Source organism: Candidatus Nitrospira neuquenensis (assembly GCF_979578155.1).
The window spans coordinates 1-54057 of the sequence record NZ_CEFZDU010000003.1 but is presented as its reverse complement, the minus strand read 5'-3'; the positions used below and the strand labels follow the sequence as shown (position 1 = coordinate 54057).

The window sequence follows — 54057 nt, the reverse complement described above, 5'->3', positions numbered from 1 at the left end:
ACGCGCCCGTCCCGCCGCCCTCCCTTACTTGAACCGGTAAGTGATCCGCCCCCGAGAGAGGTCGTAGGGCGAAAGCTCCACGGTCACCTTGTCGCCCGGAAGGATCCGGATGAAATGCATCCGCATCTTGCCCGAGATGTGGGCGAGGATCAGATGTCCGTTGTCCAGCTTGACCCGGAACATCGCGTTCGGGAGCGTCTCCGCCACCGTTCCCTGTACTTCAATGACGTCCTCTTTCGCCATCGGGCCCCGACCTCGCAGCCGCCGACCGGCGGGTCACAGTTTCGTCAAAATCCGCGGCGGACCGTCCGGCTGGATGGCGATGGTATGCTCAAAATGCGCAGACCAGCTCCCATCCTGGGTCACGGCGGTCCATTGATCGTCCAGCACACGCACCGCGCTGCCGCCCATGTTGATCATCGGCTCGATCGCCAGCACCATGCCCGCCTGCAGCCTGGGCCCCTGTCCGGGCTTCCCATAGTTGGGGACCTGGGGATCCTCGTGCAACTGGCGGCCGATCCCATGCCCCACGAAGTCCGTCACGACCGTGAACCCGGAGGCCTCGGCATGGGCCTGGACCGCATGGCCGATGTCCGACAACCGGTTGCCGACGACCGCCTGCGCGATGCCCTTGTAGAGCGCCTCCTCCGTCACTCGAAGCAGCTCGGCGACGCGGGGGGGGATCTCGCCTACCGCGACGGTCACGGCCGCATCGCCGTAAAAACCGTCGACGATCGCGCCGAGGTCGAGGCCGACGATGTCACCCTCCTTGAGTGCCCGCTTCGACGGAATCCCGTGCACCACCTGTTCGTTGACCGACGCGCACAGGGTCTTGGGATAACTCCGATACCCCTTAAAAGCGGGGACGCCGCCCCGGGCGCGGATGAATTCCTCGGCGAGGCGATCCAGGGCCTCCGTCGTGATCCCCGGCCGCACCTCACGCTTCAAAGCCGCGAGCGTCTCCGCCACGAGCTTCGACGCGCGGGCAATGATCTCGATCTCCTCTGGCGTCTTCAGAATGATCATGCCAGCCCTTTGGCTGACAGCAGACCGAGCAGACGCCGCTCCACTTCGTCAACCTGCCCGGCCCCATCGAGATCGTACAGCAGCCCCTGCGCGCGATAGTAGTCGATCAACGGCGCCGTCTCCCGCTCGTAGACCGCGAGGCGGGCCTCGACGGTTTCTCGCCGGTCATCACTCCGCTGCACCAGCTCGGTGCCGCACCGGTCGCAGCGCCCCTCTTGCTTCGGCGGTGCGAACTCGACGTGGTACACGGCCTTGCAGCGCGGGCAGCTTCGCCGGCCAGTCAACCGTCGGACCACCTGTTCGCGCGGCACCAGCACATTGACCACCCCGTCCAGACGCCGGCCCTGCGAGGCCAGCAGCCGGCCGAGCTCCTCCGCCTGGACGACCGTCCGGGGAAAGCCGTCCAGGAGAAAGCCGTCCCGGCAGTCGGCGCCCCCGAGCTTTTCGCGCACGATCCCGACGACGATGTCATCCGACACCAGCTCGCCCCGATCCATGCAGGCCTTGGCTCTCTGCCCCAAGGGGGTCTGGTTGCGAACCGCCTCGCGGAGGATATCCCCGGTCGACACCTTGGGATGGCGGAACCGGACCGCGACCCGATCGGCCTGAGTTCCCTTGCCCACGCCGGGCGCCCCCAGGAAGACTAGCCGCATGAGGGCACCTCACCCACTGCGCCCCCGCAGTCTCCCCTTCGCCAGGAACCCCTCGTAGTTTCTCATCAGCATGTGCGACTCGATCTGCTGGGCCGTATCCAGGCCGACGCCGATCACGATCAGCAGGGATGTGCCCCCGAAATAGAAGGGCACGTTCAGCTTGTAGATGAGGAACTCCGGGATGACGCAGACCACCGCCAGGTAGATCGATCCCGCGAAGGTGATGCGCGTCAGCACTTTGTAGATATAGTCCGACGTCCGCTGCCCCGGCCGGATGCCGGGGATGAACCCCCCATACTTCTTCATGTTGTCCGCCATGTCCACCGGGTTCAGGACGACGGCGGTGTAGAAGAAACAAAAAAAGACGATCAAGCCGACGTACAGCAGGGTATAGAGGAGGGAGCCCGGCGCGAGTTGGCTCCCGATGGCCTGCACCCAGTCCACCTGGATGAACCCCGCGATCGTCGCCGGAAACGCAATGATCGAGGAGGCGAAGATCGGGGGAATCACCCCCGCCGTGTTGATCTTCAAAGGAATGTGCGTGCTCTGCCCCCCATAGACCCGCCTCCCGATCACCCGCTTGGCGTACTGCACGGGGATCTTGCGCCGCCCGCTCTCCAGGAACACGATCGCCGCCACGACGAACAGCATGACCCCGGCCAGGGCCACGAGCAGCAGGAGGCTGAGCTGCCCGACCTGGTAGAGGTCGAAGGTCTGCGCCACGGCGGCCGGCAACCTGGCCACGATGCCGGCGAAGATGATCAGGGAGATGCCGTTGCCGATCCCCCGCTCGGTGATCTGCTCGCCGAGCCACATCAGGAACGCCGTGCCGGCCGTGAGCGTGATGACGGTCATCAGCCGGAACGGCCAGCCCGGCGCCAGCACGAACGCCCCCTGATTCATCCCCTCCAGGCCGATCGCGATGCCGAAGCCCTGGATAACCGCGATGACGATCGTGCCGTACCGCGTGTACTGGATGATCTTCTTACGGCCTCGTTCCCCCTCCTTGGCCAGCTTCGAGAGGTGCGGAATAACGACGGTCAGCAGCTGCAGGATGATCGACGCGCTGATATAGGGCATGATGCCCAGCGCGAAGATCGTCAGCCGCGACAGCGACCCGCCGGAGAAGATGTCCAGAAAGCCGAGCAGCGACCCGCCCTGTTTCTGCAGGAACGCGAAGAGCTCCTCGTTGTTGATGCCCGGCGTGGGGATATGCGCCCCGACCCGGTACACCGCCAACATCGTCAGGGTGAAGAGGATGCGGAGGCGCAGCTCGGGGATCTTGAAGATGTTCTGGACGCTCGTGAAGAGTCGCTCAAACACCGGCGATGACCTCAGCCCTTCCTCCCGCCGCCTGAATCTTCTCCACGGCCGACTTGCTGAACTTGTGCGCCTGGACGACCAGGGGACGCCCCAGCTCCCCGTCTCCCAGGATCTTGATGGGCCTCGTCTTGTTCTTCACCACCCCGGCCTTGACCAGGGCTTGCGGTGTGACTTCGCTCATGTCGCTCAACGCGGCCAGCGCCTTCAGGTTGACGACCGAGTAGGTGATCCGAAACGGGTTGGTGAACCCGTACTTCGGGACGCGCCGCACCAGGGGCATCTGGCCACCCTCGAACCCCGGGCCCTTCCCGCCGCCGGAGCGGGCGAGCAACCCCTTGTGTCCCTTCGTGGCCGTCTTGCCGTGGCCGGAGCCCGGCCCGCGACCGATGCGCTTCGGCTTCTTCGTGGCCCCGCGCGCGGGCGCCAGGTCATGCAATCTCATCGTGGCTTCACCTCGAGGAGGTAGGAGACCTTTCGGATCAGGCCCCGGACCTGGGCGGTATCCGGCCTCGTGACGGTCCCCCGCACCTTGCGGAGTCCCAGGCCCCGCAGCACCAGCCGGTGTGAAACCGGCGTCCCGATCGGGCTCCGTTTCAACGTGATCGTCAACTCAGCGCCCGTGCTCCCAACCTTCGCCATGCTCATCCCACCTGTTGCAGCCCGGCCCTCCGGATCCTCGTCACCTCCTGGGGATCGCGGAGCTGTTGGAGACCGTCCAGCGTGGCCCTGACCGTGTTGAACGGATTTCCGCGCCCGAGGGTTTTCGCGATGATGTTCCTGGCTCCCGCCAGCTCCACGACCGCCCGCACGGCCCCGCCGGCGATGATGCCCGACCCCGGCGCGGCCGGCTTGAGCAGCACGTGCTCGCCCCCGAACAGACCGTGGACCTCGTGGGGGATCGTGTCTTCCTTGAGGGGGACGCGGACGAGGTGCTTCTTGGCCTGTTGCACAGCCTTGGAGATCGCGACCGGCACCTCGGCCGCCTTGCCCTTGCCGATACCAACCCACCCCTGCCCGTCCCCGACCACCACCAGGGCGCAGAAGTTGAACCGCTTGCCGCCCTTGACCACCTTGGCGACCCGGTTGATGAAGACGACCTTGTCCTTGAGGTTCAGCTCCTCGGGATTGACTCGCACGCTCGTTTCCCCGCAGTGAAGGCTCAGGGGAGGCGCAGGATGGCCGTTCGCCCCGGGTCATCCCCGGTCCTGTCCCTCGTCCCCGGCTAAAATTTCAACCCGCCCTCGCGAGAGGCCTCCGCGAGAGCCTTGACCCGCCCATGGTATTGACGCCCGCCGCGGTCGAAGACCACCGCGGTGATGTTGGCGGCCTTCGCCCGATCGGCCAGCAGCTTCCCGACCGCCGTGGCCGCCGCGATCGTCCCGCCGCTCTTGAGCGACGCGCGCAGGGTCGCCTCCAGCGTCGAGGCCGCCGCGAGGGTCCGGCCGACCGTGTCGTCGATGATCTGGGCGTAGATGTGCCCCTTGCTGCGGTAGACGTTGAGCCGCGGCCGCGCCGGGGTCCCGACGACCCGCTGCCGCACCCGTCGCCGTCTCCGTTGGAGCTTGTCTCTTTTCTCGAGAGTCTTCATGGCCACCGTTTACTTCCCGGTCTTCCCTTCCTTTTTCCGGAGGGTTTCACCGGCATACCGGATCCCCTTCTGCTTGTACACGTCGGGCACCTTGATGCCGCGCAGGTTCGCTGCCAACTGGCCCACCGCCCGCTTGTCCACGCCCTTGATCGTGATGACGGTCTGCTTGTCCACCTTGGTCTCGATGCCGGAGGGGATGTCGACGACGACCGGGTGCGTGTAGCCGACGTTGATGCTCAGCGTCTTTCCCTGTGCCTGCGCCTTGTAGCCGACGCCGGTGATCTCGAGCGTCCGCTCGTAGCCCTTGGTCACACCCAGGATCATGTTGCTCAACTCCGCACGGGTGAGTCCGTGCAACGCCCGCAGGGGGGCATCGTCGCGAGACCGCGTCACTTGCACGTGCCCGTCCGCCACCGCCACGGAGATGCCGGGCTCCAGACGCCACTGCAGCGTGCCCAGCGCGCCCTTTACCGACACCAGCCGGTCGTCCACCTTGACCTCGACACCGGCCGGGATGGGAATTGGTTTCCGTCCTACCCGAGACATGCCGCACCTTCCTGCAGACTCATCGCCAGTCCGCCGCCTTCACCAGACCTGACAGAGCACTTCCCCCCCGAGGCTGGCCCGCTTCGACTCCTCGTCGGTCATGACCCCCTTGGAGGTGGAGAGAATCGCGATCCCCATGCCTCCGCGCACCGTCGGAATATCGCGCCGCCCCACGTAGACCCGGCGCCCCGGCTTGCTCACCCGCTTCATTCCCGTGATCATCGGCTGCCCCTCGGCGACATAGCGAAGCTGCACGCGGAGGGCGGGGTGGCCGTTTGCGTCGGTCCGCTCGAAATCGGCGATGAACCCCTCGGCCTTGAGCACCCGGAGCACCTCGGCCCTCAACCGAGAGGCCGGCATCAGAAGAGCGTCATGTCCGCGTCGCGAGGCGTTTTGGATCCGGACGAGTAAATCGGCAATCGGGTCGGTGACCATGGTCTTCAATCCAATGCTGAGTGTGACGCGCTTCGTGTCGGACCCTCGGCTGCGAGCCGGTCGGCGCGCCGCCGGTGCATCCGGTCGGATCGCCGAGAGCCGCGGCGGTCCCGCGACCGACGGCCCGACACGCCCTGACTGACTGCTCCCTACCAGCTCGCCTTCGTGACGCCGGGAATCTCGCCCCGGAGGCTCAGAAACCGGAAACAGATGCGGCACATCCGAAAGCGGCGCAGGAAGCCCCGCACGCGGCCGCAGAGCGGACAGCGGTTGTAGGCCCGCGCCTTGAACTTCTGTTGGCTGGCCGCCTTGTTCCGCAACGCTTTACGTGACACTCGTCTTCTCCCCTTCTCGGTCGAGCCCCGGCCAGGGCGACGCCTCCTGCCCCGATCAGGCCCTGAACGGCATGCCCAGGTGCCGGAGCAGCGCCTTCCCTTCATCGTTGGTCTTGGCTGTCGTCACGATGGTGATATCCATCCCGTGAATGGACTGGACGCTGTCGTATTTGATTTCCGGGAAGATCAACTGTTCCTTGAGCCCGAGGGTGTAGTTTCCGCGTCCGTCGAAGGCCTTGGGCGACACCCCGCGGAAGTCCCTGATCCTGGGCAGAGCAAGGCTCACCAGCCGGTCCAGGAACTCGAACATGCGGTCGCTCCGGAGCGTGACCTTCGCACCGATGGGCATACCCGCACGGAGCTTGAACCCGGCGATCGCCTTCTTCGCCTTGGTCACGACCGGCTTCTGGCCGGAGATCAGCGCCAGCTCGGCGACCGCGCTCTCCAGCAATTTCACGTTCTGGATCGCTTCCCCCATGCCGACGTTCAGCACGATCCGGTCGAGGCGCGGCACCTGCATCGGGTTACGATAACCGAACTCTTTCATCAGGGCCGGTACGACCTGGTTGCGATACAGTTCCTTCAGGCGGGGGACCGCGTGCGCGCCGTTCTCGCCCTCCGCCGCCTTCCGGGGAGCCTCCTTGACGGCGCCCGCCTCCTTCTTCCCGGCCGTTTTCTTCTCGGTGCCCTTCTCAGCCTTCGCCATCTCCGCTCCTCAGGCCTTCTCGACGGTGTCCCGGCACTTCTTGCAGACCCGAAGCCGCCGGCCGTCGTCGGTCAGCTTGATACCGACCCGCACGGGCTTCTGGCAGTTCGCGCAGTAGAGCAGAACGTTGGACAGCGCCACCGGCGCCTCGCGCTCCAGGATGCCGCCCTGCCGGTTCTTCTGGTTGGGCTTGGTGTGGCGCTTGATGATGTTCAACTTCTCGACCACCACCTTGCCCCGTTCCAGGTCCAGCGACAACACCTTGCCGGTCTTGCCCCGCTCCCGGCCGGCGATCACCATGACGGTGTCGCCCTTCTTGATCTTGGTCTTCGCCAACGCCTCCACGGTCGATTCCTCCGACGGCCCTACAGAACCTCTGGGGCCAACGAAATGATCTTCATGAATTTCTTCCAGCGCAGCTCCCGGGCGACGGGCCCGAAGATCCGAGTCCCGATCGGCTCCCGCTGGGCGTTGATCAGCACGCAGGCGTTGCGGTCGAACTTGATGTATGAGCCGTCCTCACGGCGGACGCCCTTGGTGGTCCGCACGATCACCGCCTTGCTGACGTCCCCCTTCTTGACCGTGGCCTGGGGAATCGCTTCCTTCACGGCGACGACCACCACGTCGCCGAGGGACCCGTACCGGCGCTTGGAGCCTCCCAGCACGTGGAAGCACATCACCTGCTTCGCGCCGGAGTTGTCGGCGACATCCATGTACGTGTAGTTCTGAATCATGGTCGTTCCTTCCAGAGGCTCCCGTGTTCAGCGGACGTGACGGACCCCTCGGGGCGATCGCCTAGGGTCGAGGGCTCGCTCCCGCCTCCGCCGGCCCCCGCCGCACGATCTCGACGACCCGCCAGCGCTTCTCCCTGCTGATCGGACGGGTTTCGATGAGCTTGACCCGGTCGCCGACCTGACAGGCGTTCTGCTCGTCGTGCGCCTTCAGCCTGGTCACCCGTCGCATGATCTTGCGGTACACGGGATGGGGCACGAACCGTTCGATGGCCACCACCACCGTCTTGTTCATCTTGTTGCTGACGACGTTGCCCACCCAGGTCCGCCGACGGTTCTCGCTCCCGCTCATGCCGTACATCCCCTACTGTTGTGGTCCGGCGGCCGCCGCCGGGTTCGACCGGCGCTCGCGCAGGACCGTCTTCAGACGGGCCAACTCGCGCCTCGCCTGACGGATCCGCATCGGATTCTCGATCCGCCCCGTCGCCAGCTGGAACCGCAGGTTGAAGAGCTCCTGCTTGAGCTGCCGCTCCCGTTCCTTTAGCTCGACCGGCTCGGCGTTCCTCATGTCCTTCAGGTCCATGACCGTGCTCCTCGGGCGTCGTTCCCCGCCGTCACGTCAGATCGCGCCGCGCGTCACGAACTTCGTCGCAACCGGCAGCTTGTGAGCGGCCAGCCGCAGGGCCTCTTTGGCCACCTCGGGCGTCACTCCGTCCATCTCGTAAAGAATCCGCCCGGGCTTGACGACCGCCACCCAATACTCGGGGTTCCCCTTCCCCTTCCCCATTCGGGTTTCAGCCGGCTTCTTGGTGATGGGCTTGTCGGGGAAGATGCGCGTCCACACCTGACCACCGCGCTTGACGTGCCGGGTGATGGCGATACGGGCGGCCTCGATCTGGCGGCTCGTGACCCACCCCGGCTCCAGCGCCTTCAGGCCGAACTCGCCGAGGGTCACCTGGCTCCCCCGATAGGCCTTCCCGTTCATCCGCCCCTTCTGCATCTTCCGGAACTTGACCTTCTTCGGTGCTAACACGGCTGCTCTCCTCGCCGATCCTCTGAACGCGCCGGGCTACTTGCGGTCAAACACGCCCTCAGCCTTCTGACCCTGCTCGGGCAGATGCTCGCCCTTGTAGATCCAGGTTTTCACCCCGATCTGTCCCATCGTGGTGTGGGCCTCGGCGAACCCGAAATCGATGTCCGCGCGCAGCGTGTGGAGCGGGACGCGCCCCTCCCGATACCACTCCGTGCGGGCGATTTCCGCCCCGCCCAGCCGCCCCGCGCAGTTGATCCGGATCCCCTGCGCGCCGAGCCGGAGGGCGGCCGCGACGCTCCGCTTCATCGCGCGCCGGAAGGCCACGCGTTTCTCGAGCTGGACCGCGATGTTCTCGCTCACAAGCTGGGCGTCGAGCTCGGGCTTTTTGATCTCCTTGACGGTGATGTAGACGGTGTTGCCGTACTGCTTCTCGAGCTGAGCCTTGAGCTTATCCACCTCGGCGCCCTTCCGCCCGATGATGATCCCCGGCCTGGCCGTATGGATGATGACACGGGTCTGGTCGCCCGAGCGCTCGATCTCCACGCGGGACACCCCCGCGTGGTAGAGCTTTTGCTTCACCATCCGCCGGATCTTGATGTCCTCGTGGAGGAGCTTCACGAAGTCCTTTCGCGCGTACCAACGCGAGCTCCACGTGCGGTTGTACCCGAGCCGAAACCCGATCGGATTCGTCTTCTGTCCCATAGGCTCCCTGCCGTTCGTTGCCGGTTCTCTTCTTCCTACCCGCGCGCCGGCCTGGCGCGCTCGGAGGCCGCGGCCACGACCACCGTGATATGGCTCGTCCGCTTGTGCACGGCGTTGGCCCGGCCCATGGACCGCGCGCGGAAACGCTTGTGCACGGGGCCGCCGTCGACGTAGGCCCTGGCGACCACCATGGAGTCGGCGTCCCCCAGCTCCTTCTGCTCGGCGTTCGCCACCGCCGACCGCAGCACCTTTTCGACGACCTTGGCCGCCGCGCGGGGCGTGTACCGCAGCACGGACAGCGCCTGCGGCACCTGCCGCCCGCGGATCAACTCGACCACCGCGCGCGCCTTCCTGGGCGCGATCCGCACGTATCGTAGAATCGCCTTTGCCTCTGCCATTCTCGTCCCTCGTGCCTCGCAAAGCGTCCCGCACGGACTCGAAGCCACCCGCGCTCCGCGAACGACGCCTCACGGCTCTTATTTCAGGGCGACGGCCTTCTCGGTCTTGGCGGCCCCATGTCCCTTGAACAGCCGGGTCGGCGCGAACTCGCCCAGCTTGTGGCCGACCATGTTTTCGGTGACGAACACGGGGATGAATTTCTTGCCGTTGTGCACCGCGAAGGTATGGCCGATCATGTCCGGCACCACGGTGGAGCGGCGCGACCACGTCTTGATGATCTTCCGCTCGTTGGCCGCGTTCATCTGCTCCACCTTCTTGATGAGGTGGGCGTCAACGAACGCGCCCTTGCTCACTGACCTGGGCATAGGGTGCTCCTCAGCCGCCGACTATCGCTTGCCCTTCTTGCGTCGGGCGATGATGAACTTGTCCGTCGCCTTGTTCTTGCGCGTCTTGTAGCCCTTGGTGGGCAGCCCCCAGGGCGACACGGGATGGGGGTTGCCTTGGCCGGACTTGCCCTCTCCGCCGCCGTGCGGATGGTCGACCGGATTCATCACGACGCCGCGCACGTGGGGACGCTTGCCCCGCCACCTCGACCGCCCGGCCTTCCCGATCGACACGTTCTCGTGGTCCAGGTTGCCGACCTGGCCGACCGTGGCCATGCACGCGCCGAGGATCCGCCGCATCTCTCCCGACTTCAGCCGGACCTGCACGTACCCGCCATCCCGGCCCATCACCTGGGCGAAGCCCCCCGCGCTCCTGATGAGCTGTCCGCCCTTGCCCGGCTTGAGCTCGATGTTGTGGATCGTCGTCCCGAGCGGCATGTTCGCCAAGGGCAGCGCATTCCCCGGCCTGACGTCGGCGGCGGGACCGGCCTGGACGGTGTCGTTGACCGCCAGGCCGACCGGCGCGAGGATGTACCGCTTGTCCCCGTCGGCATAGTGCAGCAGGGCGATCCTCGCCGAGCGGTTGGGGTCATACTCAATGGCGGCGACGCGGGCGGGCACGCCCACCTTGTCCCGCTTGAAATCGACCGTGCGGTAGAGCCGCTTGTGGCCGCCCCCGCGGAAGCGGATGGTCATGCGGCCGTCGTTGTTCCGTCCACCGGATCGCGGGTGGAACTTGGTGAGTCGCTTCTCCGGAGCCTTCGCGCTCAGGTCCGGGTCGACCAGCACCGTCATGGCGCGACGGCCCGGCGAGGTCGGTCTGTATTGTTTCAGGGCCATGCGTCTCCTCGATGCCTCGGGCGGCCCGCCGGACCACCCGGGCGCTCCCTACACGCTCTCGTACAGCTCCAGCTTCTCGCCGGCCTTCAGGGTCACGATCGCCTTCTTCCAGTCGGGCCGCTTGCCGGAAAACCGCCCCAGACGCTTCGTCTTGCCCATGACGTTCATCACGTTGACCCGCTCGACCCGCACCTTGAGGGCGGCCTCGACGGCTTGCTTGATCTGGACCCGGTTCGCGTCCCGGTGCACGAGCACGCCCACCTTGTTGTGCGTCTCCCGCATCGCGGTGATCTTCTCGGTCAGCAGAGGCTGGATCAGCACGTCGTAGGGCTCCCGTTTCATGACCAGACCTCCTGCACGCGCGCCAGCTCGCGCTCGGGGATGACGATCGTCGGGTACCGCAGCACGTCGTAGACGTTCAACCCCTCGGGGGCGACCACCTTCACGCCCGCCAGGTTCCGCGCGGCCCGCTCGAGCTCCACGCGGCTGCCAGCCCCGACGATCAGCGCGTCGCCCTTGACCCCGAGCTGCGCCAGGGTCTTGGCGAGCAGGCGGGTCTTGGGCTCCGGCAGCGGGAGGTCGGACACGACCACGATCCCGCCGTCCGCCAGCCTGGCCGAGAGCGCGCCCTGGAGCGCCGCCCGGTACTTTTTCTTGGGAATGGCGTAGGCGTAGCGGCGCGGCTGGGGCCCGAACACGGTGCCGCCGTGCCGCCAGAGCGGCGAGCGGATGGACCCGGCTCGCGCCCGCCCGGTATGTTTCTGCTTCCAGGGCTTTTTGCCGGACCCGCTGACCTCGCCGCGGGTACGCGTCGCGGCCGTGCCCTGGCGCTCGCAGGCCCGCTGCATCACAACGGCCTCGTGCACCAGTCCGGCGGCCGGCGGCACGCCGAACACGGCTTCCTGCAGCTCGACCGAGCCCACCTTCTGTCCGTGAACGTCGATGACTTGCACGCTCGGCATACGCTAGCCCTTCTTCGACTTCCGCACGATCACCGCGCCGCCCGTCGGCCCCGGCACCGCGCCGCTGATGAACAGAAGGTTCTCCTCCGGCCGCGCCTCGACCACGGTCAGGCCCTGCACCGTGACGCGCTCGCTTCCCATGTGCCCGGGGAGGGTCTTGTTCTTCCACACCCGCGACGGGTAGGCGCTGCTCCCGATCGACCCCGGGGCCCGATGGAACATCGAGCCATGGGTCTCGGGACCGCCGTTGTAGTGGTGGCGCTTGATGACCCCTTGAAAACCCTTGCCCTTGGAGATCCCTTCGACATCCACGAGCTCGCCGGGCCGGAAGAGGTCGGCCTTGACGACCTGTCCGACCTGGACCTCGCCCAGCTTCTTGAATTCCTTCATCCGCCGGCTCGGAGGGACCTGGGCCGCCTTCAGGTGCCCGAGGACGGCCCTGGTCACGCGCCGCTCCTTCGTCTCGCCCCAGGCGAGCTGGACGGCCTCATACCCGTCGCGCTCGCGGGTCTTCACCTGCGACACGCGGCATGGCCCGGCCTCGATCACCGTGACCGGCGTCAGGCGCCCCTCCCCGTCGTAGACCTGGGTCATCCCCAGCTTCTTCCCCAACAGTCCGTTCGTCATCGTATGCTCAGAGTTTGATTTCCACGTCCACGCCGGCCGCCAAGTTCAGCTTCATCAAGGCATCCATCGTCTCGGGGGTCGGCTCCATGATATCGAGCAGCCGCTTGTGGGTGCGGATCTCGAACTGCTCCCGCGACTTTTTGTCCACGTGCGTCGAGCGCTGCACGGTGAACTTCTCGATCCGAGTCGGGAGCGGAATGGGGCCGGCGACCTTGGCCCCGCTGCGGCGGACCGTTTCGACGATCTCCGCCACCGACTGGTCCAGCACCCGGTAGTCGAACCCCTTGAGCCTGATCCTGATGCGCTGATCGACCTTCACCACGTTCACACTCCCAGCCCGACGCGCTCAGCCAGACGGCCGAGGCGGCCGGCTCCTCGTTACGCCACGATTTCCGTCACCACGCCGGAGCCCACCGTGCGCCCGCCCTCGCGCACCGCGAACCGCAGCCCCTGATCCATCGCGATCGGCGCGATCAGCTCCGCCGTCACGCTCACGTTGTCCCCCGGCATCACCATCTCCACCCCCGCCGGCAACTGCATCACCCCCGTCACGTCCGTCGTCCGGAAGTAGAACTGCGGCCGGTACCCGTTGAAGAACGGCGTGTGCCGCCCCCCCTCCTCCTTCGTCAGCACGTAAATCTCCGCCTTGAACTTCGTGTGCGGCGTGATGCTCTTGGGCTTGGCCAGCACCATCCCCCGCTCCACCTCGTCCTTCTTCGTCCCCCGCAGCAGCACCCCGATGTTGTCCCCCGCCTGCCCCTCGTCCAGCACCTTGCGGAACATCTCCACGCCCGTCACCACCGTGGTCTGCGTCGGCCGCAACCCCACGATCTCCACCTCGTCCCCCACCTTCACCACGCCCCGCTCGCACCGCCCCGTCACCACCGTCCCCCGCCCGCTGATCGTGAAGACATCCTCGATCGGCATCAAAAACGGCTTGTCGATCGGCCGCGCCGGCGTCGGAATGTACGTGTCGATGGCCTCCAGCAGCTTCAGAATCGCCGGCACCCCGATCGGCGACTGGTCCCCCTCCATCGCCTTGATGGCCGACCCCTGGATGATCGGCGTCTTGTCCCCCGGAAACTCGTACTTGGTCAACAGCTCCCGCACCTCCAGCTCCACCAGGTCCAACAGCTCCTTGTCGTCGACCTTGTCCGCCTTGTTCAAAAACACCACGATGTACGGCACCCCCACCTGCCGCGCCAGCAGGATGTGCTCCCGCGTCTGCGGCATCGGCCCGTCCGCCGCGCTCACCACCAGGATCGCCCCGTCCATCTGCGCCGCCCCGGTGATCATGTTCTTGACGTAGTCCGCGTGCCCCGGACAGTCCACGTGCGCGTAGTGCCGCGCCTCCGTCTCGTACTCCACGTGGCTGATCGCGATCGTCAGAATCTTCGTCGGGTCCCGCCGCCCCTGGCTCTCCGACGCCTTCGCCACCTCGTCGTAGCTGACGAACTTCGCCATCCCCCGCTCGCTGCACACCTTCGTCAGCGCGCTCGTCAGCGTCGTCTTCCCGTGGTCCACGTGCCCGATCGTCCCGATGTTCACGTGCGGCTTGCGCCGCTCAAACTTCGCCTTCGCCATATCGATCCTCCTTCACTCACTCGCCTCGATTCTTGGCGATGATCTGTTCAGCGATCTGCTTCGGGACCGGCTCGTAGCGGTCGAACTCCATGCTGTACGTCGCACGCCCCTGGGTGCGCGAGCGCAGATCGGTGGCGTACCCGAACATCTCCGCGAGCGGCACCGCGGCCTCGACGGCCTGGGAACCCGCCCGCACCTTCATGCCCTGGATCTTCCCGCGTCGGCTGTTGAGGTTGCCGATGACGTCGCCCATGTATTCCTGGGGGACCAACACCTCGACCTTCATGATGGGCTCCAGGAGGACCGGGTCCGCCTTCTTACAGGCGTCCTGGAACGCCATGGAGCCGGCGATCTTAAAGGCCATCTCGTTGGAGTCCACTTCGTGGTAGGAGCCGTCGAGGACCGTGACGCGGACGTCCCGCACCGGATAGCCGGCGAGCACGCCGGCCTCCATCCGCTCCTTCACGCCCTTTTCGATCGCCGGGATATATTCACGGGGAATCGCACCGCCGACGATCTTGTTCACGAACTCGAAGCCCGCCTCCGATCCCGCGAGCGGCTCGACCTCCAGCACCACGTGGCCGTACTGGCCGCGCCCGCCGGTCTGCTTGATGTACTTGGACTCGGCCTTGCCCTTGGCGCGGATCGTCTCGCGGTAGGCCACCTCGGGCTTCCCGACGTTCGCCTCCACTTTGAACTCGCGCAGCAGACGGTCCACGATGATCTCCAAGTGCAGCTCGCCCATGCCCGCGATGATGGTCTGCCCCGTTTCCTCGTCGTTACGCACCCGGAAGGAGGGATCTTCCTGCGCGAGCTTCTGGAGGGAAAAGCCGAGCTTCTCCTGATCCTGCTTGGTTTTGGGCTCGATCGCCATGGCGATGACCGGCTCGGGGAACTTCATGACCTCGAGCAACACCGCCTTCTTCTCGTCGCAGAGCGTGTCGCCGGTGGTGGTCCCCCTGAGGCCGACCGCGGCGGCGATGTCGCCCGCGTAGACGACGTCGATTTCCTCGCGCTTGTTCGCGTGCATCTTGAGCAACCGGCCGATCCGCTCCTTGGCGCCCTTGGTGGCGTTGTAGACGTAGCTGCCCGTCGTCAGGGTGCCGGAGTAGACGCGGAAATAGGTCAACTGCCCCGCGAAGGGATCCGTCATGATCTTGAACGCCAGCGCGGCGAAGGGTTCATCGTCGCTCGCGGCTCTCTTGACCTCCTTGCCCGTAACCATATCCACCCCGACCACCGGCGGGATGTCCAGCGGCGAGGGCAGGTAGTCCACCACCGCGTCCAGGAGCTGCTGCACGCCCTTGTTCTTGAAGGCGGAGCCGCAGATGACGGGGGTGATCTTCATGGCGATCGTCCCGGCGCGGAGGGCGCGCATGATCTCCTCCTCCGTCAGCGGCTCGCCGTTTAAGTACTTCTCGAGGGTCCGCTCGTCGTGCTCCGCCGAGGCCTCGATCATCTTCTCGCGGTACTCCCCGGCAAGATCGAGCAGGTCGGCCGGGATGTCGCGAACCTCGTACTTGGCGCCGAGAGTCTCATCGTCGTAGTAGTAGGCTTTCATCCGGACGAGGTCCACGGAGCCGCGGAACTCGGCCTCACGCCCGATCGGAAGCTGGATCGGAACCGGCACGGCGCCGAGCCGGTCCACCATCGACTGAACGCCGGCGTAGAAGTCAGCGCCGATCCGGTCCATCTTGTTCATGAACGCGATGCGCGGGACGCGGTACTTGTCCGCCTGCCGCCAGACCGTCTCGGACTGAGGCTCCACCCCCTGCACGGAGTCGAACACCGCGACCGCGCCGTCCAGCACGCGCAGGGACCGCTCCACCTCGATGGTGAAGTCCACGTGGCCCGGCGTGTCGATGATGTTGATCCGGTGGTCCTTCCAGAAACAGGTGGTCGCGGCGGCCGTGATGGTGATGCCGCGCTCCCGCTCCTGTTCCATCCAATCCATCGTGGCCGCGCCGTCGTGCACCTCGCCCATCCGATGGGAGACCCCCGTGTAGTAGAGGATCCGCTCGGTGGTCGTGGTCTTCCCGGCATCAATATGGGCCATGATGCCGATGTTCCGCGTGCGATCGAGGGGATGCGACCTGCCCAAAACGAGCCCTCCAGAAAAACAATATGCTGCAGCGCCACTCCGCAGGCCAGGCCGGCAACAAGGACCGCCTGTCAGTCCGCAGCGTGGCCCAACTGCAGCACAAGAACGACCAGGCTACCAGCGATAGTGCGCGAAGGCCTTGTTCGCCTCCGCCATCCGATGCGTATCTTCCTTCTTCTTGACCGACGCGCCCGTGTTGTTCGCGGCGTCCAGCAACTCCCCGGCCAGCTTCTCCTGCATGCTCTTGCCGCCTCGGGACTTGGCGTACAGGGCGATCCAGCGGAAGGCCAGCGCCTGCCGCCGAACCGGCCGGATCTCCACCGGCACCTGATAGGAAGCCCCGCCGACCCGGCGCGACTTCACCTCGACCACCGGTTTGACGTTGTCGAGGGCGGCCTTGAAGACCTTCAACGGGTCGTTGCCCGTCTTCTGCTGAATCAGGTCGAAGGCGCCATAGCACACCCGCTCAGCCGTGCTCTTCTTGCCGCACGACATCAGGACGTTGATGAACTTCCCGACGGTCTTGTCCCGGTACCGGGGGTCGGGGATGCCCTCGCGAAATCCGACGACGTGTCCTCGTGGCATGGTGCTCCCGTACGATTGACTGGACGACGAACGCTACTTCGGACGCTTGGCGCCGTACTTGGACCGGCTCTGTTTCCGGTTGGCCACCCCGACGGCGTCCAGCGATCCGCGCACGATGTGATACCGCACGCCCGGCAGGTCCTTCACACGGCCGCCGCGAATCAGGACGATCGAGTGCTCCTGCAGGTTGTGCCCCTCTCCCGGGATATACGTAGTGACCTCGATCCCGTTGGTCAGCCGCACGCGCGCGACCTTCCGGAGCGCCGAGTTCGGCTTCTTCGGCGTCGACGTATAGACTCTGAGGCACACGCCCCGCTTCTGCGGGCAGCGCTTGAGCGCGGGGCTCTTGGTCTTCCCTACGGCCTGCCGGCGACCGTGCCGCACCAGTTGGTTGATCGTTGGCATCGCTCTCTTTGCACCCTCTCTACCCGTTCGACGACGGGCGCATTGCCCAAAGCCGGCGGATTATAGTGGACCTTCCCGCTCCTGTCAAGACGACGAGAGAGGACCGCTTCATCCTTCCAACGCGTCCGCCTTCTCGCTGGGCTCGGCGTCCGGCTGAACCGCGAGTTGGCCCTTGTCCACCGCGACGATCGGTTCTTCCTTTTTCGCGCTGATCACGAACGTGTCGCGGTACTCCGCGAAGCCCGTGCCCGCCGGGATCAAACGACCGACGATCACGTTTTCCTTCAGGCCGAGCAGCGGGTCTTCCTTGCCGTTGATCGCGGCCTCGGTCAGCACGCGCGTCGTCTCCTGGAAGGAGGCGGCCGAGATGAAGCTGTCCGTCGTGAGGGCCGCCTTGGTGATGCCCAGCAGAACCGGCTTGCCCATCGCCGGCCGGCCGCCCTTGGCCAGCACCCGCTCGTTCTCGTCCTCGAACACGAACTTGTTGGCCTGGCTGCCCGGCAGGAATTCCGTGTCCCCCGGGTCCTCGATGCGCACCTTGCGGAGCATCTGCCGGACGATGATCTCGATGTGCTTGTCGTTGATGGACACGCCCTGCAGGCGGTACACGTCCTGCACCTCGTCCACGAGATACTTCTGAAGCTCCTTCGGCCCCAGGACGTCCAGGATGTCGTGGGGGTTCGCGGAGCCGTCCATCAGCGGCTCGCCCGCCCGCACCCAGTCGCCCTCGTGCACGTTGACGTGCTTGCCCTTGGGGATGAAGTACTCCTTCACGTCCCCCACCTTGTTGTCCACCAGCACTTTCCGCATGCCCTTGACGAAGCCCGCGTAGGACACCTCGCCGTCGATCTCGCTGATGACTGCGTGCTCCTTGGGCTTGCGCGCCTCGAACAGCTCGGCCACGCGCGGCAGACCCCCGGTGATGTCCTTGGTCTTGGTCGTTTCGCGCGGGATCTTGGCCAGCACGTCGCCCGGATGGACCAGTTGGCCCTTCTCCACCAGGATGTGGGCGCCGACCGGCAACAGATACCGCGCGACGGCCGCCGCGCCGGACACCTTGGCCGTCTTGCCCCCCTCGTCCTTGATCGAGATGCGCGGGCGCAGCGTCGCCCCCGCGTGCTCGATCACGACCTTGCGCGACAGGCCGGTGACCTCGTCGAGTTCCTCCTTCATCGTGACGCCTTCGAGGATGTCGCCGTAGGCCACCTTCCCGCCGACGTCGGTCAAGATCAACAACGAATAGGGGTCCCACTCCACGAGCTTCTGTCCGATCTCGACCCGATCGCCGTCCTTGACCTTGATCTTCGCCCCGTACATGACCGGGTACTTCTCCCGCTCGCGGCCGGTCTCGTCGTAGATCGCGATCTTCGCGTTGCGGTTCATCACGACCCACTCGCCTTCCTTGTTCCGGACGGCGATGGCCGCGTTGTGCACGTCGGCGTTCTTCTTGGCGTCGAAGCTCATGAACCGCATCGCGCCGGCGTGCTTGGCCTCGAGCACCGTCTGCTCGACGACCTTGCTCGCGGTGCCGCCGATGTGGAAGGTCCGCATCGTGAGCTGCGTGCCCGGCTCGCCGATCGACTGGGCCGCGATGACGCCCACGGGCTCGCCCTTCTCGACCAGCCGGCCGCGGGCGAGGTCGCGCCCGTAGCAGCGGCGACAGACGCCGCGACGGGACTGGCAGGTCAGCACGGACCGGATCTTCACCCGGTCCACCCCGGCCTCGACGATGCTCTTCGACCGTTCTTCATCGATCTCTTCGTTGGCCTTGACGATGATCTCGCCGGTCACGGGGTCACGGATGTCCTCGCCCGCGAGCCGGCCCAGGATGCGGTCCTCGAGCGGCTGGATGATCTCCCCGCCCTCCACGAGGGCCGTCACCACGATCCCGTCGGTCGTGCCGCAGTCGTCCTCGCTGACGATGACGTCCTGCGAGATGTCCACGAGGCGGCGCGTCAGGTAGCCGGAGTTCGCCGTCTTCAGCGCCGTATCCGCCAGACCCTTGCGGGCGCCGTGCGTCGAGATGAAGTACTGCAGCACGGTCAGGCCCTCGCGGAAGTTGGCCGTGATCGGCGTCTCGATGATCTCGCCCGACGGCTTCGCCATCAGACCGCGCATGCCGCCGAGCTGGCGGATCTGCTGCGAGCTGCCGCGAGCCCCGGAGTCCGCCATCATGAAGATGGGGTTGAACGCTCCCTGGCTCTTCTCCGCGCCGCCGGTGCCGAGTTCCTTCATCATCTCGTTGGCGACCTGCTCCGTGACGTGGGCCCAGATGTCGATCACTTTGTTGTACCGCTCGCCGTTGGTGATGAGGCCCTCGCCGTACTGCTTCTCGATCTCGTTCACCTCGCGCTGGGCGCGGCTGATCAGCTCTTCCTTCCTGGCCGGGATGTGCATGTTGTCGATGCAGATGGAGACGCCGGCCTTGGTCGCGTAGTGGAAGCCGATGTCCTTGATGCGGTCCAGCAGCACGACCGTCTCCTTGTGGCCCGCCTGCCGGTACACCGTGTCGATGAGCCGGGTCATCTCCTTCTTGGTCATGAGCTGGTTGGCGTGCGAGAACGGGATCGAGGGAGGCAGAATCTCTCCCAGCAGCACACGCCCCACCGTGGTCCCGATCAGCGCGCCGTCGATCCGGACCTTGATCTTGGCGTGCTCCTCGACCTCGCCCGCGTCGTAGGCGATCCGCACCTCCTCCGGCGAGGCGAAGACCTTGCCCTCGCCCTTCGCGCCCGGCCGCTCCTTGGTCAGCCAGTAGCAGCCCAGGACCATGTCCTGCGAGGGCACGGCGATCGGCTTGCCGTTGGCCGGCGAGAGGATGTTGTTGATGGACATCATGAGCACGCGGGCCTCGATCTGCGCCTCGACGGACAGCGGCACGTGGACCGCCATCTGGTCGCCGTCGAAGTCCGCGTTGAACGCCGCGCACACGAGCGGATGCAGGCGGATGGCCTTCCCCTCCACGAGGACGGGGTCGAAGGCCTGGATGCCGAGCCGGTGGAGCGTGGGCGCGCGGTTCAAGAGCACGGGGTGCTCCCGGATCACCTCATCGAGCACGTCCCACACCTCCGGGCGCTCCTTCTCGACCAGGCGCTTGGCGCTCTTGATCGTGGTGGCCGCGCCGCGCTCCTCCAGCTTGTGGAAGATGAACGGCTTGAACAGCTCCAGCGCCATCTTCTTGGGCAGCCCGCACTGATGCAGCCGCAGCTCGGGCCCGACGACGATCACCGACCGACCCGAGTAGTCCACGCGCTTGCCCAGAAGGTTCTGGCGGAATCGGCCCTGCTTGCCCTTGAGCATGTCGCTCAGGGACTTGAGCGGCCGCTTGTTCGGCCCGCGGATCGCCCGGCCGCGCCGGCCGTTGTCGAACAGGGCATCCACGGCCTCCTGGAGCATCCGCATCTCGTTCCGGATGATGACGCCCGGCGCCTTCAGCTCGATCAGGCGCTTGAGTCGGTTGTTCCGATTGATGACGCGCCGGTAGAGGTCGTTGAGGTCCGACGTGGCGAACCGCCCGCCGTCGAGCGGGACGAGCGGGCGCAGCTCCGGCGGCAGCACCGGAATCACGTCCATGATCATCCACTCCGGCTTGTTGCCGGACTTGCGGAAGGCTTCGATGACCTTCAGCCGCTTGGCGTACTTCTTCTTCAGCGCGGCCGAGGTGGACACCTTCGCCTTGGCATGGAGTTCGTCCCAGAGCTGGGTGATGTCGATCTTGCGCAGGAGCTCACGGATCGCCTCGGCGCCGATGCCGGCCTTGAAGGCGCCCAGCCCGTGCTCATCCTGGAGGCTGCGGAGCTTCTCCTCCGTGAGGAGCTCCTTCTCGCGCAACGGCGTCTCGCCGGGGTCCACGACGACGTAGCTCTCGAAGTACAGGATTTTCTCCAGGTACTTGAGGCTCATGTCCAGCAGCGTGCCGATGCGGCTGGGCACGCCCTTGAGGAACCAGATGTGCGCGACCGGCGCGGCGAGCTCAATGTGTCCCATCCGCTCCCGGCGGACCTTCGACTGGATGACCTCGACCCCGCACTTGTCGCAGACGATGCCGCGGTGCTTCATCCGCTTGTACTTGCCGCAGTTGCACTCCCAGTCCTTGATCGGCCCGAAGATCTTCGCGCAGAACAGCCCGTCCTTCTCCGGCTTGAAGGACCGGTAGTTGATCGTCTCCGGCTTCTTGACCTCGCCGTAGGACCACGAGCGGATCTTCTCGGGGGAAGCGATGCGAATCCGCATGGAATCGAACGACACGGAATCGCGCGGCTTCTCGAACAGGGTGTAAATGCCTTCCAATGTAGCCTCCTCGGAAGTTTTGAGTGGCGAGTGTTGCGTTACCCGAACACTGAAAACCGAGAACTCAAAACCGCCCGCCTGTTCAGTCCTTCGCCTTGATCAGTTCCACGTCGAGCCCGAGGCTCTGCAGCTCCTTCACGAGCACGTTGAAGGACTCCGGCAGGCCCGGCTCCAAGAACGGCTCGCCCTTGACGATGGCCTCGTACATCCGGGAGCGGCCCGGCACGTCGTCGGATTTCACCGTCAGGAACTCCTGCAGGGTGGAGGCGGCGCCGTACGCCTGCAGCGCCCACACCTCCATCTCGCCCAGACGCTGGCCGCCGAACTGAGCCTTGCCGCCCAGCGGCTGCTGCGTGACGAGCGAATAGGGCCCGATGGACCGCGCGTGGATCTTGTCGTCCACCAGATGGTGCAGTTTCAGCATGTACATATACCCGACCGTGACGGGGCTACCGAAGGGATCACCGGTCCGCCCGTCGAAGAGCGTCGTCTGCCCGCTCGACGGCAGCTTCGCCTTCTTGAGCAGGTCTTTGATCTCCTTCTCCGAGGCGCCGTCGAACACGGGGCTCGCGACGTGGATCCCGAGCGCCTTGGCCGCCCACCCCAGGTGGGTCTCCAGGATCTGGCCGACGTTCATGCGCGAGGGCACCCCGAGCGGGTTCAGCACGATCTCGACCGGCGTCCCGTCCGGCAGGTACGGCATGTCCTCCTCCGGCAAGATGCGCGAGACGACGCCCTTGTTCCCGTGCCGACCGGCCATCTTGTCGCCGACCGAGATCTTCCGCTTCATCGCGATGTAGACCTTGACGAGCTTGATCACCCCGGGCGGCAGCTCGTACCCCCGCCTCAGCCGTCCGACCTTCTCGTCGTAGAGCGTCTGCAGGATTTCAATCTGCTCCTTGGCCTGGCGCTCGAGCTCCTCCAGCGCCTTCTGCTCGTCGGGATCGCTCAGGATGATGTGCCGGACGTTCTCGTCCGACAGCCGCTTGAGGATCTCCGCCGTCAGCTTGCCCTTCTTCTTGAGGATGACCTCGCCGGACTCCGGGTCCATGAGGTCGCGCCCGACCACCTTGCCGAGGAGCAGTTTGCGGATCTTCTTGTTCTTCTCCTCTTCGATGATCCGCAGCTCATCCTGATGGTCCCGCTGGAGCTTGAGCACGTCCTCGCTCTCGATCGTGCGGGACCGCTCGTCCTTGTCGAGCCCCTTGCGGGAGAAGATCTTCACGTCCACCACGATCCCCTCCACGCCCGGGGGGACCGTCAGGGAGGTGTCCTTCACGTCGCCCGCTTTCTCGCCGAAGATGGCGCGGAGCAGCTTCTCCTCCGGCGTGAGCTGGGTCTCCCCCTTGGGCGTGACCTTGCCCACCAGGATGTCCCCCGGCTTCACCTCGGCGCCGATGCGGATGATGCCGCTCTCGTCGAGGTTCCTGAGCGCCTCCTCGCCGAGGTTCGGGATGTCGCGGGTGATTTCTTCTTTGCCCAGCTTGGTATCCCGCGCCTCGACCTCGAACTCCTCGATGTGGATGGAGGTAAAGACGTCCTCGCGGACGAGGCGCTCGCTGAGCAGGATCGCGTCCTCGAAGTTGTATCCGCCCCAGGGCATGAAAGCGACCAGCACGTTGCGCCCGAGCGCCAGCTCGCCCCTGTCGATGGCCGGGCCGTCGGCCAGCACCTGCCCCTTCTTCACCGGCTGGCCGACCCGGACGATCGGGGTCTGGGTGATGCAGGTGTTCTGGTTGGACCGCTGGAACTTGACCATTTCGTAGACGTCCAGCATCGCGTCGCTCTTCCGCGACCCCTCCTCGCGCTTCCTGGGGTCCGCCCGGACGACGATGCGCGTCGCGTCCACGCTCTCGACGACGCCGCCGCGCCGGGCCAGGACGACATAGCCGGAGTCGCGGGCGACCACCGCCTCCATGCCGGTGCCGACCAGCGGCGCGTCCGTCCGGATCAGGGGCACCGCCTGCCGCTGCATGTTGGAGCCCATCAGGGCGCGGTTGGCGTCGTCGTGCTCCAGGAAGGGCACCAGCGCCGTCGCGACGCTCACGACCTGCTTGGGCGACACGTCCATGTACTCGATCTTGTCGGGCGTCGTCGTCACAAAGTCCCCGCCGTACCGCGCGGAGACCGTCTCGGACACGATGCGCCCCGAGGCGTCCATCTTCGTGTTCGCCTGGGCGATGTAGTGCCGCTCGCCTTCGATCGCCGAGAGGTATTCGATCTCGTCCGTGACCCGCCCCTTGCGGACCCTGCGGTACGGCGCCTCGATGAAGCCGAACTCGTTGATCCGCGCGTAGGTGGCGAGCGAGGTGATCAGCCCGATGTTCGGCCCTTCCGGCGTCTCGATCGGGCAGATGCGGCTGTAGTGGGAGGGGTGCACGTCGCGCACCTCGAACCCCGCCCGCTCGCGCGTCAGCCCGCCGGGGCCCAGCGCGGACAGGCGCCGCTTGTGCGTGATCTCCGCCAGCGGGTTCGTCTGGTCCATGAACTGGGAGAGCTGGCTGCTGCTGAAGAACTCCTTGATCGCCGCCACGACCGGCTTGGCGTTGATCAGGTCGTGCGGCAGGACCGTCTCCATGTCCAGCAGGTTCATCCGCTCCTTGATGCTCCGCTCCATTCGGACCAGACCGAGCCGGAACTGGTTCTCCAGCAGCTCGCCGACGGACCGGACGCGGCGGTTCCCCAGGTGGTCGATGTCGTCGATCTCACCCTTGCCCATCTTCAGGTTGACCAGGTAGCGGATGACCTCGACGATGTCCTGGGGCGTGAGCGTCCGCTGCTCCAGCGGGAACTCCAGGCCGAGCTTGGTGTTCAGCTTGAGCCGGCCGACCGGCGAGAGGTCGTACCGCTTCGCGCTGTGGAACAGGTTGTCGAAGAGCACCTTGGCGGTCTCGATGGACGGCGTCTCGCCGGGACGGAGGCGCTTGTAGATCTCGACCATCGCCTCCTCCTTCGACCCCGTCCGCTCCATCTCCAGCGTGTCGAGGATCACCGGGGTGGCCGTCGTGCTGTCGAGGTAGATGACCTTGAAGCTCTCGACGTCGCTCGCCAGGATCCGCTCGACCGCCGCCTGGGTGAGCCGCTGGTTCTTGTCGAGGATCTTCTCCTTGGTCGCCGGATCCACCAGCTCGGTCAGCACGGCGCGCCCGACGAGCTCCGCGGGGTTGACGGGAACCTCCTTCACGCCCTCGGCGCGCAGGCGCGCGATGACGGTCCTGGTCAGCTTGGCCCCCTCCCGGACGATCGGCTCGCGGCTCCCCTTCTGCGTGACCTCGATGGAGGACTTGAGGCCGTGGTGGATCTCGGGGTCCAGCTTGCGGAGGAGCTTGCCCTTGGACACCCGGATCTCCTCGACGGGGTAGTACAGCTTCAGGAGGTCGTCCGAGGAGTACCCGAAGGCCTTCAGCAGGATCGTCGCCGGCATCTTGCGGCGGCGATCGATGCGCACGTAGAGGATGTCGCGTGCGTCGAACTCGAAGTCCAGCCAGGAGCCCCGGTAGGGGATGATGCGGGCGGAATAGAGCACCTTCCCGCTGGCGTGGGTCCGCCCCTTGTCGTGCGTGAAGGAGGCGCCGGGCGAGCGGTGGAGCTGGCTGACCACCACGCGCTCCGTGCCGTTGATGATGAACGTCCCCCGTTCCGTCATCAGCGGCAGCTCGCCCACGTAGACTTCCTGCTCGCGCACGTCGAGGACCGGCTTCTTCGGCCCCTTGTCCTCCTTGTCGAAGACGACCAGCCGCACGCGGACCTTCAGCGGGACCGCGTAGGTCATCCCCTGCTCCAGGCATTCCCGCACGTCGTATTTGGGCGTCCCGAGCGAGTAGCTGGAGAACTCCAGGACGGCGGTGTTGTTGTAATCGGCGATGGGGAACACGCTGGTCAGCGCGGCCTGCAACCCCCTGTCTTCCCGACGTTCCGGCTCGACCTCCATCTGCAAAAACTGCTCGTAGGAGCGCTTCTGGATTTCGATCAAGTCTGGGATGTCGATGTTGGCGCGAATCTTGGAAAAATCCTTGCGCTCGATCGTCCCATTGACTGTCGGTTCCGACATGCCGTTGTCCTCCACGGTGAATCGTCAGGCGTCGCCGGCGGGGGACCGCCGGCGTGACCGTCCTCCGGCTTCCTACTTGACCTCGATCTTGGCGCCAGCCTCTTCGAGCTTCTTTTTGATCGAGTCCGCTTCTTCTTTGGCGACGCCCGTCTTCACCGGCTTCGGCGCACCCTCGACCAGGTCCTTCGCCTCCTTGAGGCCCAGGCTGGTGATCTCGCGCACGACCTTGATGACCTGGATCTTCTTGTCCGCCGCCGCGCTGGCGAGGATCACGTCGAAGGACGTCTTCTCCTCCGCCGGGGCCGCCGCCGCGCCGCCGGCCGGAGCCGCCGCCACGGCCACCGGCGCCGCCGCGGTCACCCCGAAGCGGTCCTCGAGGCCCTTCACGAGCTCGGACAGCTCCAGGACGCTCATGCTCTCGATTGCCTTGATGAACTCTTCCTTCGACAGCTTGCTCTCGCTCGTCGGCATGTCCCCCTCTCCTTTCTTCTTGTCCTGAATGGCCTGAATGACTCCCACCAATTCCCGCAACATCCCGCTCAGCGCGAACACCAGCCCGCGCAGCGGCCCCTGCATGGCCGACAGCAGCATCGAGAGCAGCGCGTCCCGGGTCGGCAGCGACGCCACGGCGACCACCTGTGGCGCCGCAAGCACCTTGCCCTCCAGGACGCCGCCCATGATCCGGATCTTCTCCTCGCGCTTCTCGGCCTTGATGAAGTCGCGCAGGATCTTCGCGGGCAGCACCGGATCGTCGTAGCCGATCACGACCGCCAGGGGGCCCTTGAAGTAGGGCTTGGCCGCCGCCAACGCCGTGCCCTCGACCGCGCGGACGGCCATCGTATTCTTCACCACCCGAAATTCCGCCTTCGCGCCGCGCAGCTGCTTGCGGAGCTCCGTGACCTGGTTCACCGGCAGCCCGCTGCACTCGGCCATCACGGCCAGCCGCGCCCGCGCGAACTTCTCGTGCAGCACCGCCACCGCCGACGCTTTCTCTTCCTTCTTCATACGCTCTCCTCGCCCTTCGGCCTCGTCAGCTCCACTGCTTCGTGATCGCGACCGTGTCCAGCCGGATGCCGGGCCCCATCGTGCTCGAGATCGTGGCACTCCGCAGGTACTTGCCCTTGCAGGAGGCCGGCCGGGCCTTCAGCACCGACTCCAGGATCGCCTGCGCGTTCGCCAGCAACTGCGGGGCCTCGAACGACCGCTTCCCGATCGGCACCTGGATGATGCCAGCCTTCTCGACCTTGTACTCGACCTTGCCCTTCCGGGTCTCGGCGACCGCCTTCCCCACCTCGAACGTAACCGTGCCGGTCTTGGGGTTGGGCATCAGCCCGCGCGGTCCCAGGATCTTGCCGAGCTTGCCGACCGAGCCCATGAGGTCGGGCGTCGCGACCGCCTGGTCGAAGTCCATCCAGCCGCCCTTGATCTTCTCGATCAGGTCGTCGGCGCCGACGTAGTCCGCCCCGGCCTCGCGCGCTTCCTGCTCCTTCTCGCCCTTGGCGAAGACGAGCACGCGCACCTTTTTGCCGGTTCCGTGGGGCAGCACCGTCGTGCCCCGCACCATCTGGTCCGCCCGCTTGGGGTCCACGCCGAGCCGCAGGGCGAGGTCCACCGATTCGTCGAATTTGACCGGCGCCAGGCGTTTCACCATGTCGACGGCCTCCTTCAGACCGTAGACCCTCGGCTCCACCTGGGCCAACGCCTCCCGCATCCGCTTGCCGATCTTCCCCATGTGCCGCTCCTTAGAGAGAGAACCGCCGCCGACCGGCGGGCTACCCTTGAATCGCGATCCCCATGCTGCGCGCGGTGCCCTCGATGATCTTGACCGCGCCGTCCAAATCGGCCGCGTTGAGGTCCGGCATCTTCTGCTTGGCGATCTCGCGCACCTTGGCCTTGGTGATCACGCCCACCCGGTCCTTGTTCGGAACCCCCGCGCCCTTGATGACCCCCGCGGCCTTCTTGAGCAGGTCCGACGCCGGCGGGGTGCGCGTGATGAAGCTGAAGGTCCGGTCCTTGTACACCGTGATGACGACCGGGATGATGCTGTCGCCTTCCTTCTGGGTCCGCGCGTTGAATTGCTTGCAGAACTCCATGATGTTCACGCCGTGCTGCCCGAGCGATGGCCCGACCGGCGGGGCGGGATTGGCCTTGCCGGCGGGAATCTGCAGCTTGATCTGGGTCACGACTTCCTTGGCCATGTCTTCACTCCTGTCACGAAGCGGTCGGCCCGCCGTACCCGGCCCGGAGCAGCACCGCCCCGAGGCTGACCGCCGACGGCTGACCGCTTAGATGCGCTCCACCTGCAAGAATCCCAATTCCACGGGCGTGGATCGCCCGAAGATGCTCACCAGGACCTTCACCCGGTTATGGTCGGTGTCCACTTCCTCCACGAGTCCGTTGAAGCCCATGAAGGGACCGTCGATGATCCGGACATTGTCCCCCTTGATGAAGCGGATCTGCTCCCGCGGGGCAGCCGTGCCGGCGTCCACCTGCTTGAGCAGGGACTCCGCCTCCTCCGGCGTCAGGGGAATCGGCTGAGCCCCGCCGCCGACGAAGCCGGTGACCTTCGGCGTTTCCTTGATGAGCTGGAGCGTCTCCTCGGTCAGGGGCGACTCGAGCTCCACCAGCACGTAGCCGGGGAAGAACTTGCGCTTCGAGGTCCGGCGTTTGCCGTCCTTGATTTCGACGACATCCTCCGTCGGCACGAGGACCTGCCCCAGCCGGTCGGCGAGCCCCATCTGGTTGGCGCGCTCGACGATGCTGCTCTTCACCCGCCCCTCGAAGCCCGCGTAGGTATGGATGACGTACCAGCTCTTGGTCATCTGCGTCCCTTCGGTCTTCACCACCCCGCCGTCTCCCTTCCCCGCAGCGACGGAGCGCGCGTCCCGGCCCGCGACGGAGCCCTGGCCGCGCCGTCCCCGCTAGATCACCTTGCTGACCAACCACACCAGGAACGAATCCACGACCGAGAGGTACAGCGACATGATGATGCAAAAGATGATCACGACCGTCGTGGATCCGATGGTCTCCGCCTTGCTCGGGAACGAGACCTTCTTCAGCTCGCTCCTGACGTCGCTCAGAAACTCGTTGATGGACGCCCACAGGCGTTTGAACATGGGAACACCTCTTCATCGAGCCGCGAAGGCACCTCCCGCGCACGCACGAGCAGGAGCGTGCGCGGCCGAGCACGCTCGGTGGCGGGGGCACCAGGATTCGAACCCGGACCTACGGTTTTGGAGACCGCCATGCTAGCCGTTAACACCATGCCCCCCCAGGAACCCGCTCCGACCGCCGCCCCCTACTTCACTTCCTTGTGCGGCGTGTGCTTCCGGCAGAACTTGCAGAACCGGTTCCGCTCCAGCCGGTCCGGGTCGTTCTTCTTGTTCTTCGTCGTCGAATAGTTCCGTTGCTTGCACGCCGTGCAGGCCATGGCAATGATCTCGCGCATCTCAGACTCCCGAGCCTTCGGCGTTCGGCATGCGATCCGTTCGGACCGACGGCCGAGGCGGCCGGCTCCTCGTTACGCCACGATTTCCGTCACCACGCCGGAGCCCACCGTGCGCCCGCCCTCGCGCACCGCGAACCGCAGCCCCTGATCCATCGCGATCGGCGCGATCAGCTCCGCCGTCACGCTCACGTTGTCCCCCGGCATCACCATCTCCACCCCCGCCGGCAACTGCATCACCCCCGTCACGTCCGTCGTCCGGAAGTAGAACTGCGGCCGGTACCCGTTGAAGAACGGCGTGTGCCGCCCCCCCTCCTCCTTCGTCAGCACGTAAATCTCCGCCTTGAACTTCGTGTGCGGCGTGATGCTCTTGGGCTTGGCCAGCACCATCCCCCGCTCCACCTCGTCCTTCTTCGTCCCCCGCAGCAGCACCCCGATGTTGTCCCCCGCCTGCCCCTCGTCCAGCACCTTGCGGAACATCTCCACGCCCGTCACCACCGTGGTCTGCGTCGGCCGCAACCCCACGATCTCCACCTCGTCCCCCACCTTCACCACGCCCCGCTCGCACCGCCCCGTCACCACCGTCCCCCGCCCGCTGATCGTGAAGACATCCTCGATCGGCATCAAAAACGGCTTGTCGATCGGCCGCGCCGGCGTCGGAATGTACGTGTCGATGGCCTCCAGCAGCTTCAGAATCGCCGGCACCCCGATCGGCGACTGGTCCCCCTCCATCGCCTTGATGGCCGACCCCTGGATGATCGGCGTCTTGTCCCCCGGAAACTCGTACTTGGTCAACAGCTCCCGCACCTCCAGCTCCACCAGGTCCAACAGCTCCTTGTCGTCGACCTTGTCCGCCTTGTTCAAAAACACCACGATGTACGGCACCCCCACCTGCCGCGCCAGCAGGATGTGCTCCCGCGTCTGCGGCATCGGCCCGTCCGCCGCGCTCACCACCAGGATCGCCCCGTCCATCTGCGCCGCCCCGGTGATCATGTTCTTGACGTAGTCCGCGTGCCCCGGACAGTCCACGTGCGCGTAGTGCCGCGCCTCCGTCTCGTACTCCACGTGGCTGATCGCGATCGTCAGAATCTTCGTCGGGTCCCGCCGCCCCTGGCTCTCCGACGCCTTCGCCACCTCGTCGTAGCTGACGAACTTCGCCATCCCCCGCTCGCTGCACACCTTCGTCAGCGCGCTCGTCAGCGTCGTCTTCCCGTGGTCCACGTGCCCGATCGTCCCGATGTTCACGTGCGGCTTGCGCCGCTCAAACTTCGCCTTCGCCATACGCCTCTCCTCGCTTGTGGAGCCCACGACGCGGATCGAACGCGTGACCTCGTCCTTACCAAGGACGTGCTCTACCGACTGAGCTACGTGGGCCTTTCAGCTTCGCCGCGCGTCGTTCGCGACTCGTGAAGCGTATTTCGCGATCTCCAGGACTCATTCTTTCATGCGCTTCACGCTTCACGAATACCGTTTCACGCCTTAACGTTTTCTTTATGGAGCGGGCGACGGGATTTGAACCCGCGACAACCAGCTTGGAAGGCTGGGACTCTACCACTGAGCTACGCCCGCCCCTTTACACGGCACGGCCGCCAGAGCGCCGATCCCGCGGCCCGCATGATCACGGGGCCGCGGGACCTCCGCTGCGCTACGGGATGGTGGGCAGGCAAGGATTCGAACCTTGGAAGCCGATGGCAACAGATTTACAGTCTGCCCCCTTTGTCCACTTGGGTACCTGCCCATGACGGATTTCACGATCGGTAGTCGCTCAAGCTCGACATCACGCGGTGGCTGAATCGACCGGTGGGAAGCCCGAACAACAAAGCAAACGACCCCGCCGTCAGTCCTTCGCCCCGTTGCCGGGAAATGCAATGGAACGCGAGGGACTGATCAGATCGGAGCGGCCATGCTCAGGAAATGCCGGATTGTACGAGCGAAGTTCCGGATTGTCAAGCAGAATTCCATGAAAGATTGGCGGCTTGGGCCGCCAGGGCCAATGGCTCCCGACAGAAACGGCCGCGGCCGGATTTCCCGGTTAGGGCAGAAGAGCGGCTGATGGGCGCGATGACCACCTGGGCTGCCGGAATCCGCACCTCGAGCCGGGCCCGCATGCGATCGAGCACTCCCTGCGCCTCCCCCATGAGCCGCTCGGGGACGAACTCCAAGCGCAGCGTGGTATGGACGTTGGTGCCAGTCAGCCTCGTCTGAAACCCGTCAAATTCTCATGGCCTTCGAACGAGGCCGCCAGGTTCCGGAGAATCACCGGTTGCAGCTCTTCTTCCGGGGGGCCAACCAGCAACTCCAGGACGTTCGGCGCGAGGATCGTGATGTCGTGGCCCCGCACCGCCGCGAGCACCAGAGAGAACAGCGGATCGGTGGACCCCGCCCCCGCCCCACCTTCGAACCACCAGGGCAGGCTCAAGAACCCGACGACACAGACATTGCGGCGGCCTGCCCAGGAACATCTCCGCCTGCGACTCCAACTACCGGGAGCCTTCGCGCGCGGCCTCGGCCTGGGCCCCGCGGTCGATGTGCGGGATCGCGGGGGGCTTCCCCTACCCATGGGAGGGCTCCGCCGACCGGCAGGGCATCGCGTCCTTGGGGAGCGGCCGGTCCTGTTCCATCACCGACACGTCCCGTCGAGCCTCCTCCGGCGACTCCTCGAAAACGACCTCCAGGAGCATCGCCACTTCCGCGGGCGTGATCCGATGCAGCGGCGCCAGGTAGCGCTTGTGCGTGACGGCCCGCTCTTCCGGGTCCTCCGGCTCGTAGTAGCCGACGATCTCCGCGGCCTGGTCCGCCTTCCGCAACCGCTGCCGCCAGGTGTCGGCGGACCGGGGCTTTCCCTTGCCGGCGGCAAGTTCCAGCTTCGTCCAGGTCGCCCAGCCGACGAAGACGGCCCAGGTTTCGTTCAAGGCCTCCCAGCCCTCCCGCTCCGTCAGCAGCCGTTCCTCGGTCACCGTCTTCCGTTGCTGGACGGGCGTGATCTCGACGTACTGGTAGCGGCAGGCCCGCACGTCGCGGGCAAAGGCCACGAGCTTCGCCCCGCGGGAGTCGGCCGCCTCCGGGCGGGCCTGAAGAAAGTCCATGTAGGCGTGGAACAGCTCGTGGTAGAGGGTCTTCACCTCGTGGTGGGGCAGCCCGGCCAGCGGCCGCAGGACGCCGCCCGCCCGGTTGAACGACAGGCTCCGATTCAGCACCATCCGGTGCTCATCCGGATGGTACTCGGCCGCGAAGGTGCGCAGGTCCCCGAACTCGAAGGTCACGAAGTCCGGGGGAATGAGCCGGAGAAAGCCGGTGGGGAGGCCGAGACCGGCGGCCTGGGCGATCAAGGTGCGCCAGGGACTCGCCCCGGCCGCCGCGCCCTTCGGCCCGCCCCGCCCCTCGCCGGACGCGCGCTCCGCCGGCACGGCCGGTCCGACCAGCAGCGCCAGCGCCAAGGCCAGGACTGCCGGCCGGCCGAGGCGCTGCCTACCCCCACGACTCACGGGAGTCCTCCTCCACGAGGCTCCAGTTCTCCAGGAGGGAGGAGTCAATCCCGTCCAGGAATCGCGTCGGCTTGGAGAGAATCGCGCCGCTGGCCTTGTCGTAGACGTTGATGGGATAGGTGAGGAAGAGGTGCCGCTTCGCCCTGGTCACCGAAACGTAGAACAGGCGGCGCTCCTCCTCCAGGTCCTCCTCCGCGCCGAAGGCGTAGGCCGAGGGGAACCGCCCGTCCACCACCCAGATGACGAACACGCACTGCCATTCCAGGCCCTTGGCCGAGTGGATCGTGGAGAGCACCAGGCGCTCTGTCTCCCGATCTTCCGCTTCCACGTCCACGACGCTCGCATCCGGCGGCTCGAGCGCCAGGTCCGCGAGGAACTCATCGAGGCGGTGGTAGCGCTCCGCCATCGCGTAGAGATGCTCGAGGTCCCGCATCCGCTTCGGATAGTCGTCGTACTGGTCTTTCAGGATCGGCAGGTAATACTCGTAGGCCCGGTTCACCTGCTCGGCCGGCCCCAGGTCGGCCGCCTGGCCCGCCTCCTCCAGCATCCGCGCCAGGTCCCGGAGCCGCCCCGTCCGGCCGGCCGCCTCGCGCAGCCGGTCGAGGGGGCGGCCGTCCTTGGTCATGGCCAGGACCAGGTCCTTCGCCTTCTTGGGCCCGACCCCCTCCACGAGCAGCAGGAGGCGGTTCCAGCTCACGGCGTCGAGGGGATTTTCGAGGACGCGCAGGTGCGCGAGCAGGTCCTTCACGTGGGCGGTCTCGATGAACTTGAACCCGCCCCGCTTCACGAAGGGCAGGTCTCGCCGCGAGAGCTCGATCTCCAAGTCGAAGGAATGGAAGCTCGAACGGAAGAGCACCGCAATCTCCCCCAGCGGCACGCCCTCCTCGCGCAGCTCCAGGATCTTCTGGGCCACGAACCGCGACTGGGTGTTCTCGCTGCCGGCCTGGACCAGGACCGGCAGGGGACCGTCCAGCTTCCTGGTGAAGAGGCGCTTGGTGTACTTCTCGGCCGCCGCGGCGATCACCTCGTTCGCCAGGTTGAGGATGGGCTGTGTGCTCCGGTAGTTCTCCTCCAGCTTGTAGACCGCCGCCCCGGGGAACAGCGCGGGGAAGTCCATGATGTTCCGGAACGTCGCGCCGCGGAACCGGTAGATGCTCTGGGAATCGTCGCCCACGACCATGACGTTCTCGTGGGTCGCGGCCAGCTTGCGCACGAGGTCGGCCTGCAGGCGATTGGTGTCCTGGTACTCGTCCACCAGGATGTGGCGATAGGCGGAGGACACCGTCTCGCGCGTCGGCTTGTCCTGGTCCAGCAGCGCGCGCAGCTTGACCAGCAGATCGTCGTAGTCGAGCAACTGCCGCTGGCGCTTGGCGGTCTCGTAGGCCTTCCTGAGCTCGTCCAGCGCATCGAGGTGCTCGGCGAAGTGCGGGAACTCCTCCAGGACCACCTCCTCGAGGGCCTTGAGCGTGTTCTCGCACTTGCTGAAGATCTCCGCGATGGTCCCCTTGCGCGGGAACCGTTTGTCCTTCTCGCTCAAGCCCAACTGGCCGCGGAGGAGGTTGAGCAGGTCCTCGGCGTCCCCCCGGTCCAGGATCGTGAAGCCCGGCTCCAGGCCGATGGGCCGGCCGTGGCGCCGCAGGAGCACGTTCGCCACGGAATGGAACGTCCCGCCGAAGACCCGTTCGCTCCGCGCGCCGATCAACTCGCCCGCCCGCTCGAGCATCTCCTGCGAGGCCTTGCGCGTGAACGTGAGCAGCAGGATCCGGCCCGGGTCCACGCCCCGGTCGATCAGGTAGGCCAGCCGGTAGATGAGCGTGCGGGTCTTGCCGCTGCCCGCGCCCGCGATCACCAGCGCGGGCCCATCCGCCGCCGTCACCGCCGCGAGCTGCTGCCGGTTCAAGGCCTTGGCATAGTCGATGGACAGGGCCGCCTGCGGCGCCTCGTCCGCCGGTCGCCGCAAGACGTAGGGCTTGGATTCCCGTTCCATGCTTCCCCTTTCAACACCCCCGCGAGGGACGGCACCGCCCGGTCCCGCCGGTCACCGTTCCTCTTCCAGCCGATGGTGTGCCGCGGCGGCTTCCTTCACATGGCCCACCGCCTCCACGTAGAGGGGCTTGGGGTCGATCCGCTCCGCAGCGCGGTAGGCTTGCTCCGCCTTGTCGTACCGATTCAGCAATTCGTAGGCGACGCCCAGATTGTACCAAGCCGCGCTGTTGCGCGGGTCGCGCGCGCGGACCGCCTCCCATTCGGCGATCGCCTCCTCCGGCCGGTTCGCCTTGATCAGCTCGATGCCCTGCTTCACGCCGCCGTCGCCGAAGAGCCCGTCCGTCTCGAAGACCCGCTCTACCTTGACGGGATGCGGCGCCAGCTCCGCCGCCAACCGGCGGCCCGCGTTCTCGATCAGCCGCGGCATGGCTTCCGGCTTCGGCGGCTCGTCCCGCCTCGACCGATGCCGCCCGGCCGCCTCCGGCAGCCCGACCTGCACCTGCCGCGCGGCCAGTATCTCTCCCGTCTCCGTCTTGATCACCCGGTAGGAGATCGTCAGCCGGGCGTGCTGGGGGTTGGGAACCACCTTGCCCAGGAGGAGCGCATCCGCGCCCAGGACCTTGCCGGCCCTGGCCGCCTGCTTCTCGTCCACCACGCCGGTCATGCCGAGCGCCAGTTCCTTGTCGAGCGCGAGGAGCTGTTCGCGCTCGACGATCCGCAGATACTGCCGCTCGACGAGCCGAGCGGTCACCGCATCGGTCACCCGACGGCCCAGCTCGCCGGGGCCCTCGAAGGTCGTGATCGCCAGGGTCCCCACCCCCTTCGCCTTGAGGTTCACCGCCGCCGGCACCTCTAGCGTGAAGTTCAGCGGCTGGGTCGCGCAGGCGGCCAGGGCCAGGCAGAGCCCCGCCGGCAGGCTGGACCGCAGACGACGCCGGCCGATCTCCATGACGGCCTCCCCCTCCCCACCGACGGGACCGCGCGTGAGGAATAGCACAGGGCCGGACCCGTTGCAAAGGGTTCCTGCTCACCGGAACGTCGCCGTGCCGACGCCCCGCCGCACGGGCTGCCCGCCGAGGCCCAGGCCCGAGCGACGGGTTGGATGCCGCGCCGGACTCGTATATAATGAGCGCCGTTCGCGAGGCGATATGGGCGCAGCCGATCCGCACAGCAGGATACTCAGGGACCTGGCCTCCTTGATGGTGGCCGTGGCGGGCGAGTCCGTCACGATGGTCAAGAAGAGCGCCCCGGAGGCCTCGCTCAAGCTCAAGAAACGGGCCGAGTGGGAGATCTACCTGGAGTTCCTGAAGGTCTTCTTCAACCTCGTGGACCGCTTGTCGGCCTTCTACGTACCCCTCCAGGACCAGCCGGCCCTGATGGACCAATTGGAGGACGCGGTCACGAGCCGGCTCAAGGCGGTCTTGGCCCCGGCCCTCGGGCCGGACTCGGACGAGATGGAATTCATCCTCACCGTCGGCAAGACCGTCACGGAGAGCCGCCAGACCTACGAGCGATTCCAGTTCGTGGTCACGGAAGAGAGCAAGGCCAAGGACGAGTACCTGAAAACCTTCGCGGAGCGGGTGGCGCGATTGATGGGCGCGACGGGCGACGGCATGGTGCTCTCCGCCGCCACCCTCTGCGCCGGCGCCGTGATACCCGCCCTGCAAGGCCTCTTTGAGCAGGCGTACGCCGGGGAACCGGCCACCGGAGCCACGCCCGTGGCGGGCGCCGCGACGAGGCCTGCCGCGCCGGGGTCCGGCGCGCCCGAAGAAATCAAGCTCGTGAGCGTCATGGCCGCGGTGGAGGGGGAAGAGGTCGAAACCCGTTGGGGGCTCCATCCCCGGTTCAGGCAGGACCTGCGCCCGCAACAGCTCCAGGAGCTGACCCACCTCATGAATCGCGTCACCCGCATCCTCGGGGAGCGGTACGCCGCCGTGGCCTTCACGGCGGCCTGGGCGTCGCGGCACAAGATCGGCCATGCCTGAGCCGGCCAGGGGCCTCCGCCCCGGCCCGCCGGGGGGCCGCGCCTCATCCGCCGGACAATCGGATCATCCCGCAATCGACCAAGGAGGACGCGTGAGCGAAGAGTCCGTCGCCAGCCCCGCCGCGCCACCCCTGCCGGGCGCCCTCGCCCGTCTGCAGGAGCTCGCCTTCAACCTCTGGTGGAGCTGGACCCCGCAGGCCCGCGCGCTGTTCGAGCACCTCGACCCGACGCTCTGGCGACTCAGCCACCATAACCCCGTCAAGCTCCTCCACGAGCTCAAGCCGGAGCGGCTGACGGCGCTCGGCCACGACCCGGCCTTCGTCCGCCAGTACTCGGCGGTCCTGAAGGCCTTCGACGACTATCTCGACGCCAAGGGCACCTGGTTCGCCAAGACCTATCCGGCGGGGGCCGACCGGACCGTCGCCTACTTCTCCGCCGAGTTCGGCCTGCACAACTCCATCCCCATCTACAGCGGAGGCCTGGGCATCCTGGCCGGCGACCATTGCAAGGAGGCCAGCGACCTCGGCATCCCGCTCGTGGGCCTGGGGTTCATGTACCCGCAGGGCTATTTCCGCCAGCGCATCACGGCCGACGGGTGGCAGGAGGCCGAGTACGAGCCCTTCAACCGGATGGAGTCCCCGATCCACCAGGCGCTGACCCCGTCGGGCGCGCCCTGCCGGATCGCGGTCGAGCTGAACGGGCGGACGGTATCCGCCGTCGTGTGGCGGGTCTGCGTGGGACGCGTGATCCTCTACCTGCTCGACACCGACGTGCCGGACAACGCGCCGGACGATCGCGCCCTGTCCGCCCGCCTCTACGGCGGCGATCAGGAAATCCGGCTGTCGCAGGAGATCGTCCTCGGCATCGGCGGCGTGCGGGCGTTGCGCGCGCTCGGGCTCTCGCCGGCGGTGTGGCACGCGAACGAAGGGCATTCGGCCTTCCTCACCCTCGAGCGCGTGCGGGAGTTGGTCCAGGCTGGCCGTGCCTTCGAGGACGCGGCCGCGCTGGTGCGTCGCAGCACGGTCTTCACGACCCACACCCCGGTCCCGGCCGGCCACGACGTCTTCCCGATCGAGCTGATGGACCGCTACTTCCACCGGTACTGGGACCAGCTCGGACTGTCGCGGGACCGTTTCCTCGCGCTCGGCGGCCATCCGGAGCGGCCGGACGGCTTCAACATGACGGCCCTGGCGCTGCGGCTCGCCTCCCACGTCAACGCCGTCAGCCGCGAGCACGGCCACGTGTCCCGCCGGATGTGGAAGGCCCTGTGGCCCGAGTTGCCCGAGGAGGAGGTGCCCATCCGGAGCGTGACCAACGGCATCCACGTGCCCACCTGGGTGGCGCCGGAGATGAACCACCTGTACAGCCGTCACCTCGGCCCCGACTGGGCCGACCGGAGCGACGACCCGGCAGTCTGGCACCGCGTGACCGACATCCCCGACCAGGAGCTCTGGGCCGTGCGGCAGGCGCTCAAGCGCAAGCTCATGAGCTTCATCCGCGAGCGCGCCCGCGCCGGCTGGATGCAATGGCGGCTGGAGGCGACGCAGGTCCTCGCCAACGGCACGCTGCTGGACCCGGAGGCGCTGACCATCGGGTTCGCCCGGCGCTTCGCGACCTACAAGCGCGCGACGCTCGTCTTCAGCTCGCTGACGCGCCTGCAGCACCTCCTGCAGGACCACTGGCGCCCGGTCCAGATCATCTTCGCGGGCAAGGCCCATCCGGCCGACGAGCCGGGCCGGCGGTTCATCCACGAAGTCTACAGCTTCTGCAAGGACCACGGCCTAGGCGGCCATGTCGCCTTCCTCGAGGACTACGACATGCACATGGCCAAGTACCTCGTCCAGGGCGTGGACGTCTGGCTCAACACCCCGCGCCCGCCCATGGAGGCGAGCGGCACGAGCGGCCAGAAGGCCGCGCTCAACGGCGTGCCGAACCTGAGCGTGCTGGACGGGTGGTGGCAGGAAGGGTACGACGGCGGCAACGGCTGGGCGATCCCCTCCTCCGCCCACCTCGGCGATCCGCAGGCCCAGGACCTCCACGACGCCGAGCAGCTCTACCGCATCCTGGAGCAGGACGTCGTCCCGCTCTACTACACGAGGGATCGGGACGGCATCCCGCGCGGCTGGATGCAGGTGGTCAAGGACGCGATCCGCACGGTGGTCCCGCGGTTCTGCACCCGCCGGATGGTCAAGGAATACATGACCCTCTATTACGCCCCGGCCGCCGGCCTGGACACCACGCCGCGCTGACGACCACCGGTGAAGCGACGCCCTCTCCTCAGCCTCATGCGGATCGCCTTCGCGCGGATCGCCTTCGCGCTGATCGCCCTGGCGGCGCTCATCCCGCAGGGCGTCGGCCCGGTCTGGCCGGCCGCTCCGCCGCGGCGCGACTCACCCCAGCAGGAAGCGATCGAGGCCTACCGGCGCGGCGACTATGACCGGGTCGTGCGCCTGCTCGAATCCCTGCCGCCCGAGCTCGCCCCCTCCCGCGACCTCCTGCAGGCCGGCTTCCAGAGCTACCTCAAGCTCGGCCGGGCCGAGACCGCGCTCGCGCTCTACGCCCGGCTCGTACCCCCGGGCCGACCGGACAACCTGCCGTGGCTGCGACAGCTCGCTCTCGCCCTCATCACCGGCCACGCGCGCGATGCCAGCGAGTTCGTCCGGGTCGCCGCCTACACCGCGCTCGCCGAGTTGGGCGGCAAGGACGTCCTGCCGCTGCTGGAGGATGGGCTGCTCGACGCCTCCGTCATGGTACGGGCGCGGGCCGTCGAGGGGCTCGGGCGGGCGGGAGCGGCCGGCGCGGCCGCCGTCAAGCGCGCCCTCCAGGACCCCGTCCCCGCCGTGCGCATCGCGGCCCTGAACGCGCTGGGCGCGAGCGGAGCGAAGGACCGGACCCTGATCGCCCGCCTCGTCGAGATCGCGCGGCGGGAGGACGGGCCGGCCCACGTCTTCGCCCTGGCCGCCCTCGTGAAGCTCGGCCGTACGGCGGCGCTGCACGAGCTCGAGGGCGCCGCGACGCTCCCCGACCCGGACACCCGCATGGCCGCGCTCGGTGCGCTGGGCGCCCTCAAGCGGCCGGCGAGCCTCCCCGTGCTGACGCAGGCCGTCTACGACCCCGACCCCTCCGTGCGCGCCTTCGCCGCCGGCGCACTCGGCCAGTTCGGCGACCCGGCCGGCGCCGGACCGCTCACCCACCTGCTCGGCGACGACAGCCCGCAGGTCCGGAGCCTCGCCGCCGCCGCGCTCGGCCGCCTCGGCCTCGCGCACACGCGCCCCCTGCTCTGGCAGGCCGCGCGCGACCCCGTCGAGCTCGTCCGCGCCGGGGCGGTCGAGGGGCTCCTGCGCCTGGGCGACCAGGACGTGCTGCTCGTGGCCGCGGCGCTCGCCACGCACGCGGACCCGTCGGTGCGCAGCGCCGCGGCCCAGGCCCTCGGCCAGCCGCGCGGGACGCGGGCGTTGCCGCTGCTGGAGCCGCTGCTCCAGGACCAGCAGCCCCAGCCGCGACGGGCGGCCGCGCGCGCGCTGGGCCGGATCGGCGGCGCCGCCGTCGTGCCCCTGCTCAAGAAGGCGCTCCAGGACGGCGATGCGGCGGTCCGCATCGCCGCGGCCGGCAGCCTGGCGCAGGCGCTGGCCGGCCTCCGGTGACCACGATCGCGAGGGGAGTCGGACGATGCTCAAATTGATCGGCATGCTGGCGTTGCTGGGCACGGTGTTCGCGGCGGGCTACTACGTGGGCAAACGGCCCATCCCCGAGCTGCAGAAGTCGGTCGCGGACCTGTCCCGCTCTCTGGTGGACAAGACCCTGGGCATGCAGCGGGATTTCCGGTTCCGCCAGTCGCTCCTGGATGCGAAGTCGCAGGTCGTGCAGGCGAAGTCGGAGCTGTTGGACCGTAATTACGGCACCGCGGCCAAGGAGCTGGCCGACACGGTCGAGGAGATTCAGAAGGCGGTCGAGGCGGAAGGAAGCGGGGGCAAGGCGGCCCGGGTGAAGTCCCTGGCGGCGAAAGCGCGCGACGCGCACCTGGAGCTGACACTGGGGAAGGCGATCCCGCGCGCCAGGCTGGATGAGATTCAGCAGGAGCTGGACGCCCTGCTGAAGGAGGACTAACCGGGGGGCCGATCAGGCGTTCGCGGCCTTCTTCTTCCAGGCCGCCAGGATCCGCTCCACCCGCATCTTCACGACAAGGTCCGGGTCGTTGAGCAGGGGCTTGATCGCCTCGCGGCCGCGGTCGTCGCCGATCTTTTCCAGCGCCGCGGCGGCCGTCAGCCGCGTGAACCAATCCTTGTCCTTCGTCATCTCGATCAAGGGGTCCACCGCGCGCCGGTCTCCGATCCGTCCCAGCGCGATGATGGCCTGGCGGCGGATGCGCTCGTCCTTGTCCGTCAGCGCCTCGAGCAGCCGCTCCACCGCCGGCTCGCCCAGCTCGACCAGCGCGTCGGTGGCGTCTTCGCCGAATTCGTCGCTGCGGAGCTGCTGGACCAGGGGATCGAGGACCCGCTCGTCCTTGATCTTGCCCAGCGTGCGGATCGCAAACTTGCGGACATCCCAGTCCCGGAGCTGCTTGACCACCAGGTCCACAGCCGGGGAACCGACCTGGCCGAGTGCCTCGACCGCGACCTCCCGCACCTGCCAGTCTCCGTCACGCAGCGCCCGGACGAGCGGCTCGACGCAGCGCTCATCGCCCATCTCGCCCAGCGTGATGACCGCCTCGCGGCGGACCGCCCAGTCGGGGTCCTTGAGGAGGTCGATCTGAATCTGGACCTCGTCCTTGACCTCCTCTTCTTCCGGCTTGGCCTCCTCGGCGGCCTGGGCCTCGATCTCCGCCTGCTCGGCGTCGGTCGGACCGGCAGGCATGGCGAGGGCGTCGGCCACGCGATCCACGTGGGCGTCCGTCGCCGCGCCTTCCTCCGGCTCGAAGAACTCCTCGGACTGCTTCTCCGCTTCCGCCATCCCCTCTCCTCCCACCGGGCCCGGTCCGCCGCCGCCCGGAACGGGCCGGCTTACGCCGACGCCGCCTGCTTCTTCATCGCGTGTTGCCTGCGGAGCGCGAGCTTCCGGCGGCGGCGCTGGGCCCGCTTCAGCCGCTTGCGCAGCTTCCGCACCGCCGCGTCGCCCTCGGGGTTCTCGTGTCCCGCCAGCCGCTCCCGCACCCGCTTCGCCAACCTGGTCTCGTCGTTCTCCGGTCCGGTCTTCTTCGCCATGACGCCTTGTCTCCCTCCTCGCACCGATGCCCGCCGCGTTCGGAACGCTTCAGTCTATGCGACGCTCGGGAAGACTGTCAACCGGCGCCGCGGCGGGCCCGGACGGACGTTCCGCGTGCGGCCTGCGGGGAAATGATCGGTCAGAACAGGGCCCTTTCGGGCGGGTCGGAGAGGCGGTTGCCCGCGGCGAGGATGTCGGCGACGCGGCGCGACCGCCGCGCGCGGTACAGGTCTCCGGGCTGGAAGGGCAGGCCGCGCTCGCGCTTGACTTCGCCGGGCTCGCGCGCCGGCCCGCGCCGCTCGTCGCCCTGGCGCACCGGGGTCGAGGCCACACGGACCGTCACGGCCATCGGGCCGTCCAGGAACGGCGCGCCGGGTTGCCCGACCACCTCGAGCTGGACCGCCGCGACGCCCGCCCCCAGCAGCTCCAGCGTCCGCCCGGCCGCGTAGGAAAGGTCGATGATGCGCCCGTTGACGTACGGCCCGCGGTCGTTGATCCGGACGAGCGCGCTCCGCCCGTTCTCCACGTTGGTCACCCGGACGACCGTCCCGAAGGGCAGGGTCCGGTGCGCCCCGGTCATCTCGTGCATATCGTAGGGCTCGCCGTTGGCCGTGAGCCACCCGTGAAAGTCCTCGCCGTACCAGGAGGCGATCCCCCGCTGCTTGGTGCCCAGGTCCATGTCCACCGAGCCCTTCGGCAGGACCGTGCAGGCCGACAGGAGCAGGCCTCCCAGCACAGCCAGGGCCCACGGCCCGGGTCGCTGTCTTCGTGTCTCCACGCACACCTCCGATCGTTCTCAGGCCGATACCCACGCCGCACACGGCGAACACGGGGGATGAACCGAGGATGAGGCCGGATGGGCGAAACCGCGATGCGAGCCGGAACAAACGGCACGGGATACGATCGAGGCGGGCGGAATCTACCAAAGCCGGGGGGGCCTGTCAACCCCCGCCGGACGGAAATCTTCTTGCGGGGATACGGTGTGGAGGCCGACCGAACGGCGTTCGGCCGCCGGTGTGCGGAGGGCTAGGGAATCTGTCGGTAGAATCGGTCCTCCTGGATCGTCACGGAAAAATGCACGCTCCGGTTCTTCTCCCAGCAGGCCTCGCTGTGCGCCGTGCACAGCGGGCGGTCCTTGCCGTAGCTGATGACCTTGAGCGCGCGCGCCTCGAGCCCGAGCGTCTCCAGGTAGCCCTTCACGGCTTGGGCCCGCCGCTCGCCCAGGACAAGGTTGTAATCGGCCGTTCCGCGCTCGTCGCCCCGTCCCTCCAGCAACAACTCCCATCCGTCCCGCCCCTTCAAGCGCGAGGCGTTGACCTCCACGAGGTCGCGGGCGTCCTCGCGCAGGGCGTACCGGTCGAAGTCGAAGAGGATGTCGAACATGAAGGGCGAGGGCGGCTCCACCACGGCCGGCGGGGGGGCCGGCGGCGCCGCGGCTTCCTGGGCGGACGCGGCTTCCTGCGGCGGCGCGGCGGGCAGCGTCACGACCGGCTCCTCGACGCGCTCCTCCTTGAGCGGACCGAGCGGCCCCTTGCCCGCCTGCTGCTCCCGCGACTCCACCACCGCCGCGTGCTCCGCCGTCGCACAGGCCCCCAAGGCCGCCACGAACCCGAGTCCGGCCAGCACCAGCCCCCATCGCCGCATGAAGCCCTCCTCCACGAACAATCCCGTACGCAGGCCGGGAGTCGCTGGCCAGACTGTACCATAGGCAGAGACCCCGATCCAGGGTTGAGATGACCCGACCGGGTCCGGGATCCGGGAGGACGATGCGGCGGGAACGGAATCGGCGGCGGGAACGATAGCGGGAAGGCTCGCTACCGAGCCCGGCGTGAGCGCTTGCGGCCGTCGGCCTGGAGGTCCAGGACGTTCGTGCCGCGGTCGCTGCTCAGCGCCCAGTCCAACTCCTGCTGGTCGGCCTCCGCCCGGCTTTCCTCGGTCACGGCTTCCCACGTGCGGCCCTGCCCGCGGAGGAGCCCGGCGTAGAGTTTCCGGACGCCGACCAGGCCGGCCTGGTTGTACTGGGAATGGCGCTTCGCCTCGGCCTCGCTCAAGATCGCGATCGCGCGCCGGTAATGCTCCTCGGCCCTCCGGGGATCGGTCTGCTCATAGGCGCGGGCCAGCCTGGCCAGGAGCAGCGCCACCTGGGGGTGGTCCGGTCCGAGCTGGCGCTCGATCTGCGCCAGGTGCTCGACGTCCGCCTCGAACCCATCGGCGGACGACTGGTCCCGGCCGGGAAACTCCTCCCAGGCCGGCTGCGCCGCGGCGGCGGCCAGGGACAGGGATAGGAGCAGGGAGAGGATGCCGCTCGCGGCCGCCTTCGTCACGCTGATTCCCCTCGATCGTGGTGGACGGTGGTACGCCGGTTGTGCAGGCGCGGCGGCACTCTATCACGGGCCCGTGCCGTTTTCATCGGCCCACTGGTCGCAGGCCGTCCCCTGGGCCTTCCGATCCTCCGCCATGGGCACCGCGGCCCAGCGGGGACGACGCTGTCCCTATCCGATGAACGGCCCGCGGTTGCGCACGATCCGGCCGCGCAACGCCGAAAGCAGGAGCGCCCGGGCCGTGAGAGCCCGGGCGCTCGCTTCATCCGCACCGGATCGTCGGAGCGCTACTTCAGGCGCAGGAGGCCGTTTTCGACCTTCGTGTTGGCGAGAAACTTCTGGAAGCTCTCGGTCAGGACCGTGTTGACGAGGTCCTCCGCATCTTCGGGGTCGAACCAGACGACCGTATCCTCGCCGGCGCCGTTGAGCGTCATCCGGACGACGCTGCCGTCCGCCGCGTTCTGCGCCTGCACGACCATCTTCGCCCTGACCGTGATCACCGTCCGGCCGAACTTGCTGTCGGCGTCGACGGCGAGGTTCAGCAATTTCCCGGAAACGGTCACGTCCCCCGGCGTGCCGGCGCCGCCCCCCTTGGCGAGCTGGGCGCGCCAGTTTCTGGCCTTCAGGTAGTCCACGACCGCTCCGGCCACCGCGTCGCCGGCCTTGCCGCCCTCCACGTCGAAGGGCGTTTCGCTCCCCCACAGGTGATGGCGGAGCCCGAGACGGTCCTTGGAGGGCCGGGCATCCTCGACGCCCGTCACGACGACGTGCAAGTCCGTTTTCTGGGCGGCCCCCGTCGCGGCGGCCTCCGTCGGCTTGATCGTCAACTTGATCACCGGCTCGCCGCAGCCGGCCACGGCCATGAGGGCCACGCACCCCAACAGCAATCTGCGATCTTTCACGAGCGCCTCCTTACGGCACGAGCGGCCCGGCAGCCGGACCGCCGATTACTTCTCCGTCACGAAATGGGCCCGCCGATTCTCCTGCCAGCAGGCGTGACTGTGCTCCGTGCAGAACGGTTTCTCCTTGCCGAAACTGGTGACCGTGATCTGCGACGCCGGGAGGCCCAGGCTGGCGAGGTAGTCCCGGGTCGCTTGCGCGCGCCGCTCGCCGAGCACGAGGTTATAAGCCGAGGTCCCGCGCTCGTCGCAATGGCCTTCGATCAGGAGCTTCCACCCCTCCCGGCCCTTCAGGACGGAGGCGTTCCGCTCGAGGGTCGGCTTCGCGTCATCCCGGATGACGAATTTGTCGAAGTCGAAGAAGACGTCCGACAACGCCGGCGGCGCCGGGGGCGGCGTCACCGCGGCCACCGGCGCGGGCGGCGGCGCCGGGGGCTCGGCGGCCGGCGGCGGGGGCGGCGCCACTTCCGGCTCGGTCACCCTGGCCTCCTCGACCGGCTTGGGCGGCACGGTGGTCTCCGCCGCCTGCTCGCGCGGCGGCTCCGGCGCGGGCGGCGGCGGCGCCTGTGGCTCGGCGGCCGGCGGCTGCTCCGTTTCCCGGGCCACCGGCTGCTCGGCCGGCGCTTCCACCTTGGGCGACTCCGGCGCCGGGGGCGCCGGCTCCATGACCGGAGGGGGAGGCGGAGGAGGCGGCGGCACCTCCAGCGCCAGGTCCTGCGCCGAAGACGTCACGCTCCGTCCCGCGCAGCCCGACACGAGCAGCGCCACGACACAGAGAGCACCCAGACCGGACAGATTCCCGCCGACGAATGCACGCATGGAGGCTCCTTTGCTGGCTTCTGGTTACTTCAGTCGGATGGACTGAGCCGTCAGGCCTTTGTCGCTCTTGACGTAGGTGAGCTCGACCTTCTGGCCGACCTTGATGTCACTCAAGGCGACGCGGTCCTTCCCGCGGGTGATCTGGGCGCCGGACTCGACCGCCGCCCCGACGATCATCTCCTCCTGCTTCTTACCGACCTTCGTCGAGACGACGATCACCTGGGGGCTGTCCGTCAGGTTGACGGCCACGACCTCGCCGGTGACGGTCCGCGCCGGCGACTTGGCCTCTGCCGCGCCGCCCGCCCAGAGGATGATCACCGCGGCACACATGATTGGGATGATGGGCTTCATAGTTCGCCTGCTCAGCTCCGGTTCACTGCGGAGGCGGACGGGATCGCTCCCGATCGCCGGCGCCCGCCTCCAGAATGCAGGCACTATAGCCACAATCGCGGGACAGATCAAGCCTGCAGTACGAAATAACTCTCAGGATGGGTCCGGCGCCGCCGGACACCCTTGACGCCCCCTTGACGAGCCGGTAAGATCGGCCCGGACCCGCGGCGGGATTCCGGCGCGGGTCCAGTCATGTTCGCGCGGGCCACGGCCCGGGAGCATCCGTCCGATGATCGAAGTCCGTGAGGTGACCAAGCGCTACGGCGCCCACACCGCGATCGACCGTGTGTCCTTCTCGGTGGAGAAGGGCGAAGTCCTGGCCTTCCTCGGCCCCAACGGCGCGGGCAAGACCACGACGATGCGCATCCTGACCTGCTTCATGCCGGCCTCCGAGGGCCTGGCCCGTGTCGCCGGCTTCGACTGCTTCGAGCAGCCGATGGAGGTCAAGCGCCGCATCGGCTACCTTCCCGAGACGCCCCCGCTCTACCAGGAGCTGACCGTCACGGAGTACCTGACCTTCGTCGGCCGGCTCAAGGGCCTGGGCGCGTCGGAGCTCACGGCCGGGCTCGCGCGGGTCCTGGAGCGGCTCTCGCTCGGCGACGTGCGCCATCGGGTGATCGGCAACCTGTCGCGCGGCTACCGGCAACGGGTCGGCCTGGCGCAGGCCCTGATCCACGACCCGCCGGTGCTGATCCTCGACGAGCCGACCGTGGGCCTCGACCCGAAACAGATCATCGAGATTCGCGAGCTCATCAAGAGCCTGGCCGGCTCCCACACCGTGATCCTGAGCACGCACATCCTGCCGGAGGCGACGGCGGTCTGCCAGCGGGTCGTCATCATCAACGGCGGACGGATCGTCGCGGAAGACCGGCCCGACCGCCTCTCCGCACGGCTCCGCCAATCGGAGAAGGTGAGCCTCACCGTGAAGGCGCCGCCGCCGGGCTTCGCCGACCGCCTGCGCGGGCTGCCCGGCGTCCTCGGGGTCTTCGATTCCGGCGAGCCGGGCGGCTACCTCCTCGAATGCGAGCTGGGCCGCGACCTGCGCCCCGAGGCGGCCCGGTTCGTGGTCGGCCAGGGCTTGGAGCTGCTGGAGCTCAAGCTGGTCGCGATGACGCTGGAGGACGTTTTCCTGAAGCTGACCCAGCGCGAGGAGGCCGTCGAGGCGGCGGCGAGCGGCGCCGCAGGAGCGGGCGAGCCGGCCGCGGAGGAGGACACCCGGCCATGACGCCGGTCCAGGCCATCGTCGCCAAGGAGCTGCGCACGGCGTTCGTGTCGCCGATCGTCTACGTCGTGAGCGCCGTGTTCCTGCTGATCTTCGGCGTGCTGTCCTACCTGGCCGTGGTCAACACGGGCAACCAGGCCATCCGCATGATGCAGATGCAGGGCGCGGCGGCGCAGCTCAACCTGAACGATCTCGTCTTCCGGCCGACCTTCTACAGCATGGCGATCGTGCTCCTCCTCGTGGTCCCGATCTTGACCATGCGCGTCTTCGCGGAGGAGCGCAAGCTCCGGACCTTCGAGCTGCTCATGACCTCGCCCGTCGGGATCAACGAGATCGTGACGGGCAAGTTCGTCGCGCTGTTCCTGATCTTCCTGGGCCTGCTCGGCCTGACCGGCCTCGTCCCGCTGGCCCTGTCGCTGTTCAGCAGCTTCGACTGGAACCCCGTCCTGACCGGTTACCTCGGCCTGGCGCTCCTGGGGGCGCTGTTCATCGCGACCGGCCTCTTCGCCTCGGCCCTGACCGAGAACCAGATCGTTGCCTCGTTCCTGAGCTTCGGCATCCTGATCCTGGTCTGGCTGATGGGCGGCATGGGCTCGGTCCTCGGCGACAGCCCCCTCGGGGAGGCGCTGTCCTACCTCTCCTTCATCGAGCACTTCGACCGGATGGTGCGCGGGCTGCTGGAGTCGAAGGACCTGGTGTACTACGGCTGCGGGCTGGTCCTCATGCTGTTCCTGACGCACCGGGTCGTCGAATCCCAACGGTGGAAATGAGCCGCATCGTTCCCGGCATCGGCGTCATCGGCGCGGGGCTGGCGATCGCCGGCGCGGTCGCCTATTCGCTCGCGCCGGACCGGCTCTGGCTCGTCACGCTCTGCGAGGGGCTCGCGCTCGTCTGCCTCGTCCTGTTCTTCGTCACCCACTTCGAGACGGTCAAGGCGTTCTCCAGCCGGCGGTCCACCAGGCTGGGCGCGAACAGCCTCCTCATGGTGCTCCTGTTCATCGCGATCCTGGTGATCGTCAACTTCCTGGCCGCGCGCCATTCCGTCCGCTGGGACTTCTCCGAGACGCAGCGCTTCACCCTCGCCCCCCAGACGCATCGCGTCCTGCGGGGGCTCCCCCGCGACGTCGCGATCACGGTGTTCTCGCAGGACCGGAGTCCCGGTTACAACGCCTATCGCGACCTCCTGGAGAGCTACCAGCAGGCGACGACGAAAGTGAAGGTGTCCTTCGTGGACCCGGAGCGGCAGCCGGGGCTGGCCCGCCAGTACGGCATCACCAGGGCCGACACGGCCGTGATCGAGAGCGGCGAGCAGTCCACCCGCGTGACCGCCCCCTCCGAGGCGGAGCTGACGAGCGCGCTGATCCGCGTCTCCAAGGACGCCAAGAAGCGGATCCTGTTCCTGGAGGGCCACGGCGAGCGGGCGCTCGGCGATCGGGAGCGCAGCGGCCTGTCCGTCGCCAAGGAGGCCCTCGCCAAGCAGGGCTACGACGTGGGCACGCTGTCCCTGCTCCAGGAGCGGGCGGTTCCCGAGGGCACCGCCGTCCTCGTGCTGGCCGGCCCGCGGCGGCCGGTCACCGCCGAGGAGCAGGACCGGATCGGCGCCTACGTCGAGGCCGGCGGGCGGCTCCTGGTCCTGCTCGATCCCGGCTCGCAGGCCGGACTGGAGACCCTGCTCGGCCGGTGGGGCGTCGAGCCGGGCCGCGGCGTGCTGGTGGACCTTCAGGACCGCCTCGCGCTGGGCGACCTGACCGCGCTCATGGTCCGCACCTTCACCGAGCACGAGATCACGCGGGACTTCAACTTCGCGGTCCTGTTCCCGAACTCGCGCCACCTCGCGTTCGACGAGGCCAGGGGCAAGGACTGGGACTTCGTCCCCCTCGCGCGCACCTCGCCCCGGAGCTGGGCGGAAGCCGCGCCGGAGGGGCGCGTCGTCCAGTTCGACGAGAAGGAGGACGTGCAGGGGCCGCTCCCCCTCGCCGCGGCGCTCACACCGAAGAAGCCGGCGGAGGAGGGCAAGCCGCAGCCGGCCATCGTGGTCGTGGGCAACTCGGCCTTCGCCAGCAACAGCTACATCAACTTCCCCGGCAACACCGACTTTCTCCTGCACACGCTCGGCTGGCTGGCGGAGGAACGGGACCTCATCTCGATCACGCCGAAGGAGCCGGCCTTCCGGCCCTTCATCCCGAACCCGGCGCAGGAAGCGATCCTGCTGTACGTCCAGGTGCTCCTGCTGCCCGCCGCGACCTTCCTCGCCGGCATGGTCATCTGGCGGCGCCGGCGCCGCCTCTGACCGACGGCCGCGCGGCCACGCGACGCGGACGCCATGAGACGGTACCTCGCGACCATCCTGCTGGCCCTGGCCCTCGCGGGCCTCGGCGCCTACGTCCTGCTCGTCGAGCTGCCGGGGGAACGCGCCAAGACCGAGGCCGACGTCCGGGACCAGCGGCTCCTGCCCTTCGCGGAGGGGGAGATCACGGGCCTGACGGTCGCGTCGCCCGCCGCCGAGGTGTCGCTGGTCGCCGGGGAAGGCCGCGCCTGGAGGATCACCGCGCCCATCGAGGCGGAGGCGGACGCGCGGGAAGTGGGCAACCTCCTCCGAGCCCTCGTCCTCGGCCGCGTGACCCGCGTCGTCGGGGAGAAGGGCGCGGCGCTCGCCCCCTTCGGGCTCGACCGGCCGTCGGTGGTCCTGACGGTGGCGGCGGGCGACCGCCGGGAAACCGTGAGCCTGGGCGACAGCGGCCCCCTGACCTCCAGCCTCTACGCGGTCCGCGGCTCGGACGGCCGCGTGCTGCTCACGGACCTCGCGCCGAAGGACTTCCTCAACAAGGGCCTCTTCACCTTCCGACGCAAGGAAGTCCTCCGGTTCGACCAGGGCAAGGTCGAGCGGCTCCGGCTGACCTACCCCCAGACCGAGCTGGTGCTCTACCGGGCGACCCACGGCGCGAAGGACAAGTGGTCGTTGCGCTTCCCCATCGAGGCGCCAGCCGACCAGACCGAGGTCCGCACGTTCCTGCAGCGGCTGGAGGACCTCAAGGCCCTGGGCTTCGTGGACCCCGGCCCCGACCGCGAGGCTCTGGCCCGTCAGCTCACCAAGCCCCAGGTGAAGGTGACCCTGCATCACGACGGAGCCGACCAGACCGTCAAGCTCTTCCAGCTCGATCCGGCCTCCGGCGAGGCCTTCGCCGTGACGACGCCGGAGGCGCCGATCTTCCGAGTCGCGCCGTCGGCGATCAAGGACCTGACCAGGGAGCTCTTCGCCCTGAGGGACAAGCGCCTGTTGGGCGTGGAGTACGAGCAGGTGGCGCTGCTCGCGGTGAAGACCCGTGGCGAGCAGTACACCCTCGTCAACCAGAGCGGCACGTGGGTCCTGGAGAACCGGCCCGACCAGCCGCTCGACCAGCAGCAGACCGACCTGTTCGTCAGCCGGGTGGCAGGGCTGCCCGCGGAACTCCGGGTAGTGGAGCAGGCCGGCCCCCTCGCGCCCTACGGCCTCACCGCCCCCACGGCCGAGTTCACCGCGACGACGAAGGAGGGCAAGGCGCAGGGGCGGCTGGTCCTGGGCACGAAGGTCGGCGGGCTGGTCTATGCGATGGGCCAGGGACTCCCCGGCGTCTACCAGGCCAGGGCCGACCTGCTGGACCAGATTCCGTCGCGGAGCGCGCTGCTGGCGAAGCCCGGCGGGGCCACGCCCTGAGTCGCACCGCTTGCGTTTCCCTCGGCGGCTGCGCTACTCTCGCCGAGACCGTTTCGTACTCGGAGGCCAGAACCTAAGGAGGGCACGATCCTATGGGTATCCGTCGATCCGGCTTGATGGGGCTGTTGGCGGGAACCATGCTGATGACCGCCGCCTGCGCGACGACCGACTCCGAGGCCCCGGTGTCCGGCGGGAGCGCGGCGGCGACCGGTGCCGCCGACAGCCTGCAGACCTGTCTCGCCCGCATCCCCTCGAACGCCACCGCGGGGCAGCGCGCCGTCGCCGAGGAAACCTGCAAGCGCGACCAGGCCGTCCGCAACGCGGTGGTCGGCGTCGGGACCGCGGCGACGACGTCGGCCGCCGCGGCCGGGCACGCCGACGACTCCCTGCAGGCATGTCTCGCCCGCATCCCCTCGGACGCCAGCGCCGGCCAGCGGATGGTCGCCGAGCAAAGCTGCCAGCGGGACGAGGCGGCGCGCCGGGCCGCGCCCGGCCGCTGATCCTCCCCCGCCCTTCCATGCTCCGGGCACGCACCGCGCCAGCGGGCGTGCCGAACGCCAGTCCGCTTCTTTCGAGGGGGGCGACGCACACCGTCGTGCCGCGGCCCGGCCCGCCGGAGACGCGACCGTCCCCCCGAAGGGCGCAGCCGCTCGTGCAGGCCCTTGAGGCCGACGGGGTGTGGAGGGCCAGGCCAAGAACAGCAGCGTCGAGGGGACGGCACGGCCCTCTTCCTTCCAGGCCGGCTTCCTGGCGTCAGGGAGACGGTTGCCGACACGAGCTGCCATGCGCGCCACGGCTTCCCTCCACGACAGGACGCCCCCGACAAAAATTGAGTGCTTGCGCCCCATTTTTCGTAAAACGGCCAGGAAGGTTGAGCACTGGATATCCCCTATTTTGCTGGGGGCGCGGTATGGGCAAACGGAACCCGATCTAGGGAAACGATGGAGGAGGATACCGACCCGAGGGATGGCGCCGAAGGGGCCCGAAGCAAATCCTCAGCCGCGCTCCCCGCCTTCTAAGGAAGCGTCGCAACCCGCCCCTTCCCGTGCATCGCAGGGCCTGCGCCCGCAGACGCGGAGGTCCGAGCAGAGGATCGCCTTGCCACCGCGGGACGGAACACCGGCCGCAGGCACAAAGAACAGGAGCAGCCGATCGGCCGCCCCGATGGATCGCCACAAGTCCGAATCTCGAATCTCCACGGTGAAGGTCCCTGTGACGCCGTCGGCCTTCGAGCCGGTCCGGGCGATGGGCCGGGCCCGGCGGTCCTCGGGGTTCGAGTCGGCCGGCTTCTGACCCAGCACGGCCTCCTCCGACCCGACTGCCTGGGCCAACGTCGGAGCCGCCGCAAGCATGGACATCGCCAAGACATAGGCCGACAGACGCGCGGTGTGAACCATGGCCCCCTCCGTCGTTGGAGCTCCCTCCCGGAAGCCTTCAGATGCTCAGTCGTTGACCCGACAGAGCAGGCCATCGCAAGGAGCGGGCCAAGGGCTCTCCGCGCAGTCATGCCATGATGACCCTACAATTCAATCGGTTGTGGCGCTCACGATGGGGGCCGGGCAAGGCCGTGGACCGCCGGTACCCAGTGCCTGTAATTCCTACGCACGGGCTTCGGCAAGAATTACTTCAATAGGGGCCTGGTACTACAACACCCTCCGTGCCCGTGACGGGACCGGTCTCGACCGGATCAGGGGGGCGTCGTTCTCGAGATCGCTCGCGCTCCCGGCGACGCTCCGCCTCAATGCGGGCTCGCTCCGCTGCTTCGCGCGCCTTCAGCTCCGCTTCGCGCTCGGAGGCGTCCCTGCGCAGTCGGTCGCTTTCCATCATTTCCCGCTGCCGCTCGAGGGCCCTGGCACGGTCGGCCTCTTCCTGCGACATCGCCTGGCCGCCTTTCTCCTGGGCCAGGCAGTCCACCGCCACCCCCTGCCAGTCCAACAAGACCAGGAGCGCGAAGCCGAATCGGGCGGATGCTCCCCTGAGCGATGCGCGCAGAGCCCCCATAGGCCCATCCCCCTCCTCGCGACCGCTCGGTCGGTCCACACGGCGGCCGACCGTCACGGCCGCTGATCCGACGCGCCGGGCGCGTGCGCGCCCGAGCCGGTGATCGCCCCAGGCATCACGGGGTCAGACGGGCGACGGCCCCGATCCACCCCCCTGGACCGCAGGCCGCGCTGGCCTTCCGTTTCCCGCTGATCGGGTTCCAGCGTCAGGATCTGCGTGTGGGCCTCGCTCCATTGCTCCGGCTGCGACAGTCTCGCTGTGGGCTTGATGTCGCGGAAGCGGACCTCGTCCTTCTTGGACAGGCCGAACAGCCCCTGGCTCAGGTCCATGTTCTCGATCAACGTCACCGGCGCCGTCGTACAGATGGCCTTGACCCGCTCCGTGCCGACCGGCTTGTCCGGGTCCACGGTGAAGTCATACTGGTCCCTGGGCCCCGGGATGATTTCCCACTGCCCCGGCTGGATGAACGTCGGCGTCGGCCGCCACTGGTTCGGCAGGAGCACGGTCCAGGCGCCGCTCGCGCCGATGTTCACCACCGTGAGGTAGCAGCCGACGGTCGTCCGGAAGCGGAAGTAGGCCTTCTCGCCCTTGCGGACCTGCGGCTCAAGCGGCTCCAGGTCTGTCTTGAACCCGCTCGGGTTGCGCAGGTCCCAGAAGGCCTCGACCCACTCGCTGTAGCTCTGCCGGGGTGCCGGCGGCGCCAGGATCGGCGAGGGCGCGGAGCCCGGCTTCAGCCGCAGCTCGCGCACCTCATCGTCCGACAGCGCGACCCTCGGGACGGTCACCTCGTCCCCGCCCTCCGACCGGTCGTCGGTGAGCCGATGGAGCTTCGCGATGATCCACACGCCCCCGTCCGGGCTCGCCTGGTAGGAGCCGAAGACCTCGATGGCGGCCTGCGGACCCGCGCCCGGCTGGCCCCCCGCCTCGCGCGTGCCCGAGCCCTTCTCGATCACGTCCAGGTTGCCGATCCGGGCCAGGTTGATCGCGAGCAGGGATTCGATGCGGGCGCTCAGCGAGAGCCGGCGGCCGGAGCCGCTCTCGACGAAGTTGTGGACGACGGCCGGCTTGCCGTACGAGGTGTTCACCTGCTCGGAGAGCTTCATGGCCAGCTCGTACAGCGCCTTCGCCATCGGGTTCTCCGGCGCCGCCGGCGGCGGCTTGATGCTGAACCGCACCTCCTGCCCGGCGAGCTGCGCCTGGAGGCGCTGCTTAAGGACCGGGGACAGGCCGGCGGGCAGTTGCTCCACCGCGACCTGCGCGGCCGCGGCCGACGCCGCGACGTTCCGCACCGCCGCCTCGGCGCG

Annotated in this window: 62 protein-coding genes, 4 tRNA genes and 1 pseudogene; 9 read left to right on the top strand and 58 right to left on the bottom strand. The window is 67.8% G+C overall.

Features of this window, described 5'->3' with window-relative positions; translation table 11 throughout:
- Nucleotides 1–24 precede the first annotated feature (24 nt).
- The 47 genes and pseudogenes from infA to AC1U7O_RS01300 all read right to left on the bottom strand — a co-directional run bounded on the left by infA (nucleotide 25) and on the right by AC1U7O_RS01300 (nucleotide 35170).
- A complete protein-coding gene (gene infA / locus AC1U7O_RS01530; RefSeq protein WP_479892785.1) occupies nucleotides 25–243 on the bottom strand; it encodes a translation initiation factor IF-1 in 219 nt (72 codons plus the stop codon).
- Nucleotides 244–276: 33 nt separating this feature from the next.
- Entirely contained in the window at nucleotides 277–1026 is a 750-nt protein-coding gene (gene map / locus AC1U7O_RS01525) for a type I methionyl aminopeptidase (protein WP_479892784.1), read from the bottom strand.
- The gene (locus tag AC1U7O_RS01520) at nucleotides 1023–1679 is read right to left on the bottom strand and encodes an adenylate kinase (RefSeq protein ID WP_479892782.1); all 657 of its coding nucleotides are present in this window, start codon (nucleotides 1677–1679) and stop codon (nucleotides 1023–1025) included. The genes map and AC1U7O_RS01520 overlap by 4 nt, the downstream gene beginning before the upstream one ends.
- A gap of 9 nt (nucleotides 1680–1688) precedes the next feature.
- Nucleotides 1689–3002: a preprotein translocase subunit SecY gene (gene secY, locus AC1U7O_RS01515; protein ID WP_479892781.1), complete on the bottom strand. Its 1314-nt coding sequence runs from the start codon at nucleotides 3000–3002 to the stop codon at nucleotides 1689–1691.
- Nucleotides 2995–3444, bottom strand: a complete 450-nt coding sequence (gene rplO, locus AC1U7O_RS01510) for a 50S ribosomal protein L15 (protein WP_479892780.1) — start codon at nucleotides 3442–3444, stop codon at nucleotides 2995–2997. Before rplO ends, secY begins: the two co-directional genes overlap by 8 nt.
- Nucleotides 3441–3641: a 50S ribosomal protein L30 gene (rpmD, locus tag AC1U7O_RS01505; protein ID WP_479892779.1), complete on the bottom strand. Its 201-nt coding sequence runs from the start codon at nucleotides 3639–3641 to the stop codon at nucleotides 3441–3443. Before rpmD ends, rplO begins: the two co-directional genes overlap by 4 nt.
- A 2-nt stretch (nucleotides 3642–3643) precedes the next feature.
- Complete coding sequence (gene rpsE, locus AC1U7O_RS01500) at nucleotides 3644–4138, bottom strand: 30S ribosomal protein S5 (protein ID WP_479892778.1); 495 nt, start codon at nucleotides 4136–4138, stop codon at nucleotides 3644–3646.
- Between the two features lie 86 nt (nucleotides 4139–4224).
- Nucleotides 4225–4590: a 50S ribosomal protein L18 gene (gene rplR / locus AC1U7O_RS01495; RefSeq protein WP_479892777.1), complete on the bottom strand. Its 366-nt coding sequence runs from the start codon at nucleotides 4588–4590 to the stop codon at nucleotides 4225–4227.
- A 9-nt stretch (nucleotides 4591–4599) separates the two neighbouring features.
- Nucleotides 4600–5136, bottom strand: a complete 537-nt coding sequence (gene rplF, locus AC1U7O_RS01490; RefSeq protein WP_479892776.1) for a 50S ribosomal protein L6 — start codon at nucleotides 5134–5136, stop codon at nucleotides 4600–4602.
- Nucleotides 5137–5175: 39 nt separating this feature from the next.
- On the bottom strand, nucleotides 5176–5571 hold the full coding sequence (gene rpsH / locus AC1U7O_RS01485) for a 30S ribosomal protein S8 (protein ID WP_479892775.1): 396 nt from the start codon (nucleotides 5569–5571) through the stop codon (nucleotides 5176–5178).
- Between the two features lie 149 nt (nucleotides 5572–5720).
- Nucleotides 5721–5906: a type Z 30S ribosomal protein S14 gene (locus AC1U7O_RS01480; protein ID WP_479892774.1), complete on the bottom strand. Its 186-nt coding sequence runs from the start codon at nucleotides 5904–5906 to the stop codon at nucleotides 5721–5723.
- Between the two features lie 55 nt (nucleotides 5907–5961).
- The gene (gene rplE / locus AC1U7O_RS01475; protein ID WP_479892773.1) at nucleotides 5962–6612 is read right to left on the bottom strand and encodes a 50S ribosomal protein L5; all 651 of its coding nucleotides are present in this window, start codon (nucleotides 6610–6612) and stop codon (nucleotides 5962–5964) included.
- A gap of 9 nt (nucleotides 6613–6621) precedes the next feature.
- Nucleotides 6622–6957, bottom strand: a complete 336-nt coding sequence (gene rplX / locus AC1U7O_RS01470; protein ID WP_479892772.1) for a 50S ribosomal protein L24 — start codon at nucleotides 6955–6957, stop codon at nucleotides 6622–6624.
- Nucleotides 6958–6977: 20 nt separating this feature from the next.
- Nucleotides 6978–7346 carry a 50S ribosomal protein L14 gene (gene rplN, locus AC1U7O_RS01465; protein ID WP_479892771.1) on the bottom strand — a complete coding sequence of 123 codons (369 nt, stop codon included), beginning with the start codon at nucleotides 7344–7346 and terminating at the stop codon, nucleotides 6978–6980.
- A gap of 61 nt (nucleotides 7347–7407) precedes the next feature.
- Nucleotides 7408–7695, bottom strand: coding sequence for a 30S ribosomal protein S17 (rpsQ, locus tag AC1U7O_RS01460; RefSeq protein WP_479892770.1), 288 nt, complete (start codon nucleotides 7693–7695; stop codon nucleotides 7408–7410).
- Between the two features lie 12 nt (nucleotides 7696–7707).
- Complete coding sequence (gene rpmC, locus AC1U7O_RS01455; RefSeq protein ID WP_479892769.1) at nucleotides 7708–7926, bottom strand: 50S ribosomal protein L29; 219 nt, start codon at nucleotides 7924–7926, stop codon at nucleotides 7708–7710.
- Nucleotides 7927–7962: 36 nt separating this feature from the next.
- On the bottom strand, nucleotides 7963–8376 hold the full coding sequence (gene rplP, locus AC1U7O_RS01450) for a 50S ribosomal protein L16 (protein ID WP_479892768.1): 414 nt from the start codon (nucleotides 8374–8376) through the stop codon (nucleotides 7963–7965).
- A gap of 36 nt (nucleotides 8377–8412) precedes the next feature.
- Nucleotides 8413–9078, bottom strand: a complete 666-nt coding sequence (gene rpsC / locus AC1U7O_RS01445) for a 30S ribosomal protein S3 (protein WP_479892767.1) — start codon at nucleotides 9076–9078, stop codon at nucleotides 8413–8415.
- 35 nt (nucleotides 9079–9113) lie between these two features.
- On the bottom strand, nucleotides 9114–9476 hold the full coding sequence (gene rplV / locus AC1U7O_RS01440; RefSeq protein ID WP_479892766.1) for a 50S ribosomal protein L22: 363 nt from the start codon (nucleotides 9474–9476) through the stop codon (nucleotides 9114–9116).
- 78 nt (nucleotides 9477–9554) lie between these two features.
- Nucleotides 9555–9842, bottom strand: coding sequence for a 30S ribosomal protein S19 (gene rpsS / locus AC1U7O_RS01435; RefSeq protein ID WP_479892765.1), 288 nt, complete (start codon nucleotides 9840–9842; stop codon nucleotides 9555–9557).
- 21 nt (nucleotides 9843–9863) lie between these two features.
- On the bottom strand, nucleotides 9864–10700 hold the full coding sequence (gene rplB / locus AC1U7O_RS01430) for a 50S ribosomal protein L2 (RefSeq protein WP_479892764.1): 837 nt from the start codon (nucleotides 10698–10700) through the stop codon (nucleotides 9864–9866).
- 48 nt (nucleotides 10701–10748) lie between these two features.
- Nucleotides 10749–11042: a 50S ribosomal protein L23 gene (locus tag AC1U7O_RS01425; protein ID WP_479892763.1), complete on the bottom strand. Its 294-nt coding sequence runs from the start codon at nucleotides 11040–11042 to the stop codon at nucleotides 10749–10751.
- The gene (rplD, locus tag AC1U7O_RS01420) at nucleotides 11039–11662 is read right to left on the bottom strand and encodes a 50S ribosomal protein L4 (RefSeq protein ID WP_479892762.1); all 624 of its coding nucleotides are present in this window, start codon (nucleotides 11660–11662) and stop codon (nucleotides 11039–11041) included. The genes AC1U7O_RS01425 and rplD overlap by 4 nt, the downstream gene beginning before the upstream one ends.
- A gap of 3 nt (nucleotides 11663–11665) precedes the next feature.
- A complete protein-coding gene (rplC, locus tag AC1U7O_RS01415; RefSeq protein WP_479892761.1) occupies nucleotides 11666–12289 on the bottom strand; it encodes a 50S ribosomal protein L3 in 624 nt (207 codons plus the stop codon).
- A 7-nt stretch (nucleotides 12290–12296) separates the two neighbouring features.
- Complete coding sequence (gene rpsJ, locus AC1U7O_RS01410; protein WP_479892882.1) at nucleotides 12297–12608, bottom strand: 30S ribosomal protein S10; 312 nt, start codon at nucleotides 12606–12608, stop codon at nucleotides 12297–12299.
- Nucleotides 12609–12667: 59 nt separating this feature from the next.
- Nucleotides 12668–13873 (bottom strand): elongation factor Tu, encoded by a 1206-nt coding sequence (tuf, locus tag AC1U7O_RS01405; RefSeq protein WP_479892750.1) that lies wholly within the window; start codon nucleotides 13871–13873, stop codon nucleotides 12668–12670.
- 16 nt (nucleotides 13874–13889) lie between these two features.
- Entirely contained in the window at nucleotides 13890–15974 is a 2085-nt protein-coding gene (gene fusA, locus AC1U7O_RS01400; RefSeq protein ID WP_479892760.1) for an elongation factor G, read from the bottom strand.
- Nucleotides 15975–16088: 114 nt separating this feature from the next.
- Nucleotides 16089–16559 carry a 30S ribosomal protein S7 gene (rpsG, locus tag AC1U7O_RS01395; RefSeq protein WP_479892758.1) on the bottom strand — a complete coding sequence of 157 codons (471 nt, stop codon included), beginning with the start codon at nucleotides 16557–16559 and terminating at the stop codon, nucleotides 16089–16091.
- 33 nt (nucleotides 16560–16592) lie between these two features.
- Complete coding sequence (gene rpsL, locus AC1U7O_RS01390; protein WP_479892757.1) at nucleotides 16593–16964, bottom strand: 30S ribosomal protein S12; 372 nt, start codon at nucleotides 16962–16964, stop codon at nucleotides 16593–16595.
- Between the two features lie 108 nt (nucleotides 16965–17072).
- The gene (rpoC, locus tag AC1U7O_RS01385; RefSeq protein WP_479892756.1) at nucleotides 17073–21254 is read right to left on the bottom strand and encodes a DNA-directed RNA polymerase subunit beta'; all 4182 of its coding nucleotides are present in this window, start codon (nucleotides 21252–21254) and stop codon (nucleotides 17073–17075) included.
- Nucleotides 21255–21336: 82 nt separating this feature from the next.
- On the bottom strand, nucleotides 21337–25305 hold the full coding sequence (gene rpoB, locus AC1U7O_RS01380; protein ID WP_479892755.1) for a DNA-directed RNA polymerase subunit beta: 3969 nt from the start codon (nucleotides 25303–25305) through the stop codon (nucleotides 21337–21339).
- 72 nt (nucleotides 25306–25377) lie between these two features.
- Complete coding sequence (gene rplL / locus AC1U7O_RS01375) at nucleotides 25378–25755, bottom strand: 50S ribosomal protein L7/L12 (RefSeq protein WP_479892881.1); 378 nt, start codon at nucleotides 25753–25755, stop codon at nucleotides 25378–25380.
- 48 nt (nucleotides 25756–25803) lie between these two features.
- Nucleotides 25804–26310: pseudogene (gene rplJ, locus AC1U7O_RS01370) on the bottom strand (50S ribosomal protein L10); the annotation flags it as partial.
- A gap of 25 nt (nucleotides 26311–26335) precedes the next feature.
- A complete protein-coding gene (rplA, locus tag AC1U7O_RS01365) occupies nucleotides 26336–27037 on the bottom strand; it encodes a 50S ribosomal protein L1 (RefSeq protein WP_479892754.1) in 702 nt (233 codons plus the stop codon).
- Between the two features lie 40 nt (nucleotides 27038–27077).
- Nucleotides 27078–27503 carry a 50S ribosomal protein L11 gene (gene rplK, locus AC1U7O_RS01360; protein WP_479892753.1) on the bottom strand — a complete coding sequence of 142 codons (426 nt, stop codon included), beginning with the start codon at nucleotides 27501–27503 and terminating at the stop codon, nucleotides 27078–27080.
- Nucleotides 27504–27590: 87 nt separating this feature from the next.
- Nucleotides 27591–28127, bottom strand: a complete 537-nt coding sequence (gene nusG / locus AC1U7O_RS01355; protein ID WP_479892880.1) for a transcription termination/antitermination protein NusG — start codon at nucleotides 28125–28127, stop codon at nucleotides 27591–27593.
- Between the two features lie 99 nt (nucleotides 28128–28226).
- On the bottom strand, nucleotides 28227–28421 hold the full coding sequence (secE, locus tag AC1U7O_RS01350) for a preprotein translocase subunit SecE (RefSeq protein WP_479892752.1): 195 nt from the start codon (nucleotides 28419–28421) through the stop codon (nucleotides 28227–28229).
- A gap of 79 nt (nucleotides 28422–28500) precedes the next feature.
- A tRNA-Trp gene (locus tag AC1U7O_RS01345) sits at nucleotides 28501–28576 on the bottom strand.
- Nucleotides 28577–28603: 27 nt separating this feature from the next.
- Nucleotides 28604–28753 (bottom strand): 50S ribosomal protein L33, encoded by a 150-nt coding sequence (rpmG, locus tag AC1U7O_RS01340; protein ID WP_479892751.1) that lies wholly within the window; start codon nucleotides 28751–28753, stop codon nucleotides 28604–28606.
- A 72-nt stretch (nucleotides 28754–28825) separates the two neighbouring features.
- Nucleotides 28826–30031, bottom strand: coding sequence for an elongation factor Tu (gene tuf / locus AC1U7O_RS01335; RefSeq protein WP_479892750.1), 1206 nt, complete (start codon nucleotides 30029–30031; stop codon nucleotides 28826–28828).
- A gap of 17 nt (nucleotides 30032–30048) precedes the next feature.
- A tRNA-Thr gene (locus AC1U7O_RS01330) sits at nucleotides 30049–30124 on the bottom strand.
- 120 nt (nucleotides 30125–30244) lie between these two features.
- Nucleotides 30245–30319: transfer RNA gene (locus tag AC1U7O_RS01325), tRNA-Gly, on the bottom strand.
- Nucleotides 30320–30403: 84 nt separating this feature from the next.
- Nucleotides 30404–30488: transfer RNA gene (locus AC1U7O_RS01320), tRNA-Tyr, on the bottom strand.
- Between the two features lie 453 nt (nucleotides 30489–30941).
- Nucleotides 30942–31169 (bottom strand): hypothetical protein, encoded by a 228-nt coding sequence (locus AC1U7O_RS01315; protein WP_479892749.1) that lies wholly within the window; start codon nucleotides 31167–31169, stop codon nucleotides 30942–30944.
- A 133-nt stretch (nucleotides 31170–31302) separates the two neighbouring features.
- A complete protein-coding gene (locus AC1U7O_RS01310) occupies nucleotides 31303–32235 on the bottom strand; it encodes a hypothetical protein (protein ID WP_479892748.1) in 933 nt (310 codons plus the stop codon).
- Nucleotides 32219–34222, bottom strand: coding sequence for an ATP-dependent helicase (locus AC1U7O_RS01305; protein ID WP_479892747.1), 2004 nt, complete (start codon nucleotides 34220–34222; stop codon nucleotides 32219–32221). Before AC1U7O_RS01305 ends, AC1U7O_RS01310 begins: the two co-directional genes overlap by 17 nt.
- 51 nt (nucleotides 34223–34273) lie before the next feature.
- Nucleotides 34274–35170, bottom strand: a complete 897-nt coding sequence (locus tag AC1U7O_RS01300) for a tetratricopeptide repeat protein (protein ID WP_479892746.1) — start codon at nucleotides 35168–35170, stop codon at nucleotides 34274–34276.
- Nucleotides 35171–35369: 199 nt separating this feature from the next.
- Here AC1U7O_RS01300 and AC1U7O_RS01295 point away from each other — a divergent pair, with 199 nt between their 5' ends.
- The 4 genes from AC1U7O_RS01295 (at nucleotide 35370) to AC1U7O_RS01280 (ending at nucleotide 40312) form a co-directional block, all read left to right on the top strand.
- Nucleotides 35370–36206, top strand: coding sequence for a hypothetical protein (locus AC1U7O_RS01295; protein WP_479892745.1), 837 nt, complete (start codon nucleotides 35370–35372; stop codon nucleotides 36204–36206).
- 91 nt (nucleotides 36207–36297) lie between these two features.
- Complete coding sequence (gene glgP, locus AC1U7O_RS01290) at nucleotides 36298–38454, top strand: alpha-glucan family phosphorylase (RefSeq protein ID WP_479892744.1); 2157 nt, start codon at nucleotides 36298–36300, stop codon at nucleotides 38452–38454.
- 9 nt (nucleotides 38455–38463) lie between these two features.
- The gene (locus AC1U7O_RS01285) at nucleotides 38464–39849 is read left to right on the top strand and encodes a HEAT repeat domain-containing protein (RefSeq protein ID WP_479892743.1); all 1386 of its coding nucleotides are present in this window, start codon (nucleotides 38464–38466) and stop codon (nucleotides 39847–39849) included.
- 25 nt (nucleotides 39850–39874) lie between these two features.
- A complete protein-coding gene (locus AC1U7O_RS01280) occupies nucleotides 39875–40312 on the top strand; it encodes a hypothetical protein (RefSeq protein WP_479892742.1) in 438 nt (145 codons plus the stop codon).
- 12 nt (nucleotides 40313–40324) lie between these two features.
- On the opposite strand, the gene AC1U7O_RS01275 is transcribed toward AC1U7O_RS01280, so the two are convergent.
- The 8 genes from AC1U7O_RS01275 to AC1U7O_RS01240 all read right to left on the bottom strand — a co-directional run bounded on the left by AC1U7O_RS01275 (nucleotide 40325) and on the right by AC1U7O_RS01240 (nucleotide 45797).
- Nucleotides 40325–41155 (bottom strand): HEAT repeat domain-containing protein, encoded by an 831-nt coding sequence (locus AC1U7O_RS01275; protein ID WP_479892740.1) that lies wholly within the window; start codon nucleotides 41153–41155, stop codon nucleotides 40325–40327.
- A gap of 50 nt (nucleotides 41156–41205) precedes the next feature.
- Nucleotides 41206–41406, bottom strand: coding sequence for a hypothetical protein (locus AC1U7O_RS01270; protein ID WP_479892739.1), 201 nt, complete (start codon nucleotides 41404–41406; stop codon nucleotides 41206–41208).
- Between the two features lie 140 nt (nucleotides 41407–41546).
- Nucleotides 41547–42185, bottom strand: a complete 639-nt coding sequence (locus tag AC1U7O_RS01265) for a septal ring lytic transglycosylase RlpA family protein (RefSeq protein WP_479892738.1) — start codon at nucleotides 42183–42185, stop codon at nucleotides 41547–41549.
- Between the two features lie 248 nt (nucleotides 42186–42433).
- Nucleotides 42434–43051 carry an OmpA family protein gene (locus AC1U7O_RS01260; RefSeq protein ID WP_479892737.1) on the bottom strand — a complete coding sequence of 206 codons (618 nt, stop codon included), beginning with the start codon at nucleotides 43049–43051 and terminating at the stop codon, nucleotides 42434–42436.
- 170 nt (nucleotides 43052–43221) lie between these two features.
- On the bottom strand, nucleotides 43222–43731 hold the full coding sequence (locus tag AC1U7O_RS01255; protein ID WP_479892736.1) for a tetratricopeptide repeat protein: 510 nt from the start codon (nucleotides 43729–43731) through the stop codon (nucleotides 43222–43224).
- A gap of 284 nt (nucleotides 43732–44015) precedes the next feature.
- Complete coding sequence (locus tag AC1U7O_RS01250) at nucleotides 44016–44630, bottom strand: hypothetical protein (protein WP_479892735.1); 615 nt, start codon at nucleotides 44628–44630, stop codon at nucleotides 44016–44018.
- Between the two features lie 45 nt (nucleotides 44631–44675).
- Nucleotides 44676–45446 carry an OmpA family protein gene (locus tag AC1U7O_RS01245; protein WP_479892734.1) on the bottom strand — a complete coding sequence of 257 codons (771 nt, stop codon included), beginning with the start codon at nucleotides 45444–45446 and terminating at the stop codon, nucleotides 44676–44678.
- A gap of 24 nt (nucleotides 45447–45470) precedes the next feature.
- A complete protein-coding gene (locus AC1U7O_RS01240; RefSeq protein WP_479892733.1) occupies nucleotides 45471–45797 on the bottom strand; it encodes a hypothetical protein in 327 nt (108 codons plus the stop codon).
- A gap of 268 nt (nucleotides 45798–46065) precedes the next feature.
- Here AC1U7O_RS01240 and AC1U7O_RS01235 point away from each other — a divergent pair, with 268 nt between their 5' ends.
- The 5 genes from AC1U7O_RS01235 (at nucleotide 46066) to AC1U7O_RS01215 (ending at nucleotide 51252) form a co-directional block, all read left to right on the top strand.
- A complete protein-coding gene (locus AC1U7O_RS01235; protein ID WP_479892732.1) occupies nucleotides 46066–47061 on the top strand; it encodes an ABC transporter ATP-binding protein in 996 nt (331 codons plus the stop codon).
- Complete coding sequence (locus tag AC1U7O_RS01230; protein ID WP_479892731.1) at nucleotides 47058–47828, top strand: ABC transporter permease; 771 nt, start codon at nucleotides 47058–47060, stop codon at nucleotides 47826–47828. The genes AC1U7O_RS01235 and AC1U7O_RS01230 overlap by 4 nt, the downstream gene beginning before the upstream one ends.
- Nucleotides 47825–49348: a GldG family protein gene (locus AC1U7O_RS01225; protein ID WP_479892730.1), complete on the top strand. Its 1524-nt coding sequence runs from the start codon at nucleotides 47825–47827 to the stop codon at nucleotides 49346–49348. Before AC1U7O_RS01230 ends, AC1U7O_RS01225 begins: the two co-directional genes overlap by 4 nt.
- Nucleotides 49349–49381: 33 nt before the next feature.
- The gene (locus AC1U7O_RS01220; protein WP_479892729.1) at nucleotides 49382–50752 is read left to right on the top strand and encodes a DUF4340 domain-containing protein; all 1371 of its coding nucleotides are present in this window, start codon (nucleotides 49382–49384) and stop codon (nucleotides 50750–50752) included.
- Between the two features lie 92 nt (nucleotides 50753–50844).
- Entirely contained in the window at nucleotides 50845–51252 is a 408-nt protein-coding gene (locus AC1U7O_RS01215) for a hypothetical protein (RefSeq protein ID WP_479892728.1), read from the top strand.
- Nucleotides 51253–51747: 495 nt separating this feature from the next.
- Here the strand turns inward: AC1U7O_RS01215 and AC1U7O_RS01210 are convergent, their stop codons facing one another.
- The 3 genes from AC1U7O_RS01210 to AC1U7O_RS01200 form a co-directional block, all read right to left on the bottom strand.
- On the bottom strand, nucleotides 51748–52149 hold the full coding sequence (locus AC1U7O_RS01210; RefSeq protein WP_479892727.1) for a hypothetical protein: 402 nt from the start codon (nucleotides 52147–52149) through the stop codon (nucleotides 51748–51750).
- A 229-nt stretch (nucleotides 52150–52378) separates the two neighbouring features.
- The gene (locus tag AC1U7O_RS01205) at nucleotides 52379–52753 is read right to left on the bottom strand and encodes a hypothetical protein (protein WP_479892726.1); all 375 of its coding nucleotides are present in this window, start codon (nucleotides 52751–52753) and stop codon (nucleotides 52379–52381) included.
- A gap of 53 nt (nucleotides 52754–52806) precedes the next feature.
- Nucleotides 52807–54057: DUF4384 domain-containing protein (locus AC1U7O_RS01200; RefSeq protein ID WP_479892725.1), on the bottom strand; the 1251-nt coding region annotated here is incomplete at its 5' end.

Bases quoted from the DNA above. Each gene is read 5' to 3' on its own strand.
- rpoB (WP_479892755.1), bottom strand. From the start codon at position 25,305: ATGTCGGAACCGACAGTCAATGGGACGATCGAGCGCAAGGATTTTTCC.
- map (WP_479892784.1), bottom strand. From the start codon at position 1,026: ATGATCATTCTGAAGACGCCAGAGGAGATCGAGATCATTGCCCGCGCG.
- AC1U7O_RS01300 (WP_479892746.1), bottom strand. From the start codon at position 35,170: ATGGAGATCGGCCGGCGTCGTCTGCGGTCCAGCCTGCCGGCGGGGCTC.
- AC1U7O_RS01260 (WP_479892737.1), bottom strand. From the start codon at position 43,051: ATGCGGCGATGGGGGCTGGTGCTGGCCGGACTCGGGTTCGTGGCGGCC.
- AC1U7O_RS01240 (WP_479892733.1), bottom strand. From the start codon at position 45,797: ATGAAGCCCATCATCCCAATCATGTGTGCCGCGGTGATCATCCTCTGG.
- rplA (WP_479892754.1), bottom strand. From the start codon at position 27,037: ATGGGGAAGATCGGCAAGCGGATGCGGGAGGCGTTGGCCCAGGTGGAG.
- AC1U7O_RS01305 (WP_479892747.1), bottom strand. From the start codon at position 34,222: ATGGAACGGGAATCCAAGCCCTACGTCTTGCGGCGACCGGCGGACGAG.
- rplF (WP_479892776.1), bottom strand. From the start codon at position 5,136: ATGTCTCGGGTAGGACGGAAACCAATTCCCATCCCGGCCGGTGTCGAG.
- AC1U7O_RS01280 (WP_479892742.1), top strand. From the start codon at position 39,875: ATGCTCAAATTGATCGGCATGCTGGCGTTGCTGGGCACGGTGTTCGCG.
- AC1U7O_RS01520 (WP_479892782.1), bottom strand. From the start codon at position 1,679: ATGCGGCTAGTCTTCCTGGGGGCGCCCGGCGTGGGCAAGGGAACTCAG.
- rpsL (WP_479892757.1), bottom strand. From the start codon at position 16,964: ATGCCAACGATCAACCAACTGGTGCGGCACGGTCGCCGGCAGGCCGTA.
- AC1U7O_RS01270 (WP_479892739.1), bottom strand. From the start codon at position 41,406: ATGGCGAAGAAGACCGGACCGGAGAACGACGAGACCAGGTTGGCGAAG.
- AC1U7O_RS01225 (WP_479892730.1), top strand. From the start codon at position 47,825: ATGAGCCGCATCGTTCCCGGCATCGGCGTCATCGGCGCGGGGCTGGCG.
- AC1U7O_RS01215 (WP_479892728.1), top strand. From the start codon at position 50,845: ATGGGTATCCGTCGATCCGGCTTGATGGGGCTGTTGGCGGGAACCATG.
- secE (WP_479892752.1), bottom strand. From the start codon at position 28,421: ATGTTCAAACGCCTGTGGGCGTCCATCAACGAGTTTCTGAGCGACGTC.
- rplN (WP_479892771.1), bottom strand. From the start codon at position 7,346: ATGATTCAGAACTACACGTACATGGATGTCGCCGACAACTCCGGCGCG.
- nusG (WP_479892880.1), bottom strand. From the start codon at position 28,127: ATGACCAAGAGCTGGTACGTCATCCATACCTACGCGGGCTTCGAGGGG.
- AC1U7O_RS01235 (WP_479892732.1), top strand. From the start codon at position 46,066: ATGATCGAAGTCCGTGAGGTGACCAAGCGCTACGGCGCCCACACCGCG.
- rplB (WP_479892764.1), bottom strand. From the start codon at position 10,700: ATGGCCCTGAAACAATACAGACCGACCTCGCCGGGCCGTCGCGCCATG.
- rpsH (WP_479892775.1), bottom strand. From the start codon at position 5,571: ATGGTCACCGACCCGATTGCCGATTTACTCGTCCGGATCCAAAACGCC.
- rplD (WP_479892762.1), bottom strand. From the start codon at position 11,662: ATGCCGAGCGTGCAAGTCATCGACGTTCACGGACAGAAGGTGGGCTCG.
- rpmG (WP_479892751.1), bottom strand. From the start codon at position 28,753: ATGCGCGAGATCATTGCCATGGCCTGCACGGCGTGCAAGCAACGGAAC.
- infA (WP_479892785.1), bottom strand. From the start codon at position 243: ATGGCGAAAGAGGACGTCATTGAAGTACAGGGAACGGTGGCGGAGACG.
- rplO (WP_479892780.1), bottom strand. From the start codon at position 3,444: ATGAGATTGCATGACCTGGCGCCCGCGCGCGGGGCCACGAAGAAGCCG.
- AC1U7O_RS01275 (WP_479892740.1), bottom strand. From the start codon at position 41,155: ATGGCGGAAGCGGAGAAGCAGTCCGAGGAGTTCTTCGAGCCGGAGGAA.
- rpsC (WP_479892767.1), bottom strand. From the start codon at position 9,078: ATGGGACAGAAGACGAATCCGATCGGGTTTCGGCTCGGGTACAACCGC.
- rplK (WP_479892753.1), bottom strand. From the start codon at position 27,503: ATGGCCAAGGAAGTCGTGACCCAGATCAAGCTGCAGATTCCCGCCGGC.
- rpmD (WP_479892779.1), bottom strand. From the start codon at position 3,641: ATGGCGAAGGTTGGGAGCACGGGCGCTGAGTTGACGATCACGTTGAAA.
- AC1U7O_RS01295 (WP_479892745.1), top strand. From the start codon at position 35,370: ATGGGCGCAGCCGATCCGCACAGCAGGATACTCAGGGACCTGGCCTCC.
- rplR (WP_479892777.1), bottom strand. From the start codon at position 4,590: ATGAAGACTCTCGAGAAAAGAGACAAGCTCCAACGGAGACGGCGACGG.
- rplV (WP_479892766.1), bottom strand. From the start codon at position 9,476: ATGGCAGAGGCAAAGGCGATTCTACGATACGTGCGGATCGCGCCCAGG.
- AC1U7O_RS01230 (WP_479892731.1), top strand. From the start codon at position 47,058: ATGACGCCGGTCCAGGCCATCGTCGCCAAGGAGCTGCGCACGGCGTTC.
- AC1U7O_RS01210 (WP_479892727.1), bottom strand. From the start codon at position 52,149: ATGGTTCACACCGCGCGTCTGTCGGCCTATGTCTTGGCGATGTCCATG.
- AC1U7O_RS01245 (WP_479892734.1), bottom strand. From the start codon at position 45,446: ATGCGTGCATTCGTCGGCGGGAATCTGTCCGGTCTGGGTGCTCTCTGT.
- AC1U7O_RS01425 (WP_479892763.1), bottom strand. From the start codon at position 11,042: ATGAAACGGGAGCCCTACGACGTGCTGATCCAGCCTCTGCTGACCGAG.
- AC1U7O_RS01220 (WP_479892729.1), top strand. From the start codon at position 49,382: ATGAGACGGTACCTCGCGACCATCCTGCTGGCCCTGGCCCTCGCGGGC.
- rpmC (WP_479892769.1), bottom strand. From the start codon at position 7,926: ATGGACCTGAAGGACATGAGGAACGCCGAGCCGGTCGAGCTAAAGGAA.
- tuf (WP_479892750.1), bottom strand. From the start codon at position 13,873: ATGGCGAAGGCGAAGTTTGAGCGGCGCAAGCCGCACGTGAACATCGGG.
- rplE (WP_479892773.1), bottom strand. From the start codon at position 6,612: ATGGCGAAGGCTGAGAAGGGCACCGAGAAGAAAACGGCCGGGAAGAAG.
- rplC (WP_479892761.1), bottom strand. From the start codon at position 12,289: ATGACGAACGGACTGTTGGGGAAGAAGCTGGGGATGACCCAGGTCTAC.
- rpsQ (WP_479892770.1), bottom strand. From the start codon at position 7,695: ATGAGCGGGAGCGAGAACCGTCGGCGGACCTGGGTGGGCAACGTCGTC.
- AC1U7O_RS01205 (WP_479892726.1), bottom strand. From the start codon at position 52,753: ATGGGGGCTCTGCGCGCATCGCTCAGGGGAGCATCCGCCCGATTCGGC.
- rpsG (WP_479892758.1), bottom strand. From the start codon at position 16,559: ATGCCACGAGGACACGTCGTCGGATTTCGCGAGGGCATCCCCGACCCC.
- rpsS (WP_479892765.1), bottom strand. From the start codon at position 9,842: ATGCCCAGGTCAGTGAGCAAGGGCGCGTTCGTTGACGCCCACCTCATC.
- tuf (WP_479892750.1), bottom strand. From the start codon at position 30,031: ATGGCGAAGGCGAAGTTTGAGCGGCGCAAGCCGCACGTGAACATCGGG.